Below are 57,179 nucleotides of genomic sequence, written 5' to 3' on the forward strand. Positions count from 1 at the left end.
TTGGCGTACGACGACTCCCTCGTCTCCGGCGCCGCCCCGCTCACCGGCGTCGACAACGTCACCGGCAGCCGCTCCGGCGACCTCTACGTCGCCGAGGACGGGGGCGACATGGAGATCTGCCTCATCACCCCGGACGACGTCGTCGCCCCGTTCCTGCGCGTCGAGGGGCAGGGCGGCTCGGAGATCACGGGCCCGGCGTTCACCCCGGACGGCACCCGCCTGTACTTCTCCAGCCAGCGGGGCACGTCGGGCAGTTCCTCGGGCGGCATCACGTACGAGATAGCCGGACCGTTCCGCACATGAGCCCGCGCACCCGCGTCAGCGGGGGTTCTTCCACAGCCGTACGGCGCGGTCCTTGCGGTCGGCGCCCGCGATCAGCTTCCCGTCCGGGCTGAACGTCACCTCCTCGATCAGGCCCTTGCCCTTCCCGTCCTCCTCGCCGCTCACCAGCCGCGCGCTCGGCTTGCCCCGGGCCACGTTCCACAGCAGCACGCCGCCGCCGCTCTCCGAGGTGGTGGCGAGCGTCTTCCCGTCGGGGCTGAACTCCAGGTCGGCGACGGTGGTGAGGTAGTCGTCGCGCAGGGTCCGCTTCTTCCCGCCGGGCAGGTCCCACAGCCGGATCCCGCCGTCGGCGAAGCCGACCGCGAGGGTTTCGCCGTCCGGGCTGTACGCCACGGCCGTCGCCTCCCGGGGCTGGTCGAGGACCTTCGCCGGGTCGTCCTGGCCGTACGGCTCCGGGTCGCGGCCGGCGACGTCCCATATCAGGGTCGTGTCGTCGCGGGCGTAACTGGCCTCGGAGTCGTCGCCCGCGGATGCCAGCGCCTTGCCGTCCGGGCTGAAGGCGACGGCGGTGACGTCCATGTCGTGGTCGAAGTACGCGGCGACGTCGTCGCCGCGCTCGGCGGGGTCGAACAGGTACACCGAGCCCGTCCTGCTGCCGATCGCCAGCAGCTTGCCGTCGGGGGCGAACGCCACGTTCTCGCCGCCCATGTGCAGGTAGTTGAGCCACCGCCGCCCCGCCACGTCGTACAGGCCGGTCCCGCCGGTGGCGGTGCCGGTGGCGAGCAGCTTGCCGTCGGGGCTGAACTCGACGTCGGCCACCCCGGGCACGAGGTTGCTGACGGTGTTCTTCTGGGTGACGGTGTCGCTCTGCTTGCGGCTTGCGACGTCCCAGAACCGGATCTTGCCGTCGTCGCCGCCGGTGACAAGCGTCCTGCCGTCGGGGCTGAAGTCGATGCCGGCGGGGCCCGGGGCGCGGGCGGGGAAGGCGAGGCTGCCGGTGGGCTCGTACGACCCGTACGGCGAACTCGGCTGCTGCTTCCGGTCGGAGCCGGACGAGGGCAGGAAGACGGCGACGAGGACGATGACGAGGATGACGGCCCCGACCCCGCCGAACAGCAGGGCCAGGGACGCGGGGCCGCCGCGCGCGGCGGTGTCCGGGGGCGGGGGCACGGCCGGGCCGCCGGCGGTGACGGTCCGGGCGTACGCGTCCGGGGCGGGCGCCGCGGGGGCGCCGGGCGCGGCCGGAGGGCCGGGCGCAGGGGCGGCGGCGGTGCGGGTGGCGAGGTCGGGCGAGCCGGGTGCGGCGGGTGCGCCGGGCCCGCCGGGGACCGTGCGCCCGGCGGTGGCGCCGGGCGCGGCCGGAGCCGTGGCCGCGGCGTCCGCCCGCCCCGGCCCTTCGGCCACCTCCGTGGCGGGGTGCGCGGGCTCCGGCGCCGGCGGCGCCACCACCGTCGCCGGATGCCCCCCGTCCGCGGCGGCCCCGCGGCACTGCTCGATGACCTCCGCGGGCGTCGGCCGCCGGTCCGGGTCCTTCGCCAGACAGGCGGCGGCGACGGCCCGTACCGGCTCCGGGCAGCCGTCGAGGTCGGGCTCCTGCTCCAGGATCCGGTAGACCACGCCGTGGTCCGTACCGCCGCCGAAGGCGTGCCCGCCGGTGACGGCGAAGTGGGCGATGCCGCCGAGGGCGAAGATGTCGCCGGCCTCGGTGACGGTCTGGCCCCGGATGTACTCGGGCGCCATGTAGGCGGGCGTGCCGGCGCGTACGCCGGTGGCGGTCACGGCCGTCAGGTCCGCGGCCCGGGCGATGCCGAAGTCGATGACCTTGGGCCCGTCGGCGGTCAGCAGGATGTTGGACGGCTTGAGGTCGCGGTGGATGACGTCGGCGGCGTGGATGGACTGCAGCGCCTCGGCGACCCTGGCGATCAGCGCGAGCGCCGCCGCGGCCGGCAGCGGCCCGCTCTCGGCGACCGCCTGCTGGAGGGAGGGCCCGGGCACGTACGCGGTGGCGAGCCAGGGCTCGTCGGCGCGGAGGTCGGCGTCGACGACCGGCACGGTGTAGAGGCCCTGCACCCGCCGGGCGGCGGCGACCTCCTGCGCGAACCGCTTGCGGAACGCGGCGTCGCCCGCGTACTCGCGGTGGACGACCTTGACCGCCACGGCGCTGCCCGCCGGCGTCCGCGCCAGGTACACGCGGCCCATCCCGCCGGCGCCGAGCACCGCCTCCAGCCGGTACGGGCCGGTCTCGGCGGGGTCGCCGGCCCCCAGCGGCCGGAGCGGCGGCGGGGCCGTGGGCCACCCCGGCTCCCCCGCGCGGGCCCGCGGCACGGCCGGCCGGCCGTCGTCCGGTCCGGACATGGTCCCCCTCACCCCCCGGCGGCCTCCCGACCGCCTCGCCTGCTCCCGGACCGCGGCCCCGCGGCCCCCTTAGGCCCTGTCTGACGCGAGCGACAGCGTAACGAACCCGTGTGCGCCCGACATCAGCGCCGACGGCCGGCGCCGTCCCGTTCGACAGGCGGGCGGAATCCACCGCGTATACCGTGATCGGGGGATGTCCGTTTCGCGGGGCCCGACGGCCCGTGCGCGCGACCGCTCCGGACGGGCTGTCGCATGCTCGACGGAAGGTGGTCCATGAAGATCGCAGTCATCGGCGGCACCGGCCTGATCGGGTCGCAGGTCGTCGAGAAGCTCGCCGCCGCCGGACACGAGGCCGTGCCGCACGCGCTGTCCACGGGCGTCGACGTGCTCACCGGCGAGGGCCTGGCGCAGGCGGTGGCCGGCGCCGAGACCGTCCTCAACCTGACGAACTCACCGACCTTCGACGACGCCTCCCCGGCGTTCTTCCGGACCTCGATGGACAACATCCTGGCCGAGAGCAGCGAGGCCGGGGTGGGGCACGCCGTCATCCTGTCGATCGTCGGCGTCGACCTCGTGCCCGACCTGGACTACTACCGGGCCAAGACGCTCCAGGAGGACATCCTCAAGGCCGGCCCGATCCCGTACTCCGTCGTCCGCGCGACGCAGTTCATGGAGTTCATGCAGCCGACCCTGGCCATGACCACCGAGGGGGCCACCGTCCGCCTCCCGTCCACCCCGGTCCAGCCGATCGCCGCCCGGGACGTCGCCGACGCGGTCGCCGGCGTCGCCGCCGGCGCGCCCCTGAACGGCACCCTGAACATCGCGGGCCCGGACGTCCTGCCCCTCGACGAACTCGGCCGGATCACGCTGGCGGCCCACCCGGACGGGCGCGCGGTGGTCACCGACGAGACCGCCGGGATGTTCGCCGCGGCCCCGGACGAAGCCCTCCTCGCCCCACCCGACGCCCGCATCGCCCCCACCCGCTACCGCGACTGGCTCACCTGGCCGCAGGGGTGAGGGGCGGCGCCCCCGCACGGGCGCCGCCCCTCCGGACCGGTCTGCCGTCGGGTGAGGGTCAGGGCAACGCCGACGGTGGCCGGGGGTTCAGGTGGCGGGCTGGGGCCTGCGGCCGCGGGCCGCGGGCCTGGTGCCGTGGGGCTTCCCGCCGTTCGGCGAGGCCCCGTTCGCGGCGGCTCCGCCGGGCGCGGTCCCCTTCGCGGCAGCCCCGTTCCCGGTCCCTTGCTGCGCCGACGGTGTCCGCGCGGTCCCGTCCTGCGCCGGCCGGGCCGCCGCCCGCGCCGCCTCCAGCCGGGCCACCGGGATGCGGAACGGGCTGCACGAGACGTAGTCGAGGCCCACGTCGTGGAAGAAGTGCACCGACTCCGGGTCGCCGCCGTGCTCGCCGCACACGCCCAGCTTCAGGTCCGGCCGCGTCGCGCGCCCCGCCGTCACCGCGTCGCGGACCAGCGCGCCGACGCCGTCCTTGTCGATCGTCTCGAACGGGGAGACGCCGAAGATGCCCTTCTCCAGGTACGCGGTGAAGAAGCTCGCCTCCACGTCGTCCCGGGAGAAGCCCCACACGGTCTGGGTCAGGTCGTTGGTGCCGAACGAGAAGAAGTCCGCGGACTCCGCGATCTGGCTGGCGGTCAGCGCCGCGCGCGGCAGCTCGATCATCGTGCCGAGCGTCAGCTTCAGCTCCACGCCCCGCGCCGCCTGGACCTCCGCGATCACGGCTTCGGCCTCGTCGCGTACCAGCTCCAGCTCCTGCACCGTGCCCACCAGCGGGATCATGATCTCCGCCCGCGGGTCGCCCTTCGCCTCCATGCGCTGCGCCGCCGCCTCCGCGATGGCCCGCACCTGCATGGTGAACAGCCCGGGGATCACCAGCCCGAGGCGCACGCCGCGCAGGCCCAGCATCGGGTTCTGCTCGTGCAGCCGGTGGACGGCCTGGAGGAGGCGCAGGTCGTTCTCGTTGTGGTCCTTGCGCGACTCGGCGAGCGCGACCCGTACCGACAGCTCCGTGATGTCCGGCAGGAACTCGTGCAGCGGCGGGTCGAGGAGCCGCACCGTGACGGGCAGTCCGTCCATGACCTCGAAGAGCTGCACGAAGTCCCGCTGCTGGAGCGGCAGCAGGTCCGTCAGGGCGGCCTCGCGCTCCTCCTCGGTGTCGGCGAGGATCAGCCGCTCGACCAGCTCGCGCCGCTCGCCGAGGAACATGTGCTCGGTGCGGCACAGCCCGATGCCCTGCGCGCCGAAGCGGCGGGCGCGGGCGGCGTCGTCGAAGTTGTCGGCGTTGGCGCGCACGCGCAGCCGGCGGATGCGGTCGGCGTACGACATGAGGCGGTGCACGGCGACGACGAGTTCGTCGGCGTCCTCGGCGCCGGCGTGCATGCGGCCCTCGAAGTACTCCACGACCGGCGACGGCACGACCGGCACCCGGCCGCGGTAGACCTTGCCGCTGGAGCCGTCGATGGACACGACGTCGCCCTCGTCGATGACCTCGCCGCCGGGCGCGGTCAGCTGCCGCCGCTTGGTGTCGACCTCCAGCTCCTCCGCGCCGCACACGCACGTCTTGCCCATGCCCCGGGCGACGACGGCGGCGTGCGAGGTCTTGCCGCCGCGGGAGGTGAGGATGCCCTCGGCGGCGATCATGCCGTCGAGGTCGTCGGGGTTGGTCTCGCGGCGGATGAGGATGACCTTCTCCCCGGAGCGCGACCACTTCACGGCCGTGTACGAGTCGAAGACCGCCTTGCCGACGGCGGCGCCCGGCGAGGCGGCGATGCCGCGGGCCAGCTTCTCGCCCTTGTGGCCGTTGTCGAACCTCGGGAACATCAGCTGCGCGAGCTGCGCCCCGTTGACGCGCTGCAGCGCCTCGGCCTCGGTGATCAGCCCCTGGTCGACGAGCTGCACGGCGATCCGGAACGCCGCCGCCGCGGTGCGCTTGCCGACGCGGGTCTGGAGCATCCACAGCTTGCCGCGCTCGATGGTGAACTCGATGTCGCACAGGTCGCGGTAGTGGGTCTCCAGCGTCTCCATGATCCGCATCAGCTCGTCGTACGAGGCCTCGTCGAGGTCCTGGAGCTTCGCGAGCGGCACGGTGTTGCGGATGCCGGCGACGACGTCCTCGCCCTGCGCGTTCTGCAGGTAGTCGCCGTAGACGCCCTGCTGGCCGCTGGCGGGGTCGCGGGTGAAGGCGACGCCGGTGCCGGAGTCGGGGCCGAGGTTGCCGAAGACCATGGAGCAGATGTTGACGGCGGTGCCGAGGTCGCCGGCGATGCGCTCCTGGCGGCGGTAGAGCTTGGCGCGCTCGCCGTTCCAGCTGTCGAAGACGGCCCGTACGGCCAGGTCCATCTGCTCGCGCGGGTCCTGCGGGAAGGGCCGGCCGGTCTCCCGGGCGACGATGTCCTTGAACGTGCCGACGAGGGCTTCGAGGTCGGCGGCGTCCAGCTCGACGTCGGTGGCGGCGCCCTTGGCGCGCTTGGCGTCCTCCAGCGCGGTCTCGAACAGCTCGCCGTCGATGCCCTGGACGGTGTTGCCGAACATCTGGATGAGGCGGCGGTAGGAGTCCCAGGCGAACCGCTCGTCGCCGGCCTGGGCGGCGAGCCCGGGCAGGCAGGCGTCGGTCAGGCCGATGTTGAGGACGGTGTCCATCATGCCGGGCATGGAGAACTTGGCGCCGGAGCGCACGGAGACCAGCAGCGGGTCGCCCGCCTGGCCGAGCTTCTTGCCCATGCGGCGTTCGAGGGCGTCGAGGTGGGCGCCGACCTCGTCGCGCAGGGCGGGGGGTTCGGCGCCGCTGGCGAGGTAGACCTTGCAGGCCTCGGTGGTGATGGTGAAGCCGGGCGGGACGGGCAGGCCGAGGTTGGTCATCTCGGCGAGGTTGGCGCCCTTGCCGCCGAGGAGGTCCTTGAGGTCCTTGTTGCCCTCGTGGAAGTCGTAGACGAACTTGACCGCGGCCGCCTTCGCCGCCGCCTTCGTCGCCGACGGAGCCCCCTTCCCCGGGGACTTCTTCGCGGCCTTCTTCTTATCCGGCTTCGTTTCCGGCACGGGATCGACTCCTCGTGTGGGACCCCTGGCGGGGGGAGCTGCCCTGACGGCGAGGAACATACCCAGATCGAAGGCTCCAGGGGATGAGGCGTAGACGATCACGAGGGGGGTCGGCCCTCACACCTGGGATCCTGCCGGCGACCGGGAGCCGCGCCCCTTCTTCACTTCTCTTAACGACGATCCCGGACCGGCGGGCATCGGCAAGCCGGGCGGGTCATCCGCGTTACGGAACGCAGTTGTGGCTTCGAGAGGTGAAGGGATGCGGGTGGCACTCAGTGCCGCGCATACGAGAGATAGCGTCCACATTTGAGCGCTCGTTTGAGCGCAAGGCGTATCAAGCGTGGGGAGAATCACGCGATCGGGTGCGGGAAATCTCACGATGTGGACAGGACGGGTGCCCGGACGCGGTACGAGTCGGCCGGAACCGGGAGCACGCGGGCCGTGCTCCCGCAACGTGCGTGTGTGCGCCCCCGGTTCTGCTTGTCGACCCGACAGCAGCGCGCTAGTTTTGCGTGCCAACCAGACGTAATGACGCGATGACACCTCGCTGAGGGAGGCGCTCGCATGAGCGGCGCGGAACACCGGCTTCTCTTCCACGGCGGGGCGTTCGCCGCGGTGACCCGCTCCGGGGACGTCACCGGGGCGCGGGAGGCCCGGCCGGACGGCTTCTTCCTCGGGGACACCCGGCATCTGAGCCGCTGGCAGCTGACGGTGGACGGCGCGGTCCCGACCCTGCTGGCCGCGGACCCGGCCGCCACCGGGCCGGCCGCGGCGCGGGCCGTCCTCGTACCTCCCACGGACCGCGACGAGCCGCCGCCGCACACGGTCTTCCGCGAGCAGCACGTCGCGGGCGGCGCGCTGGTCGACACCCTGCGCATCACCGGCAACCGCGCCGAGCCCGAGAAGCTGTGGCTCGCGCTGACGGTCGACGCGGACTTCGCGGACCAGTTCGAGTTACGGGCCGACCACCGCGTCTACGGCAAGCCGCACGCGGTACGGGCCCGGGAAGTGCTCCCGGCGGGGGTGGAGTTCCGCTACCGCCGCGGCGCGTGGCGGGCCCGCACGACGGTCACGGCGGAACCGCCGCCGGACGCGGTGGAGGAGACGGGCAGCGGCGCACGGCGCCTGGTGTGGCACCTGAAGCTGGCGCCGCACGAGACCACGGAACTGACACTCCGTGCCGCGGCAGCGTCGGGGACGGAGGAGGCCGACCCGGCGCCCGGAGCACCCGGGGCGTCCGGAGCGCCGTCGGCGTCCGGAGCACCCGCGGCCGGGCCCGCCGCGGGGCGGAACGGCACCCCCCGGCCCCGTACGGCCGCATCCCCCGGCGCACCCCCCGCCGCCGGGACGGCATCCACCCCCTCCGCCGCCGCCCCGCCCGACCTCGCCCGGGCCGCGGAGCAGGGCCTCGCCGACCTCGACGGGCTCCTCATCCCCGCCGCCGGACCCGGCGGCGAGGAGGTGCGGGTGCCGGCGGCCGGGGTGCCGTGGTTCCTGGCGCTCGTCGGCCGGCACGCGCTCGTCGCGTCGCTGTTCGCGCTGCACCACCGCCCGGCGCTCGCCCGCGACACGCTCCTCGCGCTCGCCGCCACCCAGGCCGGCGAGGCGGACGGCGAACCGGGGAAGATCGTGCACGAGGTGCGCCACGGCGAGCTGGCCCACTTCGGCCAGGTGCCGTACGGGCGCTACTACGGGGCCGTGGACACCACCCCGCTGTTCCTCGTCCTCCTCGGCGCGCTCACCGAGCACACCGGCGACGACGGGCCCGCCCGCCGCCTGGAGCCGCAGGCCCGCGCCGCCGTCGAGTGGATGTTCCGCGACGGCGGCCTCGCCGACTCCGGCTACCTGCGCTGCCGCCCCGACGACGGCGCCCCGGCCGGCCAGAGCTGGCGCGACTCCCCCGGCGCCCTGTGCGCCGCCGACGGCACCCGCGCCACCGGCACCCTCGCGCCCGCCGCGCCCCAGGGCTACGCCCACGCCGCCCTCACCCACACCGCCCGCCTCGCCGCCACCGCCTGGGCCGACCCGGCGCTCGCCGACCGCCTCACCGCCGCCGCCGACGGCCTGCGCACCCGCTTCCTCGCCGACTTCTGGCTCCCCGGCCCCGACTTCCCCGCCCTGGCCCTGGACGGCGCGGGCCGCCCCGCCGACGCGCTGTCCTCCGACGCCGGGCACCTGCTGTGGTCGGGGCTGCTGGACGCCGACCGGGCGCGCTGGGTGGGCCGGCGGCTGCTGGAGCCGGACTTCTTCTCGGGCTGGGGGGTGCGGACCGTTGCGGCGGAGCAGGGGGCGTACCACCCGATGGCGTACCACCGCGGCGGCGTCTGGCCCCACGACAACGCGATCCTGGCCCTGGGCCTGGCCCGCTACGGCCTGCACGAGGAGGCCCGTACGGTGGTGGCGGCCCTCACCGACCTGGCGGCCCGCACCGCGCACCGCCTCCCGGAAGCCGTCGCCGGCTACCCCCGCACCGCCCAGCCCACCCCGATCCCGGTCCCCCACGCGGCCACCCCCCAGTCCTGGTCGGCGACCACGCCCCTGGCCCTGCTCACCGCACTCGCCGCCGCGGACAGCCCTTAGGGTCTGTCGCCGCCGGGGGCGTCGACGGGGGGCCGCTCGATGAGGATCATCGGGTCGCTCCCCTTGAGCTGCTGCCAGATCGTCACCAGCGCCACGAGCTGGGCCACGAGGAACGCCACCTGGACCGACGCCGTGCGCCACTGGTACACGGACAGCAGCAGGCCGGCCCTGCTGGGCCAGTAGCGCCTTTCGCCGCGGAAGGTGTCGATGTCCATGGCCACCCCGGTCAGGGTGAGGACGAGCAGCGTGAGGCTCAGTTCGAGCGGCCAGGTGCCGAAGGGCTGGTCGACGGCCTCGTTGCCGGCCCACTGCACCAGCACCGGGACGGCGTAGGCGAGGGCGAGCCCGGACGCGCGGGCGGGGCCGCGGCGGCCGGGCAGCACGCGCCACAGCGCGCCCAGCGTGAACCCGGCGCCCACCCACAGGAGTTCCAGGGAGACGGCGGACGCCAGGGTGTCGGCGAAGCCGAAGCGCTGGAGGAAGGTGTCGTCCCACCGGATGCCGCGGACGCGGTCGGCCCAGGTGAGTATCGCCACCGCGGGCACCGAGATCAGCGCGGCGAAGTACGCTCCCCGGCACGCGTTGCCCCACGTGGTGCTCCGCGGCCCCCAGGCCAGGACCAGTTCCACCGGGCCGACGGACGGCGGCAGGCGTATCCACGTGTGCGGCAGGCCGGGCGGCGGGGCGGGGTGCGGGAGCCGGTGCAGCCGGTCCAGCTCGTTCTCCAGCTGCGAGCGGTCCTCCTCCTGCTGCCCCTGCTCCAGCCGGCGCAGCAGGGCGTGCAGTTCGCGGTGGCGCCGCGCCGCCTTGAGCAGGTACCGCCGGTCGGACTCCCCCGTCACCTCGTGCAGCCGGTGGCCGGAGGGCAGCCTGCGGTGCAGGACCGCGCGCCTGCCGCCGAAGGCGAGCAGAGCGGTCAGCGTGAGCCAGAGCGCCAGCAGGGGCAGCACCGGCAGGGGGACGCCCGCGTACCAGCCGACGACGGGCGCGACGCAGACGACGAAGAACACCTTGAGGGCCAGCAGCTCCGCCGGCGGCGGGAGAGCGGCCTCCGGGCCGCCCGCGGTGCCCGGGGCCGGCGCCCGAGCCGCCGCCCGGGCACGGGCGCGCAGGACGGCGAGGAGCGCCAGGGACGGGGCCCACCACCAGAAGTAGGTGCCGTGGAACCAGTCCAGCCAGTCGGAGGGGAAGTAGCGCGTCTCGTTGAACAGGGTCGCCATGTGCCACAGGCCGTACATCGCGTCCGCGTTGCGTCTGCTGAGCCAGCTCTGGTCCTCCCACAGGTTCTGCGCGGCCCACACGCCCGCCGCGGGCGCCGCCGACGCCACGACGGCCGCCGCGATCAGCACGTACGGCGAGAGGCGGCCGCGCGGCCGTCCGGGCACCGGGGCGCCCGCGGCGCGCCACACCCGCAGCAGTGACGCGGCGGCGCCCACCAGCCAGACGAACACCAGGCACGCGCAGGCCGCGGCGAACGCGACCATGCCCCCGTTCTCCCGGAACCACTGCACCTCCCCCGGGTTGTTCTCCCAGTCGAGCCACAACCCGGCGGGCAGCGCGAACCACTCCGGGCGGGACACCACGGCGACCACGTATCCGGCGGCGGGGACGACGAGGGCGGCGGCGGCCCGTCCCGGTCTGCCGAAGGCGCACAGCGCCAGCCCGGTGAGCAGGACGAGCCCCGCATGGAGGTGGATGCGGTGCTGGTCCGTCCAGAACAGCGCCGTGCCCTGGTTGGCGAAGTGCGCGAGCAGCGGGTCGTCGAAGTAGTGGACGACGGTGATCGCGAACGCCAGCCAGCCGACGACCAGCAGGTTGCGGCCCGTACGCGTCTCGGCCCCGGTGCGCGGCACGGCGGCCGGCGCGCGCCGCAGGGCGCGCGCCGTGTACAGCAGGAGGCCGAGGAACGCCGCGTCGAACAGCAGCCAGGCCAGCGGGTCGACGACGTACCAGGGGTGCCCGCTCCACCGGGCCGCCCACGCCTTGGCGGCCGGCGGCTGGAGGGTGACCCGTACGTCCGGGGGCCTGCCTCCCGCCTCCTCCCGCGTCCAGGTCAGCTCGGTCGCGGTGCCGGTGGCCGGCAGCGAGGACATGCTCCGCGCGGGCCGCCCGCCCAGATCGACGGTCACCTCCTGCCACCAGGAGCGGTCCAGGGCGGGCGGACGCATCAGCTCCAGGTCCCACAGCCGCTCCCCGACGGTGAGGCTCCAGGGCCCGAAGTGCCGCGTCTGCAGGCTGACGACCCAGGTGGTGACGCGCTGGTCGACCGTCACCCACCGCTTGCCGACGGCCACCTCCGGCGGCTCGGTCCGCCCCTCCGTGTCCCGGTACGGAAAGGGGTCGTCCGGGAAGCGCAGCAGGCAGCGCATCGCCGTCCGGTACGCCTCCGTGTCCCCGTTCAGCAGCAGGTCCGACGCCCGGGGCCAGGACTTCGGCACCTTCACCGTGAGCCGCCCGGTGGCCTTGGAGAAGTCCTCACCCCCGTGCTTGAAGTGCACGGAGGCCGTGACGCGCGCCGCCCTCAACTGCTGGGTGCGGCATTCGTCGTCCGCCGCCCGGGCCGGCGCGTCCGGAACCGTGCACAGCAGCACGGTCGCGACCATGAGAAGAACAACGTGCCGCAACCCTCGCCCCAACGAGACCCCCACCCGTCCCGCACCGCCCCGACCACAGGTTTATACCCCGGCCGCACGGGCCACGCCCCCGAAATCCGCGCATGCGCCGAGGCGTGCGCGAGAACGACCGGCGCGTCGCGATGAGTTCCCGGGGCCCGGCCGGTCCTACCCTCGAACACCTTCACCAGGAGGACTTGTCATGCGCAACGTGACCTACTCGATGTCCATGTCCCTCGACGGCTACGTCACCGGGCCCGACGGCGGCCTCGACTGGGGCGCTCCCAGCGAGGAGGTCTTCCGGTTCTCCATCGACGAGATCCGCGGGGTCGGCGTCCACGTCATGGGGCGGCGGCTGTACGAGACGATGCTGTACTGGGAGACCGCCGCGCAGGACCCCGGACTCGGCGCGGCGGAGCGGGAGTGGACCACGCTGTGGAACCCGCTGCCCAAGGTGGTGTTCTCGCACACCCTGACGGCGGTGGAGGGCAGCGCCCGCCTGGCCTCCGGCGGCCTGGCCGAGGAGATCGGGCGGCTGCGGGAGGAGCCGGGCGAGGGCGACATCGCGATCGGCGGCGCGACGCTCGCCGCCGAGGCGGCGGCGCTCGGGCTCATCGACGAGTACCGGATCAGGGTGTGCCCGGTGCTGCTCGGCGGCGGCCTCCCGTTCTTCGACCGGCAGGAGCGCCGGGTGGACCTCGAACTCGTCGAGACCCGCACGTTCGACTCGGGCGTCGTCTTCCTCCGCCACCGCGTGCTGCGCTAGCCAGCCCCTGTCCTAGCTCCTAACCCCCGTCGGCGGCCCTCCCCCAGGGGCCGCCCGGGGCGAGGTCGGCCAGGACGGACCCCAGGTGCGGGGGTTCGAGGGGGTCGGGGAGGGTGCGGATCCCGGGCCAGGCGATCCAGGTGTGGCCGGCGAGGGTGGCCTGCTCGTCGGGGAGGAGGCCCGTGCGGCGCAGCGGGGGGCGGTCGGCGGCGTAGCGGGCGAGGAAGAAGTGCTCGGTGCCGGTGAAGTGGGTGCCCTTCCAGTGGAAGTCCCGTGCGACGGGCACGCCGCGCTCCCCGACGGCGGCGGGGTCGAGGCCGGTCTCCTCGGCGAGTTCGCGGCGGGCGGCGGCGAGCGGCGTCTCGTCCGGCTCGATGCCGCCGCCGGGCGGCTCCCAGATCAGCGCGCCGTCGAAGGGGTCGCGCCAGCGCAGCAGCAGTATCCGCTCGGCGGCGTCGAGGCAGATGACCCGCGAGGCGGGCCGATGCGTCGTATCCACCACTCCGAGGCTACTTCGCCCGGAGGACGGGCCGGGAGCGCCGCCCCCCGTTTGCCGCGGGCGGGGGCAGGGCCCCTCAGCCGCCCGAGGTGTCCAGTTCCGCGTCGGCGTCCACCCGCGGGTTCTCGTACGGGTCCGCCAGCCAGCCCTCCGGCAGCACCACCTTGTTGCGGCCCGCCGTGCGCCCCCGCGGGCCGTCCGCGCCCGCCGGCCACGGCTGGTCCAGGTCCAGGGTGCCCAGCAGGTCGTCCAGCTCCGCCAGGGAGCCGGCCATCGCCATCCGGTGGCGTACGTCCTTGCCGACCGAGAAGCCCTTCGTGTACCACGGCACGTGCTTGCGGAAGTCGATGACGCCGCGCCGCTCGTCCCCGATCCACTGCCCCAGCAGCTCCGCGTGCCGCCGCATCACCCCCGCGACCTCCTTCAGCGCCGGCCGCGCGTACGAGGCGCCCGACGCGTCCGGCCCCGCCGCGAACGCCGCCACCAGGTCGCCGAAGAGCCACGGCCGACCCAGGCAGCCGCGGCCGACGACCACCCCGTCGCAGCCCGTCTCGCGCACCATCCGCAGCGCGTCGTCCGCCGACCAGATGTCCCCGTTGCCCAGCACCGGGATCTCCGGCACGTGCTCCTTCAGCCGGGCGATCGCGTCCCAGTCCGCGGTGCCGCCGTAGTGCTGGGCCGCCGTGCGGCCGTGCAGGGCGATGGCCGTGACGCCCTCCTCGACGGCGATCCTGCCGGCGTCCAGGTACGTCAGGTGGTCGTCGTCGATGCCCTTGCGCATCTTCATCGTCACCGGCAGGCCGCCTGCGCCGGCGACCGCCTCGCGGAGGATCGCGCGCAGCAGGTTCCGCTTGTACGGCAGCGCCGAGCCGCCGCCCTTGCGGGTCACCTTCGGCACGGGGCAGCCGAAGTTGAGGTCGATGTGGTCGGCGAGGTCCTCGTCGGCGATCATGCGGGCCGCGCGGCCGGTGTACGCCGGGTCCACGCCGTAGAGCTGGATCGACCGCGGCTTCTCCGAGCCGTCGAAGTGGACGAGGCGCATCGTCTTCGCGTCCCGCTCGACCAGCGCCCGCGTCGTGATCATCTCGCTGACGAAGAGCCCGCGGCCGCCGGAGAACTCCCGGCACAGCGTGCGGAACGGCGCGTTCGTGATCCCCGCCATGGGCGCGAGCACCACGGGCGGGGAGACGGTGTGCGGGCCGATCTGCAGCTCGGACGTGCGGCTGGACATGCGGTGCGCTACCTCGTTGCGTACGGGGACGGACCCTCCATTGTCCCCCACCGGCGGCCGGTCCCGCACCGCGGCGCCGTCAGCGGTCCTCGTCACGGCGGACCCGTACCGCCAGCGCCAGCTCGTCCATGTCCTGCGCCGCCGCCGCGAGCCGGCCCACGTCGCCGCTGATGGCGCGGACCAGGACGTCCACGCCGTGCGGCTCGGAGCGGAAGGCGAAATTCAGGGAGCAGCCGAGGGTGCCGTCGTCCGGGTCGGTGAAGTAGCGCATGGCCCGCAGCCCGTTGCCCAGGTGCGGGTGGCGGAACAGCTCCACGATCGGCGGCTCCACCGCCTCGTCGTCCATCGACCGCACCAGCTCCCGCAGCCGGTCGTTGCGGTCGCCGGCCGCCGCCAGCCCCCACACGGCCAGCGGCACCGGCGCCTGCCGCGGGTCGGGCAGGTACAGGTACAGGTCCTGGCCGGGGAAGACCTCGCCGGCGCGGGTGGCGTACTGGAGCAGGGCGTCCCGCAGCCGCGCCACCTCCTCCTCGTCGCCGCCGGGCTCGACGTCCGCGAGCGTCCACCACGCCTCGGCGAACGCCTCCGCCCACTCGGCGGGACCCGGCCACGGCAGGCCCTCCCACCGCTGCGGCACCCACAGCCACTTCGCGTCGTCGTAGTCGACCTCGATCCAGCTCACCGGCTGCTCCTCGTCCAGCGGAAGGTGGTCATCACGGCGTCGAACAGCTCGACGAGCACGTCCGCGAACGCGCCCTTCGGATCGCCGTCCGCGAGGGTGCTGAACCCGACCGTCACCCACCGGGTGTCGTCCTCGGGAACCGCCAGCACGTAGTCGACGCGGCGGGAAGCGTACTCGCCGCCCTCGTCGCCGGAGGCGCGGGCGACCCGCTCGTTGCGGTAGCCGACGGACCCGTCGACGGCCGCGGGCTGCGACTGCTCCGCGTCGGCGAGCAGCCGGGCGAGGACCAGCGCGGGGTCGGCGCCCGCGGCCAGGGTGACCTCGGAGACGACGAACGACGCCGCGATCGTCACGCCGTGCATCTGCTGCACGGGCAGGTAGAGGTCGAGTCCGCCGCTCTTGCGCGCGTCGGCGGCGGCCTTGCGCAGCCGCCGCACCAGTTCCAGGCGCACCTCGGGTATCCGGTCGCGCGGCAGGTCGTCGGGCAGGTCGGCGACGGCCTCGTCGACGATCCGCAGGATCGCCTCGTCGGTGCCGTCGCGCAGCGGGATACGCGACCAGTTCGGCGGCAGCACGAGCGTGTACCCGACGGCGGCGCCCTCCTCCCGGGCCGCGTCCCCGTCGTGGTCCCGCCCTTCGTCCCCGTCCCGTACGGGTCCGTCCGTACGCTCCGTCCGCGCCGCCCGCTTCACGTAGTCGACGCGCCCCGTCCGCTCAGCCACCGTCCGCTCCCCCGCCTTCCCGTTTCCGCCGCTTCTTCTCCGCGTGGTGCGCCCGCACCCGCGCGTCCCGCTCCCGCCGCTCCCGCCTGCGCCGCCGCTCCGCCCGGTCCGTGCGCACCGCGGACACCACCCCCGTCACCAGCGCCGCCCCCGGCACCGCGACCAGCGCCGCCGGCCCCGTGACGTACGCGGCGGCCATCAGCAGCACCGACCCGAAGACGGCGGTGACCTCCAACTCGCCGTCGCCCACGTTCCGTACCGCTGCCGTGACCACCGACCGCACCAGCACCGCGGCCGCCGCGCACAGCAGGGCCCGCTCGGTCCAGGCCGCCGCGCCGGAAGCGCCGTCGACGGCCGCGCCCGCGACCGCGAGCAGCGCCCCGGCGGCCAACGGCACCAGCACCGCGGCGCGCGCGGCGACCAGCAGCGGACCGTCGGCGCGGCCCCGCGCGGACGGGGTGGTGCGGCGGGGCAGGAAGACCATCGGCTCCTCTTCACGTCGGGTGCCCGGCCACCGGGCACCGGGCTGCCGGGCACCGGGCGACCGGGCCGCCGGGCGTCACCGCGCCGGCCGCGTCACCACGTCGAGCCGATCGGCGCCTTCCAGGTGTCGCCCTTCCAGTCGTTGTACGACTCGTTGAACGGCTTGAAGGGCAGCATGTCGCTGCTGCCGAACGCCTTGTCGCCGAGGTCGACGATCGTACCGGTCCAGGCGGCGCCCAGAGAGGCCGTGTACGCGGCCCCCGCGTGCGCCGCCGTACCGCCGCCCACCAGGCCCGGGAAGCGGTCGGAGATGCGCCCGATGTTGCGCAGCAGGGACAGGCCCTCGGTGTCGCCCATGTTGAGGATCCTGCCCAGGCGCCCCACCGACGGCAGGTTCTGCGGCACGCTCGTCGACTGCCGCCGCGCGGCCTTCTTCAGCGCGTCGATCTGCGCCCGCGCCGACCGCTTCTGCGCGGCGCTGGCCGTCCGGCTGCTCAGCACCTTGCCCAGCGCCGTGCGCTTCGCGGACGACCCGGCGAGGTTCGTGGCGACCTGCCGCGAACGGGCCGCGGTCGCCGCCGTCTTCGTCAGCGCGTTTGTGCCCTTCAGCGCCGCCATCCCGGCGCGGCCGATGCCCATCGTCAGCAGCCCGATGGAGTCGACGAGCACCTCCGTCCAGCTCGCGTTGCCGGTGGCCGCGAGCAGGGCTCTGCCCCCGACCACCAGCAATCCCGCGATCAGCAGGAACGCCACCACGTTCAGCCCCGGGATGAACAGCGAGATGATCGCCACCGCCGTGGCCACCCAGCTGATGACATCGATGACGATCTTGATGATGTCGGCGTACTTGTCGACGAAGTCGCTGACGTTGTCCCACCAGCCGTCCTTGACGTCGTCGTCGATGGACTTCTTGATGCGCCCGGCGGCCGTGTCCGCGTCGGAGTCCCGGGCGGACGTCGCCCGCCCCAGCATCCGGCGCGCCTCCTCCAACTCCCCCTCGGCCGCCCCGTACGCCTTCTCCCGCTTCTTCTCGGCTTCCTTCTCGGCGTCCGAGGGCTCCGGCGCGTCCGGCGCGGACGCCTTGTCCGGCGGCTTGTTCTGCGCCATGGCCCCGGAGGCGCTCTGCGCCTTCGTCAGCGCCCGCTCGGCGGCCTTCTGCGCTTCGTCCAGGTCGGTCGCCCACGACGACAGGTGCCCGGCCACCGCCTTGTAACGGCCGGAGGTCTTCTCCATCTTGCCGGCCAGATCGGTCGCGGCACTGCGCAGCCTGTCGGCGTACTTGCCCTTCAGGGCGCCGTCCTTGCCGATGTCGCGCAGCTTGCCGACCTGCGACTCGATCGTCTCGCCGATCTTCTTCAGCCTGGCGGCCTCGTCCCGGATGTCCTCGACGTTCCCCGGTACGGGGTCGGAGTCGGCCAGCGGCTGCCAGTCGGTGGGTCGGGCCATGGCCGTCACTCACCCTTGCATTCCTGCTCGAGCTTCTTGTCCGTCTTGAGGAACGACTGATGGACGTTGCTCGCCATCTCCCCGACGGACTTCACGGACTCCAGCACTTCCTTGCGGTGCCGGTCCCAGTTGGTGGTGAAGTCCTCCATCGCGTCCGCGACGGTACCGGAGCCGTATATTCCGCGAAGCCGCTCCTGGTGTTCCTCGCAGCTCTCGAACTCCCGCTTGACGATGCCCAGATCACGTTCGATCACCTGAAGGCGGGCATAGTCCACACACAAATCGCTCATCGTTCGTCCCCCGTGGCCTTGCGTCTCTGCCGGGCAGAGTACAGGCGACAATACAAACGGGCGGTGTGCGGAGTCCGCATACTCCGCCCGGCTCACGCGGCGCTACGGTCGGTCACCGGGCTCCCCTGCGGGTGTCAACCGCGCAGCGCACCCCAGGTGTCGGGCCCCACCTGGCCGTCGACGGCCAGCCCTTTCGCGGACTGGAACTTCCGGACCGCGGCCTCCGTGCTCTCGCCGAACATGCCGTCGACGCCGCCCGCGCCGAGGTCGTAGCCGCGGGCGCGGAGGATGCACTGGACCTGCACGACGCGCTCGCCGCTGTCGCCGTTCTGGGTGAGGGCCGTGCCCGAGTAGTACGTGCACGAATCCCACGGGTCCGCGGGCGGCGCCGAGGTCGTGGCCGGCGTCGTCGGCTTCGCCGACGTGGCGTCGGGGCGGGTGGGCCGGGCGGTGGGGCCGGCGGTCCCGCCGGGGCTCTCGGGCGGCCGGGTCGTGCGCGTGGCGGAGGCGCTCGGGGACGGCGGTGCGGTCTCCTCGCCGTCGTCGTCCTCCGCCTCCGACGGCTTCACGTCGCCCGGCTGCTTGCTCTGCGCGGCGGGGGCGCTCGAACTCCGGTCCGCCCCGCGCGCGTTCGCGTCGCCGTCGCCGTCGTCGCCGGAGCCCACCCACCCCGGCACGGTGAACGCCAGCGCCGCCACGGCCGCCACGGCGACGGCGGCACCGGCCAGCATCAGCGGACGGCGGCGGGCCGGGGGCCGGCCGCCGGGGGCGCCGGCGGTGCCGGGAGTGCCCTGCCCGTACGGCGTGAACGGCCCCGGCGGGGTGGGCTGCCCGTGGGGCGCGGCCTGCCCGTGGGGCGTGCCCCGGCCGGGCGTGAACGGCCCGTGCGGTGGCCCGCCCGGCCCGTACGGGCCCGGTGCCCCCGGTGCTCCCGCCACCGGCCCGGCCGCGCCGCCGGGGCCGGCCGCGGCACCCGGCGCGAATCCCGCCGCCGCGTTCAGCGCCTCCGGCGGCATCGACGGCGTATGCGACTCCGGCGCCGGGCCGAACCCGCCCGCACCCGCACCGGCCGCCAGACCCGCCGCGCCCGTGCCGCCGACCGCTCCCAGGCCCGGGCCGAGGCCCGCGCCGCCCAGCCGCATCGTCTCCGCCGGATCCGGCAGCGGCTCCCCCGCCGCCACCGCCGCCAGCAGCCGTGCCGCGCGCAGCGCGTCCGCGCGGCGCCCCGGGTCCTTGTCCATCAGCTCCCGCAGCGCACCCGTCAGCGCGCCCGCCCGCTGCGGCTCCGGCAGCGGGTCCACGACGATCGCGCTGATCGTCGACCACGTCGACGACCGGCGGAACGGCGACATGCCCTCCACCGCCGCGTACAGCGTCGCGCCCAGCGACCACACGTCCGAGGGCGGCCCCGGCAGGTCGCCGCGGGCCCGCTCGGGCGACAGGTAGTCGATGGAGCCGACCATCTCGCCGGGGGCCGTCAGCCGCGTCGTGCCGTCGTCGCCCGGGTCGTCCATCGCGGCGATGCCGAAGTCGGTGAGGACGACGCGCCCGCCGCGCGCCAGCAGGATGTTCGCGGGCTTCACGTCGCGGTGCAGGATCCCCGCCCGGTGCGCCGCGGCCAGCGCGTCGACCACCTTGGCGCCGATGGCGGCGGCCTCCGCGGGGTCCAGCACGCCCCGCTCCCGTATCACGTCGTCCAGCGAAGGGCCGTCGACCAGCTCCATCACGATCAGGGGCCGGCCCTCGTGCTCCGTGACGTCGTGCACGGCGATCACGCCCGGGTGGTCGACCCGGGCCGCGGCCCGCGCCTCCCGCTGCATCCGCAGCCGCAGTTCCGCCGCGTCCGGCGCCGCGCCCTCCCCGAACGCACGCAGCTCCTTCACCGCGACCTCGCGGCCCAGGACCTCGTCCACGGCACGCCACACCGTGCCCATGCCGCCCCGCCCGAGCTGCCCCACCACGCGATACCGCCCGGCAAGCAGCCGGACGCCCCCCGCTTCGCTCTCCCCCACAGCCGCCCTCTGCCGTTCGCCGCACGCACCGTGTCCGATGCGCGCACTGTGTCCGTGACCCGGGGCAGCCTAACGGGCCCGGGTGACAACGGAGTCGGGATGCGCCCACGCGCCCGCTCACTTCTCCGCGCCCCCCTCGCCCGCGCCCCGCAGCGCCGTGAACGCCAGCGCCGCCACCGCCAGCGACAGCACCGCGCTGATCACGCCCACCGCCGCCAGCCCGCCCGCGAACGCCTCCCGCGCCGCCCCCAGCAACTCCGCGCCCAGCGGCCCCGGCAGCTCCTCCGCCACCGCCGCCGCACCGGCCAGGGTGTCCCGCGCCGTCTCCGCCGCCGCCTCCGGCGTGCCCTCCGGCACCCCGCCGCCGACATCCGACCGGTACACCGCCGTGCCCACGCTCCCCAGCACCGCGACACCCAGCGCCACGCCCAGCTCCGAACCCGTCTCGCTGATCGCCGACGCCGCACCCGCCTTCTCCGGAGGTGCGGAACCCACCACCAGCTCGGTGCCCAGCGCCAGCACGGGGCCGATGCCCGAGTTCACCAGCGCGTACGCCACCGCGATCACCGCGATGTCCCCCGAACCACCCGGCTCCACCCGGCTCAGCAGCAGGAACCCCGCCGCCGCCGACACCAGCCCCGCGCCCATCACCGCCCCCGGCCCGAACCGGCGCGCGAACGCCGGCGCCGTCACCGACGCGACGATCAGCACCCCCGCCGGCGGCAGCAGCCACAGCCCCGCCCGCAGCGCCGACTGCCCCTCCACCAACTGCAGATACTGCGTCACGAACAGGTACGTGCCGCTCACCGCCACCGTCCCCACCAGCAGGATCAGCAGCGCGCTGCGGAACGACCGGTCGGCGAACAGCCCCAGGTCCAGCAGCGGGCTCGCCAACCGCCGCTGCCTGCGCAGGAACAGCGCCCCCGCGCCGACGCCCACCGCGGCGGCCAGCAGCGGCACGGCGGCCACCCCGTGCGCCAACTCCTTGATCGCGTACGTCGCCGGAAGCATCGTCGCCAGCGACAGCACCACGCTCGCCGCGTCCACCCGGCCCGCGCCCGGATCCCGCGACTCCGGCAGCAGCAGCGGCCCCGCCACCAGCAGCAGCACCATCACCGGGATGCCCATCAGGAACGCCGAACCCCACCAGAAGTACTCCAGCAGCGCACCGCCCGCCACCGGCCCGAGCGCGACGCCCAGGGAGAACATCGCCGCCCAGATCGCGAACGCCAGCCCCCGCTGCCGCGGGTCGAGGAAGAGGTTGCTGATCAGCGAGAGCGTCGACGGCATCAGCGTGGCACCGGCCACGCCCAGCAGCAGCCGGGCGGCGATCAGCGCCTCCGGGCCCGGCGCGTACGCGGCGGCGACGGACGCCGCGCCGAAGGCGGCGGCGCCGATCAGCAGCAGCCGGCGGCGGCCGACGCGGTCGCCGAGCGTGCCCATGGTCACCAGGAAGCCGGCGATCATGAAGCCGTAGATGTCGATGATCCACAGCATCTGCGTGTTGCTGGGCTGCAGATCGGCCGCCAGGTGCGGCACGGCGAGGTGCAGGACGGAGACGTCGAGGGCGAGGAGCAGCGTCGGCAGGGCCAGCACCGCGAGCCCGGCCCACGCGCGCGGCCCGGCACGCTCGCCGGCGCCGGTTCCGGCGGTGCCGCCCGGGTCGGGGGCGCCGGGGGCGTCGGTGCCGGGGGTGAGATCGGTGTTCACAAGGATCCCTTCGGGGTGGACGGACGGCTCGGTGCCGCGGAACCGACTGTGCGACCCGCCTCTCTCGGTCCACTCCGGATCCGCTCTCGGACGCCGCCCCGGCACCCCCGCGCCGACCGCCGCGCACACCGGGTGACGGCCCGTGCACGGCGGCGCGCGTTGTCGGACCCGCTGCGTACCGTTGAGGCATGCGATACGGGGTCCTCGGTCCACTGGCGGTGTGGACGGACGCCGGCGAACCGGTCAAGGTCGCCGAGCGGAAGGTCCGCGCGCTCCTCGCCGACCTCCTGGCGCACGAGGGCCGCACCGTCTCCGCCGGCCGGCTCGTCGAGGACCTGTGGCCCACCGGCACCCGCCCCGCGAACCCGGCCGCCACCCTCCAGACCCGCGTCTGGCAACTGCGCCGCACACTCGCCGCCGCCGAACCCGCCGCCCGCGACCAGGTCGTACGCGAACACGGCGGCTACCGCCTCGCCGCCGCCCCCGAGTCCGTCGACGCCGGCCGCTTCGCCGCCCTGACCGCCCGGGCCCGTACGACCGCCGACCCGCACGTGCGGGCGGCGCGGCTGCGGGAGGCGCTCGCGCTGTGGCGCGGCGGCGCCTACGAGGACGTCGCCGACCAGGACTTCGCCCGCGCCGAAGCGGCACGGCTGGAGGAGAACCGGCTGACCGCCGTCGAGGAGCTCGCCCACGCCCGGCTCGCCCTCGGCGAGCACGGCCCGCTCGCCGCCGAACTGGGCGGCCTCGTCGACCGCCACCCGCTGCGGGAACGGCTGCGCGCCGCACACATGACGGCGCTGTACCGGGCCGGGCGGCAGAGCGAAGCCCTCGCCGCCTACGGCGACCTGCGCCGCCGCCTCGCCCGCGACCTCGGCCTGGAGCCCGGTCCCGAGCTGGCCGCGCTGCAACGGGCGATCCTGGCGCAGGACCCGGCACTGGACGCCGACGCGGGAACGGGCACGCGCGCGGAAGCGGGCGGGCGAAGGGACGCGCGGACAGCGGCCCCGGGCACGGACGGCACCGGACTCCCCGCGGGGGCACCCCCGGCGCGCCCCGCCCCGCCGCCGTCCAACCTCCCCGCCCCCGTCACCGAACTCGTCGGCCGCGACCGGGAACTCACCGACGTACGCAAACTCCTCCGCACCGAACGCCTCGTCACCCTCGGCGGCCCCGGCGGCGTCGGCAAGACCCGCCTCGCCCTCGAAGCCGCCGCCCGGGCCCTCGCCGACGCACCGCCCGGCCTCCCGGGCGACTTCCCCGACGGCGTGTGGCTCGCCGAACTCGCCGGCCGCCGCTGCCACGACGACCCCGCCGACGCCCTCGCCCAGGTCCTCGGCGTCCACGACACCGGCGGCCGCCCCACCCACGACGTCCTCGCCGACGCCGTACGCGCCAAACGGCTCCTCCTCGTCCTCGACAACTGCGAGCACCTCGTCGAGGCCGTCGCCCCGCTCGCCGCCCGCCTCCTGCGCGCCGCCCCCGGCCTGCGCATCCTCGCCACCAGCCAGGAACCGCTCGCCATCGCCGGCGAAACCCTCTACGCGGTACCGCCGCTCACCCTGCCCCCGCACCACCCCGCCGCACCCGCCGCCACCGCGGCCGGCACCGCCGCCCTGGGCGCCGCGCCCTCCGCCGAATGCCTCCAGGAGTCCAGCGCCGTACGGCTCTTCCTCGCCCGCGCCGCCGCCGCGGCCCCCGGCTTCCAGCTCGAACCCGGCAACGCCGCCGCCGTCGCCGCCGTCTGCCGCCGCCTCGACGGCATCCCCCTCGCGCTCGAACTCGCCGCCACCCGCGTCCGCGCCCTCGGCGTCCACCGCCTCGCCGAACGCCTCGACGACCGCTTCCGCGTCCTGGCCGCAGGCAGCACCCGCCGGGACGCGCCCGAACGGCAGCGCACGCTCCGCGCGATGATCGAGTGGAGCTGGGAACTGCTCGCCCCCGCCGAACAGGCCGTCCTGCGCCGCCTCTCCGTCTTCGCCGCCGGCGCCACCCTGCCCGCCGCCGAAGCCGTCTGCGCCGGCACCGACATCGACCCCGCCGACGTCGCCGACCTCCTCGCCCGCCTCGTCGACCGCTCCCTCGTCGTCACCGCCCCCGGACCGGAAGGCCCCCGCTACGGGCTGCTGGAATCCGTCGCCGCCTACGGCCTCGAAGAGCTGACCGCCGCCGGCGAACACCCCCGCGCGCTACGCGACCACGCCACCCACTACGCCGACCTCGCCCAGCGTGCCGCACCCCACCTCTTCACCCGCGCCCAGACCCGCTGGCTGACGACCCTCGACGCCGAAGCGGCCGACCTGCGCCGCGCCCTGGACACCGCCACGACGACGGGCGACGCCGCGCCGGCCCTGCGCCTGGCGAACGCACTCGCGTGGTACTGGTTCCTGCGCGGCCGGCACCGCGAGAGCACCCGGGCGCTGGCCCGCGCCCTGGAGACGGGCACGCCCGGGGCCCCGGACGACGGGAGCGACCGCGTGGCCGCGCTGCGGGCCACCGTCGCCGCCTGGCACGCCGGCTTCGCGCTGCTGGACGCCGCGGTCCGCACCCCGGCCGGACCCGGCGAACCCGCCGCGGCGGGCGGAGCACCCGGACCGGGCGGACCGGCCGGGGCAGCCGGAACGGAAGGATCAGCCGGGCCGCACGAGGCGTACCGGAACGACCGGAAGGACGACGGGAGCGGGTGGCCGGACGGCCGCGGCGGCACCGGCCCGGCGGCCCCGGGACCGGAGTTCCCCGGCGACGCCGCCGACACCCGGGCCGTGTGGTTCCTCGCCCACGCCGAGTCGAACTTCGGCAGCATCGCCCGCGCCGCCGTGCTCGCCGACCGGACGCTGGCCGAGTTCCGTACCCGCGGCGACCGCTGGGGCGAAGCCGCCGCGCTCGTCGTCCAGGCGACCGTGGCACTCTTCCGCGGCGATCTCGCCGCACTCGCGCGGAACTCCGCCACCGCCGCCCGCGCCTTCGACGAACTGGGCGAGGACTGGGGCCGGCTCGAAGCCGGCGAGGCCATGGCGGAACACGCCGAGATCACCGGCGACTACGCGCGCGCCGCGCGCCTGCACCGCGACGACGCCCGCCGGGCCGGGGAACTCGGCCTGTGGGCCCAGCAGTCGTACCGGCTCACCGGACTCGGCCGGATCACCATGCTCACCGGCGACCTCGACGAGTCGCGGCGGCTGCACGAGCGGGCCATGGCGCTGGCCACCGCGCACTTCGACCCGGCGGGCGAGGAGTTCGCCGAGATCGGCCTCGGGATGGTGGCCCGCAGGGCCGGCCGCCCCGAGGCCGCCGAGGCGCACCTGTACCCCTGGCTTCGGTGGTGGCGCGGACTCGGCTGCTCGGCGGCCCCGCGGGGCGTGGCGCTGATCGCGGCGGAGCTGGGCTTCGTCGCCGAACAGCGCGGGGACGCCGAGGAGGCGCGGGCCATGCAGCGCGAGGGGCTGGCCGCCGCGCTCGTCTCGGGGGACCCGCGGGCCGCGGCGCTGGCGCTGGAGGGGCTGGCGGGCGTCGAGACGCTGACCGGCGCTCACCTGCCCGCCGCCCGGCTCCTCGGCACCGCCGCCGCCCTGCGCACGGCGGCGGGCGCGCCGCTGCCGGCGGCGGAACGGGGCGACGTCGACCGCATCACGGCCCGCGCGACGGCGGGCGTGGGCGCGGCGGCCTTCGCCGCGGCCCACGAACAGGGCCGCGGCATGGCCCTGACCGACCACCCGGCGACACACCCCGCGCCGTCCCCGGCGGCAGCCGCCACCGCCACGCCGTAACACCCGGGGGATGCCCGGAGGATGCCCGGGGGCACGCTCGCGGCCGACGCCCGGCCGGCCTCTCCCCCGCTACCCCTCCGTCGCGGGGCTCGGCTTCGCCGGCGCCTGCTTCACCGGCGCCACCACCGGTGCCGGTGCCGCCGCCTCCGCCGGCCGGCCGCCGCTCCCGCCCGGCTGCGGGCTGCGCTCCGGGGCGGCGATCTCCTGCCACCACGGCGTCACCGGCAGCGTCGGCGCGGACGGCTCGAAGGGCTCGCCGGGCCGCGGGATCGCGGCCCGCACACCGCCCGCGGCCGCCGCGGCGGCGGTGCGCTCGGCGGGCTCCTCCCAGCGGTGCGGGGCGAGGTTGAACGTGCCCCAGTGGATGGGCAGCAGCACCCCGCCGCGCAGGTCGAGATGGGCCCGTACGCCCTCCTCCGGGGTCATGTGGATGTCCGGCCAGAAGTCGCTGTACGCGCCGATCTGCACCATCGCCGCGTCGAACGGGCCGTGTTCCGCGCCGATGTCGGCGAAGCCGGGGAAGTAGCCGGTGTCGCCGCTGTGGAACACCCGGTGCTCCGGGCCGCGCACGGACCAGGAGGCCCACAGGGTGCGCTGCTTGTTGCGGATGCCGCGGCCGCAGAAGTGGCGGGCGGGCGTCGCGGTGAGGGTCAGGCCGGCGACCTCGGTGGACTCGTGCCAGTCCAGCTCCGCGATGCGGTCCTGCGGGACGCCCCAGCGCTCCAGGTGGGCGCCGACGCCGAGCGGCACCGCGAACAGCACGTCGGGCGCGACGGCCTTGCGGAGTTCGCGGACGGTCGACATGTCGAGGTGGTCGTAGTGGTCGTGGGAGATGACGACCGCGTCGAGCGGGCCGAGTTCGCCGAGCGGCAGGGGTACGCGGTGGAAGCGGCGCGGGCCGGCGAAGGAGAACGGCGAGCAGCGCTCCCCGAAGACCGGGTCGAAGAGGACGCGGCGGCCGTCGATCTCGGCGAGGACCGTGGCGTGGCCGAGCCACGTCAGGCGCAGCCCGCCGGCCGGCGGGGCGGACAGATCGGGGCGCTGCACGGGGACGGGGCCCGCGGGCTTGCGGCCTTCGCGGCGGAGCAGGGCGCGGAACATCTCGCCGCGGGAACCGCCGCCGGGCTGCGGGCCGATGGCGGCCGGAAGGGGGTTGCGGAACGCGCCCGCCGCCGGGTCGTAGTTCGGTGAGTTGAGGATCCGCGCCAACCGGGCACCCGCCGGCTCGGCGCCGAACGACGCGGGGCGAACTCGACGCATGGGCTACTCCTTGGTCTCGGACTGTGGGGTCAACGGCGGCGGGGACGACGGTGTTCCGGATCACGTGAGAATGTAGCACTGACAGATTTTGACATCTGTCATTCGTCATTCCATACTTGTCACCATGACTGCGATCCCGACCCGCCTCCTCGGCACCACCGGCCCCCGCGTCTCCGCCCTCGGCCTCGGCTGCATGGGCATGTCCGCGCTCTACGGCCCGGTGGACCGCAAGGAGTCCATCGCCACCATCCACGCCGCCCTCGACGCCGGCGTGACCCTCCTCGACACCGGCGACTTCTACGGCATGGGCCACAACGAGCTGCTCATCCGCGACGCCCTCGACGCCCGCCCCGGCAGTCGCGACCAGGCGCTGGTCAGCGTCAAGTTCGGCGCCCTGCGCGACCCGGCGGGCGGCTTCCTCGGCTACGACGGCCGGCCGGCCGCCGTGAAGAACTTCGCCGCCTACTCCCTGCAGCGCCTCGGCACCGACCACATCGACGTCTACCGGATCGCCCGCCTCGACCCGGACGTGCCGATCGAGGAGACCGTCGGCGCCGTGCAGGAGCTGATCGACGCCGGCTACGTGCGGCACGTCGGCCTCTCCGAGGTGGGCGCGGAGACCGTGCGCCGGGCCGCCGCCACGGCGCCGGTCGCCGATCTGCAGATCGAGTACTCGCTGCTCTCCCGCGGCATCGAGGACGGGATCCTGCCGGTCTGCCGGGAGCTGGGCGTCTCCGTCACCGCGTACGGCGTGCTCTCCCGGGGCCTGATCAGCGGGCACATGACGCGCGAGCGGGTCCGGGAGCTGGGTGCGCAGGACTTCCGGGCGCACTCCCCGCGGTTCGCCGCGGAGAACGTCGACCGGAACCTGGCGCTCGTCGACGCCCTGCGGGAGGTCGCGGACGGCAAGGGGGTGTCGGTCGCGCAGATCGCCATCGCCTGGGTGCTCGGCCGGGGTGAGGACATCGTGCCGCTCGTGGGCGCGCGCCGCCGGGACCGGCTGGCGGAGTCCCTCGGTGCTCTGGACGTGGTGCTGGACGCGGCGGATCTGGAGGCGATCGAGCGGGCGGTGCCCGCGGGCGCCGCTGCGGGCGAGCGGTACGGCCCGGAGCAGATGGCGATGCTGGACAGCGAGCGGGCGGGCGGGCGGTCCGGCGGGCGGTCCGGCGGGCCGTCCGCGGCGTAGGCGGGCACCGCGAGCGGGTCCGGCGCGCACAGCGGGCACACCGGGCGCACCGGCTACGGCGGGTACGGCCGGTGTGTCGTTGTCGGCCGGGGCTGCGAAGCTGGTAGCAGACCCGACGCCGGTCGGGAGAGCCCGAGAGCCGGAGAGCGCCGATGCCGTCCGAGACCCTGACCCCCGAGCACATCCTCGAAGCCACGGAGGACGTGCTGCGCCGCTACGGTCCGGCGAAGGCGACGGTGGTGGACGTGGCGCGGGTGCTGGGTGTCAGCCACGGTTCGGTGTACCGGCATTTTCCGAGCAAGGCGGCGCTGCATGCGGCGGTGGCGGCGCGGTGGCTGGATCGGACGGAGGAGGCACTGGAAGCCGTCGCGGGGGCGGAGGGGCCGGCGGATGTGCGGTTGCGGCGGTGGCTGGCGGTGCTGTTCGACACGAAGCGGCGCAAGGCGCATGACGATCCGGAGATGTTCGCGACGTACATGGCGCTGATCGGTGAGAGCGGTCCGGCGATCCGCGCGGGGGCGGAGTCGGGGTCGGCGACGGTGGCGGGGGTGGTCGCGCGGCACGTCGCGGAGTTGCGGGGGCAGTTGGCGCTGATCCTGGAGGACGGGGTGCGCCAGGGGGTGTTGGCGGTGCCGCCGGCGGTGGCCGCGGGGGATGCGGAGGGGGCGGCGGTGGCGCAGGCGGCGCGCCGTTCGGTGGAGGCTGTGGCGGGGGCGGTGTTCGACGCGACGCGCCGGTTCCATGATCCGGCGTTTGCGCCGGGGTGGCGGGAGCCGGGGGTGGAGGCGGAGTTCGCGCTGCTGGTGGATGTGGTGGTGCGGGGGCTACGTCCCTGAGGCGGGTGCGGTGCCGGGGTCGGGGTGTCCGGTGCCGGCGGCGGCGCGGTGCGTTTCCGCGAGGTGTTCTTCGGCTTTGAGCCAGGGGAGGAACTGGGCGGCTCTGGTCCAGTCGCAGCTGTCGCAGTGGAGTTGGCGCAGGGCGCCGGCGCCTGTGACGTGGACGGTGTGTTCGTGGCCGTCGGGGTCGGTGGCGGTGACCCGGCTGGTGTCCCTCGCGTGCATGGCGCCTCCTGCTGGTGGCTCTTGCTGTTCGTGGCTCCTTCTGGCCTGGCGGTGGGGCTCAGTGTGCAGCAAGGGGGCGGTGTGCCGCAGCCGGGCGGGCGTTTTGCGTTCGGGTGCGGGTGTACGGCGAAGGCGCCCCCCGATGGGGGGCGCCTTCGTGGTGGTGCGGGTGGGTCAGCAGCCGAGGAGGCGGCCGGCGAGGTAGGTCTCGACCTGGTCGAGGGAGACGCGTTCCTGCTTCATGGTGTCGCGTTCGCGGACGGTGACGGCGTTGTCGTCGAGGGTGTCGAAGTCGACGGTGATGCAGTAGGGGGTGCCGATCTCGTCCTGGCGGCGGTAGCGGCGGCCGATGGCGCCGGCGTCGTCGAACTCGATGTTCCAGTGGCCGCGGAGGTCGGCCGCGAGGCCCTTGGCCTTCGGGGAGAGTTCGGGGTTGCGGGAGAGGGGGAGGACGGCGGCCTTGACGGGGGCGAGGCGGGGGTCGAGGCGCATGACGGTGCGCTTTTCCATCTTGCCCTTGGCGTTGGGGGCTTCGTCCTCGATGTAGGCGTCGAGCATGAAGGCGAGCATGGTGCGGCCGACGCCGGCGGCGGGTTCGATGACGTAGGGGGTCCAGCGTTCGCCGGCTTCCTGGTCGAAGAAGGAGAGGTCCTGGCCGGAGGCGGCGGAGTGGGCCTTGAGGTCGAAGTCCGTGCGGTTGGCGATGCCTTCGAGCTCACCCCACTGGCTGCCGGCGAAGTCGAAGCGGTATTCGATGTCGACGGTGCGCTTCGAGTAGTGGGAGAGCTTCTCCTTGGGGTGGTCGAACCAGCGGAGGTTGGCTTCCTGCATGCCGAGGCCGGTGTACCAGTTCCAGCGCTGCTGCATCCAGTACTCGTGCCAGGTCTCGTCCTCGCCGGGCTTGACGAAGAACTCCATCTCCATCTGTTCGAACTCGCGGGTGCGGAAGATGAAGTTGCCGGGGGTGATCTCGTTGCGGAAGGACTTGCCGGTCTGGGCGATGCCGAACGGGGGCTTCTTCCGGGAGGAGGTCTGGACCTGCATGAAGTTGGTGAAGATGCCCTGGGCGGTCTCGGGGCGCAGGAAGGTCTCGGAGCCGGCGTCCTGGGTGGGGCCGAGGTGGGTGGCCAGGAGGCCGGAGAACTGCTTGGGCTCGGTGAAGCCGCCCTTGTTGCCGCAGTGGGGGCAGTTGATGTCGGCGAGGCCGCCGGTGGGGGGGTGGCCGTGCTTGGCCTCGTAGGCCTCTTCGAGGTGGTCGGCGCGGAAGCGCTTGTGGCAGGAGGTGCACTCGGTGAGCGGGTCGGTGAAGGTGGCGACGTGGCCGGATGCCTCCCAGACCTCGCGGGCGAGGATGACGGAGGAGTCGAGGCCGACGACGTCGTCGCGGGAGGTGACCATGTTGCGCCACCACTGGCGCTTGATGTTCTCCTTGAGCTCTACGCCGAGGGGGCCGTAGTCCCAGGCGGCGCGCTGGCCGCCGTAGATCTCGCTGCACGGGTAGACGAAGCCACGGCGCTTGCTCAGGCTGACGATGGTGTCGATCTTGTCGGCGGCCACGGTGCTCTCTTCATTACGACGACGAAGCGGTGCTCCAGGTTACCGGCGGCGGTGCCCCTGGTTTCAAATCGGGGGGCGGGCGGTGCGGGGTGCGGGGGGCGGGGTGCCGCCGGGTGGGCACCGTCCGTAAATATTTTTGACAATCGTTTCCATCTTTGATGAAAATGAGTGTCATGAGAGCTAGCCGCCGGTCCATATCCGGTCTCACCCCCGCCGCGGCCGCGGCGCTGTCCGCGGCCGCCGTGCTGACCCTGTCCGCCTGCGGCGACGGGTCGTCGGGCACCGTGACCGAGGACGGCAGGCTGCGGGTGACCGCGTCGTTCTATCCGATGCAGTTCCTGGCCGAGGAGATAGGCGGTCGGCACGCGGAGGTCTCCACGCTGACCAAGCCGGGGACGGAGCCGCACGACCTGGAGCTGAGCCCGCGGCAGACGGGGGAGCTGGCGGACGCGGGGCTGATCGTCTATCTGAAGGACATGCAGCCGGCGGTCGACGAGGCCATCGAGCAGTCGGGTGCGGAGCACGTCGTGGAGGCGTCGGAGTTCACGTCGCTGGAGAAGCACGGCGGCGAGGAGGACGGGGAGCACGAGGAGCACGAGGAGGACGGGGGGCACGCCGGGGAGGAGGCCGACGGCGGGCACGAGGGCCACGACCACGGCGGCGAGGACGGCGGGGACCCCCACATCTGGCTGGACCCGGTGCGTTACGCGGAGGTCGCCGAGGGTGTCGGCAAGGCGATGGCGAAGGCCGACCCGGACCATGCGGCCGCGTACGAGAAGAACGCGGCGGAGCTGGCGGACCGGCTGCGGAAGCTGGACGGGCGGTTCGCCGCGGGGCTGGAGAACCGGCGTACGGACACGTTCATCACGACGCACGCCGCGTTCGGCTACATCGCCGACCGCTACGGCCTGGTGCAGGAGTCGATCAAGGGGCTGAGCCCGGAGTCGGAGCCGAGCGCGGCGCGGATGAAGCAGCTGCAGGACATCGCGGAGGACGACGGGGTGACGACGGTGTTCTTCGAGACGCTGGTCAGCGACAAGACGGCGCGCACTCTCGCGGGTGACCTGGACCTCCGGACGGATGTGCTCGACCCGATCGAGGGCGTGACGGACAAGTCGAAGGGTGACGACTACTTCGAGATCATGGAGGCGAACCTCGGGGCGCTCCAGCAGGCGCTGGGGGCGAAGTGAGCGGGGTCTCCGCGGAGGGAGCGGGCGTGGTGGAGCCGGTGGTGAGTCTGCGCGGTGCGCGTGCGTCGCTGGGCGGGCGCGCGGTCCTGGGCGGGGTGGATCTGGCGGTGGGCCGCGGTGAGGTGGTGGCGCTGCTGGGGGCGAACGGTTCGGGGAAGTCGACGACGGTACGGGCCGTGGTGGGCCGGGTGCCGCTGGCGTCGGGCGAGCTGGAGCTGTTCGGGACGCCGCTGGGGCGGTTTCGCCAGTGGCGGCGGATCGGGTACGTGCCGCAGCGTTCGACGGCGGCGTCCGGGGTGCCGGCGTCGGTGCGCGAGGTGGTGTCGTCGGGGCGCCTGTCGCGGTCGCGGCTGCGGCCGCTGGGGCGGGCGGACCGGGCGGCGGTGGAGCGGGCGCTGGACGTGGTGGGTCTTGCGGACCGGGCGAAGGAGTCGGTGAACCGGTTGTCGGGCGGGCAGCACCAGCGGGTGCTGATCGCGCGGGCGCTGGCGGCGGAGCCGGAGTTGCTGATCATGGACGAGCCGCTGGGCGGGGTGGATCTGCCGAGCCAGCGGATTCTGGCGGAGGCGCTGGCCGGGCAGGTCGAGGGCGGTGCGTCGGTGCTGCTGGTGCTGCACGAGCTGGGGCCGATGCAGCCGCTGATCGACCGTACGGTCGTGCTGGGCGACGGTCTGGTGGTGCGGGAGTACGGGCGCGGGGAGACGGACGCGGCGGCCCGGGTGCACGATCTGGCGTGCCATCCGCATCCGGGTGCGGCGGGTGAGCCGGCGGCGGCGGAGAGAACGGGGCTGCTGACATGATGCTGGAGTTCCTGGAGCCGCCGTTCATGCAGCGTGCGCTGCTGGCGGCGCTGCTGGTGGGGATCGCGGCGCCGGCGGTGGGCATCTATCTGGTGCAGCGCCGGCAGGCGATCATGGGTGACGGTATCGGGCATGTGGCGCTGACGGGTGTGGCGCTGGGTTTCCTGCTGAACACGAGCCCGGTGTGGACCGCGGTGCTGGTGGCGGCGGCGGGTGCGGTGGCGATGGAGCTGATCCGCTCGTACGGGCACACGCGCGGTGATCTGGCGCTGGCGATGCTGTTCTACGGGGGCATGGCCGGGGGTGTGCTGCTGATCAATCTGGCGCCGAACGGTTCGACGGCGAATCTGACCACGTATCTGTTCGGGTCGGTGACGACGGTGTCGGATGCGGATGTGACGGCGATCCTGTGGCTGTCGGTGTTCGTGCTGCTGGTGACGCTGGGGTTGCGGCGGCAGTTCTTCGCGATCTGCCAGGACGAGGAGTTCGCGAAGGTCACGGGGCTGCCGGTGCGGTCGCTGAATCTGCTGCTGGCGGTGACGGCGGCGGTGACGGTGACGGTGGCGATGCGGGTCGTGGGCCTGCTGCTGGTCAGTGCGCTGATGGTGATCCCGGTGGCGGCGGCGCAGCAGGCGACGCGCGCGTTCGCGGCGACGCTGACGCTGGCGGTGGCGATGGGGGTGGTGACGACGCTGTCGGGGACGGTGTTCTCGTACTACGCGGACGTGCCGCCGGGGGCGACGATCGTGCTCTTCGCGCTGGGGTTGTTCTTGCTGGTCACGGCGTTGGCGGTGCCGTTGGCGCGGCTGCGTTCCGGTGCGGGTGGCGGGGTCGGCCCCGGGGCCGGGGAAGCGGTTGCGGAGGGGGCCGGCGAGCGGGTGGGCGGTGGGTCGAAGTGAGGACGGCTGCCGCGGCTGTGTCCGTTCGGAGGGTTGCTGCTGGCACAATGGCGGCTCGTGGGGCGGACAGGGCTTCGAGCGAGCAGCAGGAGGCAAGGGTGACGACCGCAGGTCCCCCGGTACGCGGCCGGTCGACGCGTCAGCGCGCGGCGGTGGCGGCGGCGCTCGCGGAGGTCGACGAGTTCCGCAGCGCCCAGGAGCTGCACGACATGCTGCGGCATCGCGGCGAGTCGGTGGGGCTGACGACGGTGTACCGGACGCTGCAGTCGCTCGCGGACGCGGGCGATGTCGATGTGCTGCGGACGACGGAGGGTGAGGCGGTGTATCGCCGGTGCAGCACCGGTGAGCACCACCATCATCTGGTGTGCCGGCTGTGCGGCAAGGCGGTCGAGGTCGACGGTCCCGCGGTGGAGCGCTGGGCGGAGTCGGTCGCCTCGGAGCACGGGTTCGTGGATGTGGCGCACACGGTGGAGGTCTTCGGTACGTGTGCGGAGTGCGCGGGGCAGCGGCGGGACTGACGCGGGTGCCGCCCCGCGGTCCGGGTCAGCCGGTGTGGGCCTCGTGGTCGGGGTCGTTGGGGATGGCGCCGCCGAAGCGGCGGTCGCGGGAGGCGTACTCGACGCAGGCGCGCCACAGGTCGCGGCGGTCGAAGTCGGGCCACAGGATGTCCTGGAAGACCATTTCGGCGTAGACGCTCTGCCAGATGAGGTAGTTGGAGGTGCGTCGCTCGCCGGAGGGCCGGATGAACAGGTCCACGTCCGGCATGTCGGGGTGGTACAGGTATTTGGCGAAGGTGCGTTCGCTGACCTTCTTGGGGTCGAGGCGGCCGGCGGCGACGTCGCGGGCGATGCCGGCGGCGGCGTCGGCGATCTCGGCGCGGCCGCCGTAGTTGACGCACATGTAGAGGGTCATGGCGTCGTTGCCGGTGGTCTGTTCCTCGGCGACCTGGAGTTCCTGGACGACGCTCTTCCACAGCTTGGGCATGCGGCCGGCCCAGCGGATGCGTACGCCCATGGCGTCGAGTTCGTTGCGGCGGCGGCGGATGACGTCGCGGTTGAAGTTCATGAGGAAGCGCACCTCGTCGGGTGAGCGTTTCCAGTTCTCGGTGGAGAAGGCGTAGACGGAGAGGTTCTTCACGCCGATTTCGAGGCAGCCTCTGACGACGTCGAGGACGACGGCTTCGCCGACCTTGTGGCCCTCGGTGCGCGGGAGGCCGCGCTCCTTGGCCCAGCGGCCGTTGCCGTCCATGACGATCGCGACGTGCCCGGGGACCAGTTCGCCGGGCAGCTTCGGCGCGCGGGCGCCGGAGGGGTGCGGCTCGGGGGTCTCGTAGGAGCGGCGGTGCCGCGTCAGGGAGGTGCCGCGGATCCCTCGTCGTGCCATGTGCCGTGCTCTCCCGTTCCTGTCCGTTTTCGTCTGCTGCCCGGCTTCTGTCCCGCTTGTGTCGCGCCGGTGTCCTGCTTCTGCCCGCGCCGGGCCCGTCTCATGGCGGGCCGGCGCCGTTCTCCGGCTACCTCTCGACGTGGCGCAGCGAACGCAGGCCGCGCTCCAGGTGCCAGTGCAGGTAGGCGGCGACGAGGCCGCTGCCCTCTTTGACGTGGTGTGCCCCGCAGCGGTCGGCGGTGTGCCAGTCGCCGGTCAGGAGCGCGCCGAGCAGCGCGAGTACCTCGGGTGACGGTACGACGCTACCGGGCACGCGGCAATCGCCGCACAGCACTCCGCCCGCGTTGACGGAGAAGAACCGGTTGGGTCCCTCCATTCCGCAGCGGGCGCAGTTGCCGAAGCTGGGGGCGTAGCCGTTGACGGCGAGGGAGCGCAGCAGGTAGGCGTCGAGGACGAGCTGGGGGGCGTGGGCGCCGCCGGCGAGGGTGCGCAGGGCGCCGACGAGCAGCAGGTACTGCTGGGTGGCGGGTTCGCCTTCCTGGTCGGTGAAGCGTTCCGCGGTCTCCAGCATGGCGGTGCCGGCGGTGTAGCGGGGGTAGTCGCCGGCTATGGGGGCGCCGTAGGGGGCGATGGTCTCGGTCTGGGTGCACATCGGCAGCCCGCGGCCGACGAGGTCGCTGCCGCGGGCGAAGAACTGGACGTCGACGTGGCTGAAGGGTTCGAGGCGGGCGCCGAACTTCGACTTGGTGCGCCGGACGCCGCGGGCGACGGCGCGGACGCGGCCGTGGCCGCGGGTGAGGAGGGAGATGATCCGGTCCGCCTCGCCCAGTTTCTGGGTGCGCAGCACGATGCCGTCGTCGCGGAACAGGGTCATGGGCCCATTCTTGCCTACGTCGCCGGCTTCGTGCCCGGCGCGGGGCGCACGGGTGCCGGCCCGGGCCGTTGGCTGCCCGGGCCGGCACCGCCGCACGTGCTACTGCGGGTTGACGGTGTCGAGGGGGAGGCGGAGCTGCTGGCCCCGGGGGACGGCGGCGTTGTCCTTGCGGATGGCGGTCAGCTCGCCGCGGTTGAGGGCGCGGTCGTAGACGCGCATGTCGTCGAGGTAGCCGTGGAAGCGGTTGGCGCCGTCGAGGCGCTGGCCGATGTCGATGCCGCCGATGCCGAACTCCTTGCCGGCGGTGGGTGAGCCGGGCGGGGCGTCGGCGGCGTAGGAGGTGCCGTCGACGCTGAGGGTGAGTTTGCCGCCGGCGCGCTGCAGGGTGACGAAGTGGAAGGCGTTGTCGTTGTACGCGCCGGTGGTCTGGACGCTGACGGCGGCCTGTTCCATCTGCATGCGGGCGATGATGCGGTTCTGTTCGGGTTCGGCGCGCAGCCAGACGGAGGGGGCGTTGCCGCCGACTCCGTAGGCCCACATGATCGCGTGGGCGCCGTTGGTGCGGCCGTACTTGAACCAGCCGGTCCAGGTGAAGTCGCCGGAGCCGACGTCGAGGGAGTCGTTCCAGGGGACCTCGACGCGGGCGTCGATGTGCGGGGCGGTGTTGTCGAGGTAGAGGGACTGGCCGAAGCGGCCGGGGCGCAGTTCGGAGCTGCCGCGGACGTAGGCGGTGTTGTCGCTGCGGGAGGCGTCGGGGGTGGTGGCTCCGGGGTCGGGTGCGGGGCGCGGCGGCGGGTCCTCGTTGGGTGCGTCGAGGAAGGCGTCGTTGAAGCGGGCCCAGCGGATCGTCTCGTACGGGCTGGTGGTGCCGGCTTCGTAGAGGAGGCCGACGCGGTCCCCGGCGAGTTCGACCATGTCGGAGTAGGCGGTGGGGCCCCAGTGGATGATGCGGCCCTGCTGCCAGGGTTCCCAGGTGGCGCCGTCGTCGCGGGAGGCGCGTACGGACATGTGGAGGCGGTCGGCGGGGTGCGCCGGCAGCGAGGCGAGGACCTGGTCGCCGTGGCGGAGGGTGGCGCCCTGGACGACAGGGCTGACGAGGTCGGGGGTGGTCGTGAAGGGGGCGTCGAAGGTGGTGCCGCCGTCGCTGCTGACGGCTGCGGCGCGGTTGCCGGTGTCGGTGCCGCGTTCGTCGCGGGCGGCGGCGTAGACGGAGCCGTCGCGGCGTTCGAAGAGGCTGAGTTCCTGGGGTTTGACGTCCGGCGGGCGGGTGGCGCGGGTGTCGTCGGCGCCGAGCTGCCAGGTGAGGCCGCCGTCGTCGCTGTAGAGGAGGTGGGCGCCCTGGCGGCCGTCGAGGCCTTCGTGGTTGCCGCCGACGAGGAGGCGGCCGGCGTTCTCGCCGGTGGTGAGCTGGAGGCCGTGGCCGGGGCCGGTGGCGTACCAGCGGTCCCATTCGGGCTTGGACAGTTCCGCGCCCATGTGGCGGGCGGCGCTCCAGGTGCGGCCGTTGTCGGTGGAGTGCTGGAGGTAGGGGGTGCGGACGTGGTCGTCGGCGCCGGGGTTGTGGGTGCTGAGCAGGGAGATGCGGCCGGTTTCGCGGTCGACGACGGGGGCGGGGTTGCCGCGGGTGTCGCCGTCGCCGGCGAGGACGACCTGCGGGTCGGTCCAGGTGGCGCCGTTGTCGGTGGAGCGGCGCAGCACGATGTCTATGTCGCCTTTGTCGGCGCAGCTGTCGACGCGGCCTTCGGCGAAGGCGAGGAGGGTGCCGTCGGCGGCTTCGACGACGGCGGGGATGCGGTAGCAGAAGTAGCCGCCGGTGCCGCCCTGGAAGAGCACTTCCTGGGTGAATTCCGGTGCGGCGGCGGTGCGGGGGTCCTGTGCGCTGGCGTGGGGGGCGAGTGCGGTCAGGCCGGCGCCGAGGACGGCGGCGCACGCCGCGAGGGCGGTGGTGCGGCGGGGGCGGGGGTTTCTTCGGCGGGGGCGGCCTGGGGCAGGTGCGAGGCGTGGCTGCATGGTGCGTCTCGCTTTCGTCTGGATACGTCGGGCACATGAGGGTGGCGCGGACAGCTGTGGACGGCCCATGTCCTACGTAGGACGTGGGATGTCCATCGGCGTAACGTAAAGGCAGCCCCCCGTACGGTCAAGGGTCCGTCCGCAGCTACCCGCAGTTCACCTTCTGCTCATGACTGCGCCGCTCACCCGACGCCGCGCATCGCCTTGCCCGCGCGGGCCTCGATGCCGCGGAAGTGGGTGGTCATCGCGGCCCGTACGTGGTCGCGGTCGCGGGCCCGCAGCGCGGCGACGATCTCCTTGTGGCGGCGGGCGGTGCCCAGCGGCGACGGGTCGTCGGCCCAGCCGCGGGCGCCGGCGACGCGGTGGAAGACGTTCCAGAACGCGCTGAGGAGCTGCGGGACCAGGGCGTTGCCCATCGAGCGGTAGAGGACCTCGTGGAACTCGCGGTCCTCCTCGGGGAAGACCTCGCCCTGTCCGGCGCGGGCCTCCATCCGCGCGACGATGGCGTCCAGCGCGTCGAGGTCGGCCTCGGGGATGCTCTCCACCACCCGGCTGATCAGGCCTTCTTCGAGTATTTCGCGGACCTGGAGGATCTCGTTGAGGGCGTGCGCGTCGTCGCCGCCGAGCTGCACCAGGGTGCGGAACGTCAGCCCGTCGGCGAGCGGCGTCAGCGACGCCTCGCCGACGTACGTGCCGTAGCCGTGGCGGATCTCGACGATGTCGAGGGCCTGCAGCGCCTTGAGCGCCTCGCGCACCGAGTTGCGGCTCACCCCCAGGTCGTCCATCAGCTCGGCCTCGGTGGGCAGCACCGCGCCGGGGCGCAGGCCCCGGTCGAGGATGAGCTGCATGATCTCGCGCTGGATCTGACCGCCCATGCGCTTCCTGCGGTCCGAACGCGGCTGGGGGTGCTTCAGCTCCTGGGACATGGCGGTATCGTACGCACAAGGAGGGACATCCTACGTGTGATACCGGAGGTTCATCCGGAAGACGAGGAAGATCCGGGAGTGATGAGCCCCGATTCGTAGCCGATGACGACCAGCTGCGCCCGGTCCCGCGCCCCGACCTTGCCCATGATGCGGCTCACATGGGTCTTGGCCGTCAGCGGCGACAGCGCCAGCGACTCGGCGATCTCGGTGTTGTTCAGCCCCCGCGCCACCAGCATCAGCACCTGCCGCTCCCGCTCCGACAGCGCGCCCAGCGCCGCCCCGCCGTGCTGCGTCGCCGACGGCTGCGGCGCCACCGGCAGCCGCACCAGGCGCTCGATGAGGCGGGCCGTGGGGCCCGGCGAGAGCAGCGCGTCGCCGGCGGCGACCGTGCGGATGGCCTCCAGCAGCGCCGCCGGCTGCGTGTCCTTGACCAGGAAGCCGGAGGCGCCGGCGCGCAGCGCGGCCATGATGTGCTCGTCGGTGTCGTAGGTGGTGAGCACCAGCACCCGCACGCCCGCCAGGTCCTCGTCGGCGGCGATGAGCCGGGTGGCCTCGATGCCGTCGAGTTCGGGCATCCGCAGGTCCATCACCACCAGGTCGACGCGCTCGCTGCGGGTCAGCGCCACGGCTTCGCGGCCGTTGCCCGCCTCGCCGACGACCTCCATGTCGGCGGCGGAGTCCACGAGCATGGCGAACGCCTTGCGCACCAGGGTCTGGTCGTCGGCGAGCAGGACGCGGATGGGCTGCGCGGTCATGCGGTGCGGCTCCTGTCGGTGAGGGCGGTACGGGCCCCGGGGCGGTCGGCGCCGGGATCGGCCGGGGCTGCCGCGTCGGAGCCGGCCGGGTCGGCGGGGTCCGCGGGGGGCGCCGCATCCGCGGGGTCGGAGCCCGCCGGATCCGCCGGGTCCGCGGGGGGTGCCGGGTGTGCTGCGCCCGCCGCGTCTGCCGTGCCTGCTGCGGCTGCCGTCACCGCAGGGGCCGTCTCCACGGTCTCGACGCCCTCGGGCCCCGCGGGTGCGCACGGCAGCACGGCGGTGACCGCCCAGCCCGCGGCGTCCGTGCGGCGGGCCGCCTCCAGGGTGCCGCCGACGGTGCGGGCCCGCTCGCGCATGCCGACGATGCCGTAGCCGATACGGGCGCTGCCGCCCGCGGCCGGCGCCCCGGCCCGTACCGGCTCCGCCGGTTCGCCCCGCTCCGCCGTCTCCCCCGGATCCGCGGGGCCGTCGTCGACGACGGTGATGCGCAGCGCGCCCGCCCTCTCGTCGTAGCCGACGGAGATCCGCACGTGCACCGCGGAGCCGGCGTGCTGCACGGCGTTGGTCAGCGACTGCTGCACGATCCGGTACGCCGCCGCCCCCACGCCCCGCGGCACCTCCCGGGCCGCGTCGGCGACGTCGAGGCGCACCTCGGCGCCCCCGGAGCGCGCCGCCGCCGCGAGGTCGGGCAGCCCCGCGAGGCCCGGCGGCGGCCGGGTGCCGTCGACCGCGTCGCCGCCGCGCAGCACCTGCAGCGTGGTGCGCAGTTCGGCGCGGGAGTCGCGGCAGGTGCCGGCGATGCCGTCGAGGGCGTCGGCCAGCGCCGCGCGGTCCAGCCGGCCGGGGTCGGCGACCAGCAGATGGGCGGCCACCGACGTCTGCACGCCGATGAGGGTGATGCTGTGGGCCAGCAGGTCGTGCAGGTCCTGGGCGATGCGCAGCCGTTCCTCGGCGACCCGGCGGGCGGCGGTCTCCTCCCGGGTGCGCTCGGCGCGTTCGGCGCGCTCGACGATGGCGCCGACGTAGTTGCGGTGCACCCGCACCGCCTCGCCGAGCAGCGCCACCGCCATGACCCAGCCGGAGGTGCGCAGCAGTTCGGCGCCCTGGTCGGCGCTGCGCAGCGTGAGCATGGTGACGCCGGCGACGACGAGGCCGCCGGTGACCAGCAGGGTCCGCAGCCGGGGCCCGGCGACGGCGAGGGAGTAGACGGCGACCATCAGCGCGGGCGTCGGCGCGCTGTGGATGTTGTCGAGGATGTGGTACGGGGCCTCGGGGAGGATGGACAGCAGGAAGACGCCCATCGGGTAGCGGCGGCGCCACGCCAGCACCGCCACCATGACGAACAGCAGCAGCCAGCCGGCGGCATCCGGCCGGTGCGCGCTGGTCCCGACGGCGCCGAACAGCGCCAGGCACGCGACGACGGCGCCGACGAACACGGTGAACAGAACATCCCGGCGCGTCGGCTGCTTCAGCCCCGCCAGCCGGGTCCTCGCTGACTGCATGACCACCATCCTCGCCCACGGCTCCGCGTGCGCAACTCCTCGGTACGGGCAGACCGTCCACGCGCCCCCCCGAGGGCACGTGGACGGCCGCTTCCGGGCCGCACGGAGCGTACGGCCGGGGCGGGGCGGGCTGGGGTCTGTCGTTTGGATCTTCGCCGGGCTCGCGGCGGCTGGCACTGCACCTCGCGGCGTTGTCGTCGGTCGACGACGCTCCGCGTCGCCTCCCTCCTCCGCCTTGCGATGCGCAGCACCAGCCGCCGCTCCCTGATCCAGCAAGACCCAAACGACAGACCCTAGTTCGCCGCCGCGCCCGCGGGTTCCGGCTCCCGCGGGGCCTCTTCGGCCGGGGGCGGGGCCTCCTCGCGCTTCGACAGCGGGCCCGGCCACCAGATCTTCTTGCCCAGCAGCCAGCTCGCGGACGTCACCAGGTAGGTGCGGACCAGGAACGTGTCCAGCAGGACGCCGACCGCGACGACGAACCCCAGCTCGAAGATCATCACCATCGGCATCGTCATCAGCACCCCGAACGTCGCCGCCAGCACCACGCCCGCCGAGGCGATGACACCGCCGGTGCGGCGCAGCGCGGTGAGCGCCGCGGTGCGGGTGTCGGCGCCGGCCGTGGCCTCCTCGCGCATCCGGTGCAGCAGGAAGATCCCGTAGTCGACGCCCAGGGCGACGCCGAAGACGAAGGTCAGCAGCGCCAGTTCGCCGCCGATGCCCGGGTAGCCCATCACCGGCTCGAAGACCAGGCCGCCGATGCCCATCGCCGCGCCCCACGACGCCACGACGGCGACGGTCAGCACCAGCGGCGCGACGAGGCTGCGCAGCAGGGCGATGAGGATGACGAGAACGGCGGCCAGGGTGAGGGGGATGACGAGCTTGCGGTCCTTGGAGTTGGCGTCCGCCAGGTCCAGCGCCTCCGCGCTCGGGCCGCCGACGAGGGCGTCGGCGCCGTCGAGGGCGCCGAGTTCGGAGCGCAGGCCGGCGATCGTACGGTCCTCCCCCGCGGACTGCGGCGGGTCGGCGGCGTAGACGGTGATCTCGCTGAACCCGTTGCCGGAGCGGGCGATCTCCGCGGAGGCGACGCCCTCCACGCCCTGCGCCGCCGACAGCGCCTCGTCCGCCCGCGCCGTGTTCGCAACGATCGTGATCGCCTGCGCGCCCTGGTCGGGGTAGGCCTCCTTCACCTTCTCCATCGCGGTGATCGACTCGGGCCTGTCGGTGAAGGCGTCCTCCTGCTTGAGGTTGCCCGGCAGGTTGAACGCGCCGAGCGCCAGCGCGCCGAGCAGCACCACGCCGCCGGCGAGGATCGCCACCGGGCGGCGGCCCACCGAGGAGCCCATCCGGTCGAAGAAGCCGCGCCGCTTGGGCTCGCTGCCCAGGGTGGGCACCAGCGGCCAGAAGATGCGGCGGCCGAAGAGCACCATGAGTGCCGGCAGCAGCGTCGTCATCACCGCGAGCGCGCACACCACGCCGACCGCGCCGACCGGGCCGAGGCCCGCGCTGGAGTTGAGGTCCGCGGCCAGCAGGCAGATCAGGCCCGCCGCGACCGTGCCGGAGGAGGCGAGGATCGCCGGGCCGCAGCTGCGTACGGCCGTCAGCATCGCCCTCTGCGGCTCTTCCGTGCGGCGCAGTTCCTCCCGGTATCTGGCGACGAGCAGCAGCGCGTAGTCGGTGCCCGCGCCGAAGATGAGCACCGTCATCACCGCGGAGCTCATCGAGGTGACGGTCAGGTCGAACGCCTGGATGAGGCCGTAGACGACGGCCATGGAGCTCAGCGACGCCACGCCCACGCACACCAGCGGCAGCAGCCACAGGAACGGGCTGCGGTAGGTGAGGATCAGCAGGATCGTCACGATGCCCGCCGTGGTGTACATCAGGGTGCCGTCGACCGCTTCGTAGACGGCCTCGGAGTCGGCCTGGATGCCGGCGGGGCCGCCGAGTTCGACGGACAGGCCCTCGGGGGGATCCGCGACGAGCTGCTCGCGGATCTCCTCGACGGCCGCCATCTGGGCGTCCTCGTCGGGCAGTCCGACGACGGAGAACGGCACCATCAGGGTGCTGCCGTCCTCGGCGGGCACGGCCTGCGGCGTGCCGTCCCCGGCCAGTTCGTACCGGCCGGCGAGGTCGGCGGCGTGCTCGGCGGCGAGTTCGCGGTCGGCGGCGGTGACGCCGCCGTCGCGCTGGTAGACGAGGATCCCGGCGAGGGTGTCGCCGCCGGGCATCTCCTCGGCTATGCGCGAGACCTGCGTCGAGTCGGCGCTGCCCGGCAGGTAGTCGACGGCGCGGTCGCGGGTCGCGTCCCCGAGCTTGCTGCCGAACGGCATGGCCAGTGCGAGGATCGCGACCCACAGGCCGAGCACGGCCCAGGGCAGCCAGCGGCGCCGGGATCCCGGCGCCCGGCCGGACGGTGCTTCGGGTGGTGCTGATACGGCGCCCATGGCGGGCTCTCCCTCCGGGAAGCAACTGGACTGGCCCCAGCTTCCCCCGGAAATCGGGCGCCGCTCTTCGCTCCCGGGTGCGAAACCTCGCTTACTGCGCGGGGTGTCCCGCGCCCTCCGGTGCTCCCCGGGGAGTACTCCTAGGCGCCCTCCTTCAGCACCGTCCTGACGATCTCGCGCTGGGCGCCGGTCAGCCGCGGGTCGGCGAAGTGGGCGGTGCGGCCGCCCGCCGTGACGCGGTACGCGAAGCCGTCGGGTACGCCCGCGGGCGGGGCGGCCGCGCCCTCCGCGAGCGCCCGGCGGGCCAGGGCCTCCAGGCCGGCCGCGTCCGCGCGGCCGGCCGTGTCCAGGGTCGCCTCGCGGGTCAGGCCCGCGAAGCCCCCGGTGCGGGTGACGGTGATGCGCATGCCCCCACGCCTACCCCGCCTGCGGCGGCGCACCCTCACGGGCCGGGGTCTGCCGCGGCACCGTGGCCTCCGCGTCGGTGGGCACGCCCACCTGCGACCAGGCCGAGAGGACCGCGGCGTGCTCCGCGCCGTCGCCGTAGCGGGCCTCGGCGGCGGCCGCGGTCGCGGCGGCGAACGCGGCGAAGTCGGCCGTGGTGGTCAGGGAGCCGCCGGTCAGCACGTCGTACCAGATGCGGCCCGCGCGCTCCCAGGCGTTGCCGCCGAGTTCGGTGGCCAGCAGGTAGAAGGCGTGGTTGGGGATGCCGGAGTTGATGTGGACGCCGCCGTTGTCGGTGGAGGTGTCCACGTAGTCCGCCATCGTCGCCGGCTGGGGGTCCTTGCCGAGAACGTCGTCGTCGTAGGCGGTGCCGGGGGCCTTCATCGAGCGCAGCGCCTCGCCGCTGACGCCGGGGGCCAGGAGTTCGGCGCCGATGAGCCAGTCGGCGTCCGCGGCGGACTCGCCCTGGACGTACTGCTTGATGAGGGAGCCGAAGACGTCGGAGACCGACTCGTTGAGCGCCCCGGACTGGCCGAAGTACTCCAGGTTCGCGGTGTACTGCGTGACGCCGTGCGCCAGCTCGTGGCCGATGACGTCGACCGCGAGGGTGAAGTCGAGGAACACCTCGCCGTCGCCGTCGCCGAAGACCATCTGCTCGCCGTCCCAGAAGGCGTTGCCGTAGTCCTCGCCGTAGTGGACGGTCGCGTTCAGCGGCAGCCCCGCGCCGTCGATCGAGTTGCGCGCGAAGCCGCTGAGGAACAGCTCGAAGGTGGCGCCGAGGCCGTCGTACGCGCGGTTGACGGTGGCGTCCTCGACGGGCTCCGCGCCCTCCTTGCGGACCTCGGTGCCGGGCAGGTCCTGGGTCGTCTCCGCGTCGTAGACCGTGCGCTTCGGCTTCGCGTCCTCCTGCGCCGGGCGGGCGGCCGGCGGGGCGGCCAGGCCGCGCACGGTGGTGATGCGGCGGCGGGTGCGCTGCAGCGCGTCGCGCTCCAGGGTGCGGCGGGCGCGGGCGGACAGCGCCGGGTTGTCGGTACGCGCCAGCTTGTCCAGCATGTGGGGCGGCACGATCGTGCAGAACACGGGGGTACGTGAGATGGCGTCCATGCTCGCAATGTGTCACTGAGTAATCGACTTGTCACTCCCCGCAGCGGGTTGTTCGCGATTTCGGGTGTCCGGGGCCCGACCGGGCTCCACGCGGGGTCTCGCATCGTGATACTGATCGGCCGGCGCCGACGGGGCTGGGCTAGTGTGGTCGGCATCGTGCGTTACGGGCTGCTTCTTCTTAGCCGCCGCGGCGAGGGTCTGCTGTCGTAGACCGACCCCCTCCCCGCGGAGTCCGGTGCTGCCACCCGTCGGTCGACGACCAGCTCGCGCGAAGGAGCCCATCCCACCATGTCCCGTCCCGGTAATGCCGTCGGCCGCGGTACGCCCGTCACCGCCGCCACCGTGCGCCAGCAGCCCTCCGGCATGCCCGTGCACCGCTACCGCCCGTACGACGCCGTCGACATCCCCGACCGCACCTGGCCCGCGGGCCGCGTCACGCACGCCCCCCGGTGGCTCTCCACCGACCTGCGCGACGGCAACCAGGCCCTGATCGACCCCATGTCGCCGGCGCGGAAACGCGCCATGTTCGACCTCCTGGTACGCATGGGCTACAAGGAGATCGAGGTCGGCTTCCCCTCCTCCGGGCAGACCGACTTCGACTTCGTACGCTCCATCATCGAGGACGGCGCCATCCCCGAGGACGTGACGATCTCCGTCCTGACCCAGGCGCGCGAGGAGCTGATCGAGCGCACCGTCCAGTCGCTCCAGGGCGCCCACCGGGCCACCGTCCACCTGTACAACGCCACCGCGCCCGTCTGGCGCGAGGTCGTCTTCCGCGGCTCGCGCGACGCGGTGAAGCAGATCGCCGTCGACGGCACCCGGCTGGTCGTGGAGTACGCCGAGAAGCTGCTGGACGACCGCACCGTCTTCGGCTACCAGTACAGCCCGGAGATCTTCACCGACACCGAGCTGGACTTCGCGCTGGAGGTCTGCGAGGGCGTCATGGACGTCTGGCAGCCCGAGGACGGCCGCGAGATCATCCTCAACCTGCCGGCCACCGTGGAGCGCTCCACGCCCTCCACCCACGCCGACCGCTTCGAGTGGATGTCGCGGAACCTGACCCGCCGCGAGCACGTCTGCCTGTCCGTCCACCCGCACAACGACCGCGGCACCGCCGTCGCCGCCGCCGAGCTGGCGCTCATGGCCGGCGCCGACCGCATCGAGGGCTGCCTGTTCGGGCAGGGCGAGCGGACCGGCAACGTCGACCTGGTCACCCTGGGCATGAACCTGTTCTCGCAGGGCGTCGACCCGATGATCGACTTCTCGCAGATCGACGAGATCCGGCGCACCTACGAGTACTGCAACCAGATGGGCGTCCACCCCCGCCACCCCTACGTCGGCGACCTCGTCTACACCGCCTTCTCCGGCTCCCACCAGGACGCCATCAAGAAGGGCTTCGAGGCGATGGAGGCCAGGGCCGAGCAGGCCGGCAAGCCCGTCGAGGAGCTGGAGTGGGCGGTGCCGTACCTGCCCATCGACCCCAAGGACGTGGGCCGCTCCTACGAGGCCGTCATCCGCGTCAACTCACAGTCCGGCAAGGGCGGCGTGGCGTACGTGCTCCAGCACGACCACAGCCTCGACCTGCCGCGGCGCATGCAGGTGGAGTTCTCCCGGATCATCCAGACCAAGACCGACGCCGAGGGCGGCGAGGTCACCCCCGCGCAGATCTGGGACGTCTTCCGCGACGAGTACCTGCCCAACCCCGCCAACGCCTGGGGCCGCATCCAGCTCCGCGGCGGGCAGACGACGACCGACCGGGACGGCGTCGACACCCTCACCGTCCAGGCCGACGTCGACGGCGCCGAGACCACCCTCGTCGGCACCGGCAACGGGCCCATCTCCGCGTTCTTCCACGCCCTCCAGGGCGTCGGCATCGACGCCCGGCTCCTGGACTACCAGGAGCACACGATGAGCGAGGGCGCCAGCTCGCAGGCAGCCTCGTACATCGAGGTCGCCGTCGACGGCAAGGTGCTGTGGGGCATCGGCATCGACGCCAACACCACGCGCGCGTCGCTGAAGGCCGTCGTCTCCGCCGTCAACCGCGCCGCCCGCTGACCCGGCGGCACCTGCACCCGGCACCCGCGGCGCCCCGGAGGCACCCGCGGGACCACCCCGGAGCGCCCTGCGCCCCGCGCGCCGTCCGACCGCGGACGGGGCGCGGGGCGCGGCTCGTTCGCACCGCCTTGACGTGCACGAGGGCTGACGATGTCGGCCGGTGTGGTTAGCATCACGTCAGCGCGGCAGCGTTGCCGAAGCGTGATGGAGGTCGACGTGACGCATATCCTCCGCCGGTTCGCCGGCGTGCGGACGTCCTGGCACACCGAGTCCGACGGTGAGTTCTTCTGCCCCGGCTGCGGCGGCGACCGCAACTACAGCCGGCGCACCGGCAGACGGCGGTTCACCGTCCTGGGCGTACCCGTGCTGCCGCGCGGCGCCGCAGGACCCGTCGTGGAATGCACCGACTGCGGCGGCCACTTCGGCCTCACGTCCCTGGCGGAACCCACCTCCACGCGCTTCGCGCTGCTGCTGCGCGACGCCACGCACGCCGTCGCGCTCGCCGTCCTCCACGCCGGCGGCACCTCCTCCGCCGCCGTCCGCTCCGCCGCCGTGACCGCGGTGCGCACCGCGGGGTACGACGACTGCACGGAGGAGCAGCTGCTGACGCTGCTGGCGGCCATCGAGGCCGACTCGGGGCGGATGCCCGACCTGTGCGCCGACCTCCCGCCCGAGCAGCGGAACTTCGAGGCGGAGCTGCGCGAGACGCTGGCGCCGCTCGCGCCGCACCTGGTGCCGGCCGGGCGGGAGTCGATCCTGCTCTCCGGGGCGCGCATCGCGCTCGCGGACGGGGCGTACACGCCGCCGGAGTGGGAGACGCTCGTCGTCGTCGGCGACGCGCTGCTGCTGCCCGCCTCGGACGTCGGGCGGCTGCTGACGTCGGCGCGTACGCCGTCGTAAGGGGCGCGCGGGACCCGCGCGCCTCCACGCGCCCCCCCGCACCGCCCCGTCTTCCGCCGGGCCCCCTCGGGGCCCTCCTCCGGCCCTGCCTCAGAAGCCCAGTCGGCGGAGCTTCTTCGGGTCCCGCTGCCAGTCCTTGGCGACCTTCACGTGGATGTCCAGGTACACGGGCGTGCCCAGCAGCGCCTCGATGTGCCCGCGGGCCTGGGTGCCGATCTCCTTCAGCCGCTTGCCCTTGGGCCCGATGACGATGCCCTTCTGGCTGTCGCGCTCGATGAACAGGTTGGCGTGGATGTCCAGCAGCGGCCGGTCCTCCGGGCGGTCCTCGCGCGGCTCCATCTCGTCGACCACCACCGCGATCGAGTGCGGCAGCTCGTCGCGTACGCCCTCCAGAGCCGCCTCCCGGATCAGCTCGGCGACCATCACCTGCTCCGGCTCGTCGGTCAGCTCCCCGTCCGGGTACAGCTCCGGGCCCTCCGGCAGCAGCGGCACCAGCAGGTCGGCGAGCAGGTCGACCTGCTTGCCCTCGACCGCGGAGACCGGCACCACCTCCGCCCACTCGAAGCCCAGGTCCTTCGCCATCCGGTCCACGGCCACGAGCTGCGCGGCGATCGTGTCGGAGTCGGCCAGGTCGGTCTTCGTGACGACGGCGACCTTCGGGGTACGCCGCAGGGCGGCCAGCTCCGCGGCGATGTACCGGTCGCCCGGGCCGATCTTCTCGTTCGCCGGCGCGCAGAAGCCGATCACGTCGACCTCGGCCCAGGTGGCGCGTACCGCGTCGTTGAGCCGCTGGCCCAGCAGCGTGCGCGGCTTGTGGTAGCCGGGGGTGTCGACGAGCACGAGCTGCGCGTCGGGGCGGTGGACGATGCCGCGCACGGTGTGCCGGGTCGTCTGCGGCCGGCTGGAGGTGATGGCCACCTTCTGGCCGACCAGCGCATTGGTCAGGGTCGACTTGCCGGCGTTGGGCCGGCCGACGAAGCAGGCGAAGCCGGAGCGGTGCCCGGTGTCAGGGGTGGTCATGGGAAGCATTCTCCCCGACCGCGCCCCGCCTCCGACCGCCGCTCCGGCGTCCGCGGCACCGTGCGGTGCACGCGCGACCCCGGCAGGCGCGAGCGCTACGCGCCCAGCAGCCGGGCGCCGCCCTCGGGGGCCAGGCCGGCGAGGATCTCGTCGATCCGCGCCAGGGTGTCCTGGTGCAGTTCCACGCGGGCCGCCGCCACGTTCTCCTCGATGTGCGCCGGGGTCCGGCTGCCCGGGATGGGCACGACGTGGTCGTCCTGGTGCAGCAGCCACGCCAGCGCGAGCTGCCCGGGCGTGAGCCCCACGTCGGCGGCGACCGCGCGCAGCGGCGCGAAGCGGTCGTGGTTGGTCTTGAGGTTCGCGGCGTCGAAGGCGCCGATGTTGCGGCGGAAGTCGCTCTCCGCGACGTCCGTCACCGAGCCGGTGAGGAAGCCCGTACCCAGCGGACCCCACGCGACGAGGCCGACGCCCAGCTCGCGCGCCGCGGCGTGCAGGTCCGGGTCGACGGGCGTCCACATCGACCACTGCGTCTGCACCGCCGCGACCGGGTGCACGGCGTGTGCGCGGCGCAGCTGCTCCCCGGTGACGTTCGACAGGCCCAGGTGGCGGACCTTGCCCTCCGCGACCAGCTCGGCCATCGCGCCGGTGGTGTCCTCGATCGGCACGGCGGGGTCGGGGTAGTGCACGTAGTAGAGGTCGATGCGGTCGGTGTCCAGGTTCCGCAGGGAGTCCTCGGCGTAGCCGCGTACGTACCGGGGCTCGGCGTTGACCGCGAGGTGGCCGAAGGCGTAGCTGACGGGATGCGTGCGCGCCTCGGCGCCCTCGGGAAGGCTCAGCCCGAACTTCGTGGCCAGCACCACCTCGTCGCGCCGCCCGCGCAGGGCGCGGCCCACCAGGCGCTCGTTGTGCCCATCGGGGCCGTAGGCGTCGGAGGTGTCGACGTGGGTGGCGCCCGCGTCGAGCGCGGCGCGCACCGCCGCGACGCCGCGGTCGTCGTCGGTCTCGCCGTAGACGCCGGGCGAGAGCACCATCGCGCCGTAGCCGATGGCGGGGGTTTCGAGGGAGCCGAGGGTGCGGACAGGGACGGTGTTCGAAACTGTCGTCATGCCCGCAGCCTCCGCGGAATTGCGTGGCGGCGTCCAAGACCTACGGCTATAACCGGTGGCTATGGACGTCCACGTACGTGATCTGCGCTATTTCGCGGCGGTCGCGGAGGAGCTGAGCTTCACCCGCGCCGCCGAGCGGCTGTACGTCTCCCAGCCGGCGCTGTCCAAGCAGATCAGGGCGCTGGAGCGGCAGCTCGGCTTCCCCCTCTTCGAGCGGCGGCCGCGGGAGATCGCGCTCACCCCGCAGGGCGCGGCGCTGCTGCCGGCGGCGCGGGAGCTGGCGGCGGGCTGGGCGGAGGCGGTACGGGCCGCGCGCACGGCCGGGCCGGCGGAGTCGCTGGCGGTGGGCATGCAGACGGCGGTGGGGCGCGAGTTGCAGCGGAAGGTGCTCGCCCGGTTCCGGGAGCGGGGCTGGCGGATCTCGCTGCGGCTCGTCAACTGGGAGGACCCCACGGCGGGGCTGGCCGGCGGGGGCGCCGACGCGGCGTTCTGCTGGCTGCCGGTGCCGGGGGTGGGCGCGGAGCTGACGGCGAAGGTGCTGGTGCGGGAGGAGCGCTGGGTGGCGCTGCCGCGGGGGCACCGGTTCGCGGACCGGGCTGAGGTGGCGTTCGCGGAGCTGCTCGACGAGCCGTTCGTGGCGCTGCCGCGGTCGGCGGGGCCGCTGCGCGACTTCTGGCTGGGCACGGCGGAGCGGGAGGGGCGGGAGCCGGTGGTGGCGCTGGAGGCGTCGTCGCCGGAGGAGGTGTTCGAGGCGGTGGGCGCGGGGCTGGGCGTGGTGCTGCTGGCGGAGGGCAACGCGCGGCTGTACCCGCGGCCGGACGTGGTGTCGGTGCCGGTACGGGGGCTGGCGCCGAGCGAACTGGCGCTGGTGTGGCGGGCGGACGACGACCGCAGGGAGGTCGCGGAGTTCACGGCGGCGTTCCGGGAGGCGGCGGGACCCGCGGGCGGCGGCGACCGGCACGGCGGGAGGGCCGGGCAGAGGACGCGGCAGGGTACGTAGGCCGTCGCGGCCAGCGCGGCCAGCGCGAGGATAGGGCACCCGCGGGTGGGGCGTGCGGGGCGCGTGGGCGGGCGGGGTGGGCGGCGCGGGCGCCGGGCGGGGGGCGCGGCGGCGCGCGGAACATCACCCTCAGGACGGACTGTACGGAACGTAGCGGCGTGGTTACCTGATGCACGTGATCGTCCGTGCCGCGCTCGTCCGCGGGCTCGCCCTGCGCGCCGTGCTCGCGCTGCTCCTCGGGGTGCTGCTCGTGCCCGGCGGAGCCGTCGAGCGCGTGAGCGCCGCGGACGCCTATCCCACGTCCTCCGCCGCCCCCGGAACGCCCGGAGTCCCCGGGGAAGCGGCGCCCGGCGAGGACACCGGACCCGCACCGGGCCTCGCGCGGCGCGGACCGCGGCCGGCGAAGGCCGGGCGCGCCGACCGGGCCGGCCGCATGCGCGCGACCGCCCCGTGGCCCGCGCCCCGGACGCCCTGCGCCGAAGCGGCCGCGGCCCGTGCCTTCCGCTACGCCCCGGAGGCCGCGGCGCTCGCCGCCGCGCGCGGGCGGTACGCCGTACTGCGCTGCTGACAGGGCCGCGGGGCGCGCCCGTATCCGTACGGACGCCTGTCCCGCCGCCCGCAGCCCCCACGTCAGCACGCCAGCGGCAAGCCGGAGTTCGCCATGCCGATCGACCCTTCGCGCGCGCTCGAAGCGTACGTGCGCGCCCAGACCCTCCCTCCCCCACCCGCCGACCGGACAGCCGACCGACCCGCAGACCAGCCCGCAGACAAAACCCCGGACCAGACCGCCGACCACACCCCAGACCACACCGCCGACCAGCCCCGGGACCGCCGTCCCGCAGCACCGGTCCCCGCCGAGCCGGCCCCCGCCGGCGACGCCCCCGCCGGTCACGCCCCCGTGCCCGGCCAGGCCCCCGCCGAACCGCAGGCCGGCGCCGTCCGCCCCGCCCCCGACGTCCCACCCGAGCCGCCGGGGGCTCCGCTGCCGGCGTAACGGCACCCCGCCGCTCACGGGCTACCGCGGTACCGCGGTAGCCCGTGAGCAGGCACCCGCGCCTCGCCCGCGCCTCTCCCACACGTCTGGCGTACCGTCCTCGAAACTCACTGGCCACAGCCGCACCCCACCCCGTTACGATGGCGTCAGGGCCTGCGCGTGGAGCAGGCGTCGGGACCCCGGGCCGGGCGTGGTCCGTCCGGCGGGCCCTCACAGTTACGCGAGCGAAGAAGTGGGATGAGACTCAGGCCCCAGGGCCGGCCCATGACACAGACACCCGTAAGCCGCACCCCCGAAGAGGGACAGGCCCGCGCCCAGATCACGATCCCGGCGAAGCACCCCATGGTGACGGTGCTGGGCTCCGGCGACTCCCTCCTGCGGGTCATCGAGAAAGCGTTCCCCGGCACCGACATCCACGTGCGGGGCAACGAGGTCAGCGCCGTCGGCGCCCCCGAGGAAGTCACCCTCGTCCAGCGTCTCTTCGACGAGATGCTGCTCGTCCTGCGCACCGGAGCCCCCATGACGGAGGACGCGGTGGAGCGGACGATCGCCATGCTGAAATCCGACCGCGACGACGAGGCCGGCGGCCACCACGCCCCCTCCGAGGTCCTGACGCAGAACATCCTGTCCAACCGCGGGAAGACGATCCGCCCGAAGACGCTGAACCAGAAGCGCTACGTCGACGCCATCGACAAGCACACCATCGTCTTCGGCATCGGCCCCGCCGGCACGGGCAAGACGTACCTCGCCATGGCCAAGGCGGTCCAGGCCCTGCAGTCCAAGCAGGTCAACCGCATCATCCTGACCCGCCCCGCGGTCGAGGCCGGCGAGCGCCTCGGGTTCCTGCCCGGCACGCTGTACGAGAAGATCGACCCGTACCTGCGCCCGCTGTACGACGCGCTGCACGACATGCTGGACCCGGACTCGATCCCCCGCCTGATGGCGGCCGGCACGATCGAGGTGGCGCCCCTGGCGTACATGCGCGGCCGGAGCCTGAACGACGCGTTCATCATCCTCGACGAGGCGCAGAACACGAATCCCGAGCAGATGAAGATGTTCCTGACCCGGCTCGGGTTCAACTCGAAGATCGTCGTCACCGGCGACATCACCCAGGTCGACCTGCCGGGCGGCACGAGGAGCGGGCTGCGGCAGGTGCAGGGGATCCTGGACGGGGTGCAGGACGTGCACTTCTCCACGCTGACCAGCCAGGACGTCGTCCGGCACAAGCTGGTGAGCCGGATCGTCGAGGCGTACGACAAGTACGACGTCAGGAACGGCGACGACAGGAACGGCAGGGCCTAGACCCGTGTCCGTCGAGGTCAACAACGAATCCGGGGTCGAGGCCGACGAGGAGGCCGTGCTCGACGTCGCGCGGTACGCGCTGGCGCGGATGCGCATCCATCCGCTGTCCGAGCTGTCGGTGATCCTCGTCGACCCGGCCGCGATGGAGCAGTTGCACGTGCAGTGGATGGACGAGCCGGGTCCGACGGACGTGATGTCGTTCCCCATGGACGAGCTGCGGCCGCCCGCCAAGGACGACGAGGAGCCGGTGCAGGGGCTCCTCGGCGACATCGTGCTCTGCCCCGACGTCGCCCGCCGGCAGGGCACCGCGGCGCCGACCGCGCATTCCATGGACGAGGAGCTGCAGCTGCTCACCGTGCACGGGGTGCTGCACCTCCTCGGCTACGAGCACGAGGATCCCGCGGAGAAGGCCGAGATGTTCGGCCTGCAGAAGGCGATCGTCGACGGCTGGCGCGACGAGCGCGGCGTGGCCGGTCCTTCGCCGGCGCCCACCGAGCGATGACCGCCCGGCTGATCGCCGCGGCGGTCCTGCTCGTGGGGGTCGGCTGGCTCGCGTCGTGCGCGGAGACGGCGCTGGCGCGGACGACGCGGATCGCGGCCGAGGACGCGGTACGGGCCGGGCGGCGCGGGTCGGCGAAGCTGCTGGCGGTGACGTCCGACCCGGTGCGCTATCTGAACGTGGCGCTGCTGGTGCGGGTCGGCTGCGAGATGGCCGCGGGTGCCCTCGTGACGTACGCCTGCCTGCGCCATTTCGACCGCACCTGGGAGGCGTTGACCGTCGCGATCGCCGCGATGGTCCTCGTCTCGTACGTCGCGATCGGCGTCTCGCCGCGCACCATCGGCCGCCAGCACCCGGTGGCGACCGCGACCGCGTCCGCGTACGTGCTGCTGCCGCTGGCGCGCGTCATGGGCCCGGTGCCGCGGCTGCTGATCCTGCTGGGCAACGCGCTGACGCCGGGCAAGGGCTTCCGCCAGGGCCCGTTCGCCTCGGAGGCGGAGCTGCGCGCGATGGTGGACCTGGCGGAGAAGGAGTCGCTGATCGAGGACGACGAGCGGCGCATGGTCCACTCGGTCTTCGAGCTCGGCGACACGCTGGTGCGCGAGGTGATGGTGCCGCGTACGGACGTGGTGACCATCGAGCGGTACAAGACGCTCCGGCAGGCGCTGACGCTCGCGCTGCGCTCCGGTTTCTCGCGGATCCCGGTGACGGGCGAGAGCGAGGACGACGTCGTCGGCGTGGTGTATCTGAAGGACCTCGCGCGCAAGGTCCACATCAGCCGCGAGGCCGAGTCGGAGCTGGTGTCGACGGCGATGCGGCCGGCGGCGTTCGTGCCGGACACGAAGAAGGCCGCGGACATGCTGCGGGAGATGCAGCAGCAGCGGATCCACGTGGCGGTCGTCATCGACGAGTACGGGTCGACGGCGGGGATCGTGACGATCGAGGACATCCTGGAGGAGATCGTCGGCGAGATCACCGACGAGTACGACCGGGAGCTGCCGCCGGCGGCGGAGCTGGGCGACGACCGCTACCGGGTCACGGCCCGCCTCGACATCGGCGACCTGGGCGAGCTGTACGACCTGGAGCTGGACGACGAGGACGTGGAGACGGTCGGCGGACTGCTGGCCAAGCAGTTGGGGCGGGTGCCGATCGCGGGGGCGACGGCGGAGGTCGACGTCACGCACGACGGTTCGGACCCGGGGCTGCGGGCGCTGCGGCTGACCGCGGAGTCGCCGGCGGGGCGGCGGAACAAGATCGTGACGGTCCTGGTGGAGCCGGTACGGGAGACCCCGGTGGAGCAGGACGAGAACGCGTAGCCCCTCCCCCGCGCCGCCTCTCCGTACGTGCGCCTCGGCGCGGTCCGGCCACGCAGGCCGTACGCGGGTTGGGGGTGGCCCGTCCGACGGCGGCCAGGCCGGGTTCGTATGCTCGGCGGTATGAGCGAGAGCAGCGCGCTGGACCCCGAGGACCGCAAGATCGTCACGCTGGCCCGCAGTACGCGGGCGCGCAACGCCGTGCCGGAGGGCGCGGCGGTACGGGACGAGACCGGCCGCACCTACGTCGCCGGCACCGTGGCGCTGGAGTCCCTGCGGCTGACCGCGCTGCAGACCGCGGTGGCGATGGCCGTCGCCAGCGGTGCGACCTCGCTGGAGGCCGCGGCCGTCGTCACCGAGGCCGGGGGGCCGGCGGACGCGGACCTCGCGGCCGTCCGCGACCTCGGCGGCCCGGGCACCCCGGTCCTGCTGGCCGCCCCGGACGGCGAGGTACGCAGCACGACCCGGGCCTGAGGGAAGCCGGGAGCCCGCCGACGCGCGGGGGCGTCCGTACGACCGCAGCGGCGCAGCGCACGGCCCCGGCCCGTACGACCGGAACCGCCCCTACGGGGCGTCCCGTTCCGGGCGGAAGCCGATCGTCGGGACCGCGCGGCGCAGCGGCCAGCCGCGCGGGGCGCACGGCGTGATGCCGTCCAGGAACGCGTAGCGTGCGAGCGCCTGGGGGTCCTGCTCCTCGACCGTGCGTATCTGCTCCCACCACGCCGCCACCTCCGTCCACCCCGGGGCCGACTGGGAGCCGCCGAACTCCTGCACCGACAGCGCCGCCGTGAGTCCCGCCAGCGCGAGCCGGTCGGGCAGCGGGTACCCGGCGAGCGACGTGGCGACGAAGCCGGCGACGAAGACGTCCCCGGCGCCCGTGGTGTCCAGCGCGGCCACCGATATCGCCGGCACCTCGGCGCTCTCGCCCGTGCGGCCGTCCACCGCGTACGCGCCCTCGGCGCCCATCGTGACGACCACCACCGGCACGTGCTCCGCGAGCGCGTGGGCGGCGGCGCGCGGCGAGGCCGTCCGGGTGTAGCGCATGGCCTCCGCCGCGTTCGGCAGGAACGCCTCGCAGTGCGCCAGCTCCGGGATCTCCGCCAGGTCCCAGCGCCCGGTGTCGTCCCAGCCGACGTCGGCGAAGACGCGGCTGCCGTGCAGCGCGGCCTGCTCGATCCACGGCTGCCGCCGGCCCGGGTCGAGGGACGCGACGCAGGCGCGGCTCGGCGGCGGGCAGCGCGGGGGCTCGTCGGGGGGCGGCGCCTCGTGGCCGTGGGAGACCATGGTGCGCTCGCCGTCGTACGCCATGGAGACCGTGACCGGCGAGTGCCAGCCGCGGCACGTGCGGGACAGGGACACGTCGACGCCCTCGCCCGCCAGGGCCTCCTGGCAGTGGTCGCCGTAGACGTCGTCGCCGAAGGCGGCGGACAGCGACGTCCGCAGGCCGAGGCGGGCCAGGGCCGTCGCCATGTTCGCCACGCCGCCGGGGCTGGAGCCCATGCCGCGGGCCCAGGACTCCGTACCGCGGACGGGGGCGCTGTCCAGGCCGGTGAAGACGATGTCGAGGAAGACCGTCCCCGTCAGGTAGACGTCGATCGCCGGGTCGGCGGGCCCGCGCACGTGCTTCAGCGGGTCCACGGCCGCCACGGGTGCGGCGGACGGGCCAGTGGTCATGTCGGCGCCTCCTTCGCACCCGGAACGGAACACTTGTCCGACTGGGCCCAGTCTGCCCCAGCCCACTGACAACGGCCCGCCGCAGCGCGTTCCGGCCCTCAGCGCCGCGCCGGCACCGCCACCCTGCCCAGGTCCGTGGCCACCGTCAGCGGCCCTTCGTACCCGGCCTCCCGGGCCTCCCGCGCGAAGTCCCCCGGGTCCGGATAGCGCTGCGAGAAGTGCGTCAGCACCAGGTGCCGTACGCCCGCCGCGATCGCCACCCCCGCCGCCTGAGCCGCGGTGAGGTGCCCGTACTCGACGGCCAGATCCGTCTCCGCGCCCAGGAACGTCGACTCGATGACCAGCAGGTCCGCCTCCTCGGCGAGCGCGTACACGCCCTCGCACAGCCCGGTGTCCATGATGAACGCGACCCGCTGCCCGCGGCGCACCTCCGAGACCTCCTC

At 74.2% G+C, this 57,179-nt stretch carries 48 protein-coding genes (2 of these 48 cut by a window edge); 20 read left to right on the forward strand and 28 right to left on the reverse strand.

Features of this window, described 5'->3' with window-relative positions; all coding sequences use genetic code 11:
• A protein-coding gene (locus tag LG396_RS09210; protein WP_225794352.1) for an alkaline phosphatase PhoX crosses the window boundary here: on the forward strand, positions 1-303 show its final stretch. It extends 861 nt beyond the left edge of the window; the window shows 303 of its 1,164 coding nt (coding positions 862-1,164); its start codon lies beyond the left edge, outside the window; the stop codon is at positions 301-303.
• A gap of 15 nt (positions 304-318) precedes the next feature.
• Here LG396_RS09210 and LG396_RS09215 read toward each other — a convergent pair whose 3' ends face one another.
• Positions 319-2,637: a WD40 repeat domain-containing serine/threonine protein kinase gene (locus LG396_RS09215; RefSeq protein ID WP_225794353.1), complete on the reverse strand. Its 2,319-nt coding sequence runs from the start codon at positions 2,635-2,637 to the stop codon at positions 319-321.
• A gap of 273 nt (positions 2,638-2,910) precedes the next feature.
• Between LG396_RS09215 and LG396_RS09220 the strand changes: the two genes are divergently transcribed.
• Positions 2,911-3,654 (forward strand): SDR family oxidoreductase, encoded by a 744-nt coding sequence (locus LG396_RS09220; RefSeq protein ID WP_100302816.1) that lies wholly within the window; start codon positions 2,911-2,913, stop codon positions 3,652-3,654.
• Positions 3,655-3,741: 87 nt separating this feature from the next.
• Here LG396_RS09220 and ppdK read toward each other — a convergent pair whose 3' ends face one another.
• Positions 3,742-6,684: a pyruvate, phosphate dikinase gene (gene ppdK / locus LG396_RS09225; RefSeq protein WP_225794354.1), complete on the reverse strand. Its 2,943-nt coding sequence runs from the start codon at positions 6,682-6,684 to the stop codon at positions 3,742-3,744.
• Between the two features lie 564 nt (positions 6,685-7,248).
• Between ppdK and LG396_RS09230 the strand changes: the two genes are divergently transcribed.
• Positions 7,249-9,264 (forward strand): amylo-alpha-1,6-glucosidase, encoded by a 2,016-nt coding sequence (locus tag LG396_RS09230; RefSeq protein ID WP_225794355.1) that lies wholly within the window; start codon positions 7,249-7,251, stop codon positions 9,262-9,264.
• On the opposite strand, the gene LG396_RS09235 is transcribed toward LG396_RS09230, so the two are convergent.
• Positions 9,261-11,867 carry a DUF6185 family protein gene (locus tag LG396_RS09235; protein ID WP_225794356.1) on the reverse strand — a complete coding sequence of 869 codons (2,607 nt, stop codon included), beginning with the start codon at positions 11,865-11,867 and terminating at the stop codon, positions 9,261-9,263. The genes LG396_RS09230 and LG396_RS09235 overlap by 4 nt on opposite strands.
• Before the next feature lie 211 nt (positions 11,868-12,078).
• Here LG396_RS09235 and LG396_RS09240 point away from each other — a divergent pair, with 211 nt between their 5' ends.
• Complete coding sequence (locus LG396_RS09240) at positions 12,079-12,642, forward strand: dihydrofolate reductase family protein (RefSeq protein ID WP_018834387.1); 564 nt, start codon at positions 12,079-12,081, stop codon at positions 12,640-12,642.
• 19 nt (positions 12,643-12,661) lie between these two features.
• Here LG396_RS09240 and LG396_RS09245 read toward each other — a convergent pair whose 3' ends face one another.
• The 9 genes from LG396_RS09245 to LG396_RS09285 form a co-directional block, all read right to left on the reverse strand.
• Positions 12,662-13,141 (reverse strand): NUDIX hydrolase, encoded by a 480-nt coding sequence (locus tag LG396_RS09245; protein ID WP_225794357.1) that lies wholly within the window; start codon positions 13,139-13,141, stop codon positions 12,662-12,664.
• Positions 13,142-13,217: 76 nt separating this feature from the next.
• Entirely contained in the window at positions 13,218-14,372 is a 1,155-nt protein-coding gene (gene dusB, locus LG396_RS09250) for a tRNA dihydrouridine synthase DusB (RefSeq protein ID WP_225794358.1), read from the reverse strand.
• A gap of 79 nt (positions 14,373-14,451) precedes the next feature.
• Positions 14,452-15,054, reverse strand: a complete 603-nt coding sequence (locus LG396_RS09255; protein ID WP_018834384.1) for a hypothetical protein — start codon at positions 15,052-15,054, stop codon at positions 14,452-14,454.
• Positions 15,051-15,776, reverse strand: a complete 726-nt coding sequence (locus LG396_RS09260; protein WP_225794359.1) for a hypothetical protein — start codon at positions 15,774-15,776, stop codon at positions 15,051-15,053. The genes LG396_RS09255 and LG396_RS09260 overlap by 4 nt, the downstream gene beginning before the upstream one ends.
• Positions 15,769-16,260 carry a hypothetical protein gene (locus LG396_RS09265; RefSeq protein WP_225794360.1) on the reverse strand — a complete coding sequence of 164 codons (492 nt, stop codon included), beginning with the start codon at positions 16,258-16,260 and terminating at the stop codon, positions 15,769-15,771. The genes LG396_RS09260 and LG396_RS09265 overlap by 8 nt, the downstream gene beginning before the upstream one ends.
• A gap of 92 nt (positions 16,261-16,352) precedes the next feature.
• Positions 16,353-17,705, reverse strand: a complete 1,353-nt coding sequence (locus tag LG396_RS09270; RefSeq protein ID WP_225794361.1) for a putative T7SS-secreted protein — start codon at positions 17,703-17,705, stop codon at positions 16,353-16,355.
• 5 nt (positions 17,706-17,710) lie between these two features.
• Entirely contained in the window at positions 17,711-17,995 is a 285-nt protein-coding gene (locus LG396_RS09275; protein WP_225794362.1) for a hypothetical protein, read from the reverse strand.
• 134 nt (positions 17,996-18,129) lie between these two features.
• On the reverse strand, positions 18,130-19,953 hold the full coding sequence (locus LG396_RS09280) for a serine/threonine-protein kinase (RefSeq protein WP_225794569.1): 1,824 nt from the start codon (positions 19,951-19,953) through the stop codon (positions 18,130-18,132).
• Between the two features lie 171 nt (positions 19,954-20,124).
• Positions 20,125-21,603, reverse strand: coding sequence for an MFS transporter (locus LG396_RS09285; RefSeq protein ID WP_372483485.1), 1,479 nt, complete (start codon positions 21,601-21,603; stop codon positions 20,125-20,127).
• A 302-nt stretch (positions 21,604-21,905) separates the two neighbouring features.
• Between LG396_RS09285 and LG396_RS39200 the strand changes: the two genes are divergently transcribed.
• Positions 21,906-25,481 carry an AfsR/SARP family transcriptional regulator gene (locus LG396_RS39200; RefSeq protein WP_263978904.1) on the forward strand — a complete coding sequence of 1,192 codons (3,576 nt, stop codon included), beginning with the start codon at positions 21,906-21,908 and terminating at the stop codon, positions 25,479-25,481.
• A gap of 69 nt (positions 25,482-25,550) precedes the next feature.
• On the opposite strand, the gene LG396_RS09295 is transcribed toward LG396_RS39200, so the two are convergent.
• Positions 25,551-26,741, reverse strand: a complete 1,191-nt coding sequence (locus tag LG396_RS09295; protein WP_225794364.1) for an MBL fold metallo-hydrolase — start codon at positions 26,739-26,741, stop codon at positions 25,551-25,553.
• A gap of 124 nt (positions 26,742-26,865) precedes the next feature.
• Here LG396_RS09295 and LG396_RS09300 point away from each other — a divergent pair, with 124 nt between their 5' ends.
• Positions 26,866-27,927, forward strand: a complete 1,062-nt coding sequence (locus tag LG396_RS09300) for an aldo/keto reductase (RefSeq protein ID WP_225794365.1) — start codon at positions 26,866-26,868, stop codon at positions 27,925-27,927.
• Between the two features lie 152 nt (positions 27,928-28,079).
• Complete coding sequence (locus LG396_RS09305; RefSeq protein ID WP_225794366.1) at positions 28,080-28,763, forward strand: TetR/AcrR family transcriptional regulator; 684 nt, start codon at positions 28,080-28,082, stop codon at positions 28,761-28,763.
• On the opposite strand, the gene LG396_RS09310 is transcribed toward LG396_RS09305, so the two are convergent.
• Positions 28,752-28,988 (reverse strand): hypothetical protein, encoded by a 237-nt coding sequence (locus LG396_RS09310; protein ID WP_225794367.1) that lies wholly within the window; start codon positions 28,986-28,988, stop codon positions 28,752-28,754. The genes LG396_RS09305 and LG396_RS09310 overlap by 12 nt on opposite strands.
• A gap of 174 nt (positions 28,989-29,162) precedes the next feature.
• Positions 29,163-30,545, reverse strand: coding sequence for a glycine--tRNA ligase (locus LG396_RS09315; RefSeq protein ID WP_018834372.1), 1,383 nt, complete (start codon positions 30,543-30,545; stop codon positions 29,163-29,165).
• A gap of 164 nt (positions 30,546-30,709) precedes the next feature.
• Here LG396_RS09315 and LG396_RS09320 point away from each other — a divergent pair, with 164 nt between their 5' ends.
• The 4 genes from LG396_RS09320 to LG396_RS09335 all read left to right on the forward strand — a co-directional run bounded on the left by LG396_RS09320 (position 30,710) and on the right by LG396_RS09335 (position 33,952).
• Positions 30,710-31,735, forward strand: coding sequence for a metal ABC transporter substrate-binding protein (locus tag LG396_RS09320; RefSeq protein ID WP_225794368.1), 1,026 nt, complete (start codon positions 30,710-30,712; stop codon positions 31,733-31,735).
• A gap of 26 nt (positions 31,736-31,761) precedes the next feature.
• Complete coding sequence (locus LG396_RS09325) at positions 31,762-32,535, forward strand: metal ABC transporter ATP-binding protein (RefSeq protein ID WP_018834370.1); 774 nt, start codon at positions 31,762-31,764, stop codon at positions 32,533-32,535.
• Complete coding sequence (locus LG396_RS09330) at positions 32,535-33,434, forward strand: metal ABC transporter permease (protein WP_225794570.1); 900 nt, start codon at positions 32,535-32,537, stop codon at positions 33,432-33,434. The genes LG396_RS09325 and LG396_RS09330 overlap by 1 nt, the downstream gene beginning before the upstream one ends.
• Before the next feature lie 98 nt (positions 33,435-33,532).
• Complete coding sequence (locus LG396_RS09335) at positions 33,533-33,952, forward strand: Fur family transcriptional regulator (protein ID WP_018834368.1); 420 nt, start codon at positions 33,533-33,535, stop codon at positions 33,950-33,952.
• A gap of 25 nt (positions 33,953-33,977) precedes the next feature.
• On the opposite strand, the gene LG396_RS09340 is transcribed toward LG396_RS09335, so the two are convergent.
• The 9 genes from LG396_RS09340 to LG396_RS09380 all read right to left on the reverse strand — a co-directional run bounded on the left by LG396_RS09340 (position 33,978) and on the right by LG396_RS09380 (position 44,873).
• Complete coding sequence (locus LG396_RS09340; protein WP_225794369.1) at positions 33,978-34,817, reverse strand: isoprenyl transferase; 840 nt, start codon at positions 34,815-34,817, stop codon at positions 33,978-33,980.
• 127 nt (positions 34,818-34,944) lie between these two features.
• Complete coding sequence (recO, locus tag LG396_RS09345) at positions 34,945-35,691, reverse strand: DNA repair protein RecO (RefSeq protein ID WP_018834366.1); 747 nt, start codon at positions 35,689-35,691, stop codon at positions 34,945-34,947.
• Between the two features lie 99 nt (positions 35,692-35,790).
• Positions 35,791-37,701, reverse strand: coding sequence for a sialidase family protein (locus LG396_RS09350; RefSeq protein ID WP_263978906.1), 1,911 nt, complete (start codon positions 37,699-37,701; stop codon positions 35,791-35,793).
• A gap of 182 nt (positions 37,702-37,883) precedes the next feature.
• Entirely contained in the window at positions 37,884-38,576 is a 693-nt protein-coding gene (locus LG396_RS09355) for a FadR/GntR family transcriptional regulator (protein WP_018834364.1), read from the reverse strand.
• Between the two features lie 101 nt (positions 38,577-38,677).
• Complete coding sequence (locus LG396_RS09360) at positions 38,678-39,382, reverse strand: response regulator (RefSeq protein ID WP_018834363.1); 705 nt, start codon at positions 39,380-39,382, stop codon at positions 38,678-38,680.
• Entirely contained in the window at positions 39,379-40,884 is a 1,506-nt protein-coding gene (locus tag LG396_RS09365) for a sensor histidine kinase (protein ID WP_372483476.1), read from the reverse strand. The genes LG396_RS09360 and LG396_RS09365 overlap by 4 nt, the downstream gene beginning before the upstream one ends.
• A gap of 293 nt (positions 40,885-41,177) precedes the next feature.
• Positions 41,178-43,247, reverse strand: coding sequence for an MMPL family transporter (locus LG396_RS09370; RefSeq protein WP_225794571.1), 2,070 nt, complete (start codon positions 43,245-43,247; stop codon positions 41,178-41,180).
• A gap of 218 nt (positions 43,248-43,465) precedes the next feature.
• A complete protein-coding gene (locus tag LG396_RS09375; RefSeq protein WP_018834360.1) occupies positions 43,466-43,732 on the reverse strand; it encodes a protealysin inhibitor emfourin in 267 nt (88 codons plus the stop codon).
• A gap of 10 nt (positions 43,733-43,742) precedes the next feature.
• A complete protein-coding gene (locus LG396_RS09380) occupies positions 43,743-44,873 on the reverse strand; it encodes a M4 family metallopeptidase (protein ID WP_225794373.1) in 1,131 nt (376 codons plus the stop codon).
• A 288-nt stretch (positions 44,874-45,161) separates the two neighbouring features.
• Here LG396_RS09380 and leuA point away from each other — a divergent pair, with 288 nt between their 5' ends.
• A complete protein-coding gene (gene leuA / locus LG396_RS09385) occupies positions 45,162-46,928 on the forward strand; it encodes a 2-isopropylmalate synthase (protein WP_037752524.1) in 1,767 nt (588 codons plus the stop codon).
• A 204-nt stretch (positions 46,929-47,132) separates the two neighbouring features.
• Positions 47,133-47,828, forward strand: a complete 696-nt coding sequence (locus LG396_RS09390) for a zinc ribbon domain-containing protein (RefSeq protein ID WP_018834357.1) — start codon at positions 47,133-47,135, stop codon at positions 47,826-47,828.
• 90 nt (positions 47,829-47,918) lie between these two features.
• On the opposite strand, the gene era is transcribed toward LG396_RS09390, so the two are convergent.
• A complete protein-coding gene (gene era, locus LG396_RS09395) occupies positions 47,919-48,848 on the reverse strand; it encodes a GTPase Era (RefSeq protein ID WP_018834356.1) in 930 nt (309 codons plus the stop codon).
• A 95-nt stretch (positions 48,849-48,943) separates the two neighbouring features.
• A complete protein-coding gene (locus tag LG396_RS09400; protein WP_018853932.1) occupies positions 48,944-49,954 on the reverse strand; it encodes an aldo/keto reductase in 1,011 nt (336 codons plus the stop codon).
• Between the two features lie 61 nt (positions 49,955-50,015).
• Here LG396_RS09400 and LG396_RS09405 point away from each other — a divergent pair, with 61 nt between their 5' ends.
• From LG396_RS09405 to LG396_RS09435, 7 genes are all read left to right on the forward strand, one after another.
• A complete protein-coding gene (locus LG396_RS09405; protein ID WP_225794374.1) occupies positions 50,016-50,954 on the forward strand; it encodes a LysR family transcriptional regulator in 939 nt (312 codons plus the stop codon).
• 169 nt (positions 50,955-51,123) lie between these two features.
• Positions 51,124-51,522, forward strand: a complete 399-nt coding sequence (locus LG396_RS09410; RefSeq protein ID WP_225794375.1) for a hypothetical protein — start codon at positions 51,124-51,126, stop codon at positions 51,520-51,522.
• 93 nt (positions 51,523-51,615) lie between these two features.
• Entirely contained in the window at positions 51,616-51,948 is a 333-nt protein-coding gene (locus tag LG396_RS09415) for a hypothetical protein (protein ID WP_225794376.1), read from the forward strand.
• Between the two features lie 264 nt (positions 51,949-52,212).
• Entirely contained in the window at positions 52,213-53,250 is a 1,038-nt protein-coding gene (locus LG396_RS09420; RefSeq protein ID WP_026276028.1) for a PhoH family protein, read from the forward strand.
• Positions 53,251-53,254: 4 nt separating this feature from the next.
• Complete coding sequence (ybeY, locus tag LG396_RS09425) at positions 53,255-53,752, forward strand: rRNA maturation RNase YbeY (protein ID WP_225794377.1); 498 nt, start codon at positions 53,255-53,257, stop codon at positions 53,750-53,752.
• Complete coding sequence (locus LG396_RS09430; protein WP_225794378.1) at positions 53,749-55,065, forward strand: hemolysin family protein; 1,317 nt, start codon at positions 53,749-53,751, stop codon at positions 55,063-55,065. Before ybeY ends, LG396_RS09430 begins: the two co-directional genes overlap by 4 nt.
• A 120-nt stretch (positions 55,066-55,185) precedes the next feature.
• Entirely contained in the window at positions 55,186-55,536 is a 351-nt protein-coding gene (locus LG396_RS09435) for a cytidine deaminase-like protein (RefSeq protein WP_037752539.1), read from the forward strand.
• 90 nt (positions 55,537-55,626) lie between these two features.
• On the opposite strand, the gene LG396_RS09440 is transcribed toward LG396_RS09435, so the two are convergent.
• Together LG396_RS09440 and LG396_RS09445 are read right to left on the reverse strand one after the other, a co-directional pair.
• Positions 55,627-56,736: a PfkB family carbohydrate kinase gene (locus tag LG396_RS09440; protein ID WP_225794380.1), complete on the reverse strand. Its 1,110-nt coding sequence runs from the start codon at positions 56,734-56,736 to the stop codon at positions 55,627-55,629.
• Positions 56,737-56,834: 98 nt separating this feature from the next.
• On the reverse strand, positions 56,835-57,179 hold the 3' end of the coding sequence (locus LG396_RS09445; protein WP_225794381.1) for a ribonuclease Z. Its footprint extends 561 nt past the window's final position; the window shows 345 of its 906 coding nt (coding positions 562-906); its start codon lies off the right edge, out of view — the gene reads right to left on this strand; its stop codon occupies positions 56,835-56,837.

The sequence above is a fragment of the Streptomyces aculeolatus genome, from assembly GCF_020400605.1.
GTDB classification, from domain to species: domain Bacteria; phylum Actinomycetota; class Actinomycetes; order Streptomycetales; family Streptomycetaceae; genus Streptomyces; species Streptomyces aculeolatus.

Excerpts from the sequence above, each read along its gene's own strand:
- LG396_RS09295 (WP_225794364.1), bottom strand. The coding sequence starts at position 26,741 with ATGCGTCGAGTTCGCCCCGCGTCGTTCGGCGCCGAGCCGGCGGGTGCC.
- LG396_RS09275 (WP_225794362.1), bottom strand. The coding sequence starts at position 17,995 with ATGAGCGATTTGTGTGTGGACTATGCCCGCCTTCAGGTGATCGAACGT.
- LG396_RS09420 (WP_026276028.1), top strand. The coding sequence starts at position 52,213 with ATGACACAGACACCCGTAAGCCGCACCCCCGAAGAGGGACAGGCCCGC.
- LG396_RS09355 (WP_018834364.1), bottom strand. The coding sequence starts at position 38,576 with ATGGGCGGTCAGATCCAGCGCGAGATCATGCAGCTCATCCTCGACCGG.
- LG396_RS09240 (WP_018834387.1), top strand. The coding sequence starts at position 12,079 with ATGCGCAACGTGACCTACTCGATGTCCATGTCCCTCGACGGCTACGTC.
- dusB (WP_225794358.1), bottom strand. The coding sequence starts at position 14,372 with ATGTCCAGCCGCACGTCCGAGCTGCAGATCGGCCCGCACACCGTCTCC.
- LG396_RS09380 (WP_225794373.1), bottom strand. The coding sequence starts at position 44,873 with ATGGACGCCATCTCACGTACCCCCGTGTTCTGCACGATCGTGCCGCCC.
- LG396_RS09405 (WP_225794374.1), top strand. The coding sequence starts at position 50,016 with ATGGACGTCCACGTACGTGATCTGCGCTATTTCGCGGCGGTCGCGGAG.
- LG396_RS09220 (WP_100302816.1), top strand. The coding sequence starts at position 2,911 with ATGAAGATCGCAGTCATCGGCGGCACCGGCCTGATCGGGTCGCAGGTC.
- LG396_RS09265 (WP_225794360.1), bottom strand. The coding sequence starts at position 16,260 with ATGGTCTTCCTGCCCCGCCGCACCACCCCGTCCGCGCGGGGCCGCGCC.
- LG396_RS09300 (WP_225794365.1), top strand. The coding sequence starts at position 26,866 with ATGACTGCGATCCCGACCCGCCTCCTCGGCACCACCGGCCCCCGCGTC.
- LG396_RS09410 (WP_225794375.1), top strand. The coding sequence starts at position 51,124 with ATGCACGTGATCGTCCGTGCCGCGCTCGTCCGCGGGCTCGCCCTGCGC.
- LG396_RS09340 (WP_225794369.1), bottom strand. The coding sequence starts at position 34,817 with ATGGCACGACGAGGGATCCGCGGCACCTCCCTGACGCGGCACCGCCGC.
- LG396_RS09360 (WP_018834363.1), bottom strand. The coding sequence starts at position 39,382 with ATGACCGCGCAGCCCATCCGCGTCCTGCTCGCCGACGACCAGACCCTG.
- LG396_RS09310 (WP_225794367.1), bottom strand. The coding sequence starts at position 28,988 with ATGCACGCGAGGGACACCAGCCGGGTCACCGCCACCGACCCCGACGGC.
- LG396_RS09350 (WP_263978906.1), bottom strand. The coding sequence starts at position 37,701 with ATGCAGCCACGCCTCGCACCTGCCCCAGGCCGCCCCCGCCGAAGAAAC.
- leuA (WP_037752524.1), top strand. The coding sequence starts at position 45,162 with ATGTCCCGTCCCGGTAATGCCGTCGGCCGCGGTACGCCCGTCACCGCC.
- LG396_RS09230 (WP_225794355.1), top strand. The coding sequence starts at position 7,249 with ATGAGCGGCGCGGAACACCGGCTTCTCTTCCACGGCGGGGCGTTCGCC.
- LG396_RS39200 (WP_263978904.1), top strand. The coding sequence starts at position 21,906 with ATGCGATACGGGGTCCTCGGTCCACTGGCGGTGTGGACGGACGCCGGC.
- LG396_RS09215 (WP_225794353.1), bottom strand. The coding sequence starts at position 2,637 with ATGTCCGGACCGGACGACGGCCGGCCGGCCGTGCCGCGGGCCCGCGCG.
- LG396_RS09400 (WP_018853932.1), bottom strand. The coding sequence starts at position 49,954 with ATGACGACAGTTTCGAACACCGTCCCTGTCCGCACCCTCGGCTCCCTC.
- LG396_RS09415 (WP_225794376.1), top strand. The coding sequence starts at position 51,616 with ATGCCGATCGACCCTTCGCGCGCGCTCGAAGCGTACGTGCGCGCCCAG.
- LG396_RS09270 (WP_225794361.1), bottom strand. The coding sequence starts at position 17,705 with ATGGCCCGACCCACCGACTGGCAGCCGCTGGCCGACTCCGACCCCGTA.
- LG396_RS09235 (WP_225794356.1), bottom strand. The coding sequence starts at position 11,867 with ATGGTCGCGACCGTGCTGCTGTGCACGGTTCCGGACGCGCCGGCCCGG.
- LG396_RS09375 (WP_018834360.1), bottom strand. The coding sequence starts at position 43,732 with ATGCGCATCACCGTCACCCGCACCGGGGGCTTCGCGGGCCTGACCCGC.
- LG396_RS09435 (WP_037752539.1), top strand. The coding sequence starts at position 55,186 with ATGAGCGAGAGCAGCGCGCTGGACCCCGAGGACCGCAAGATCGTCACG.
- recO (WP_018834366.1), bottom strand. The coding sequence starts at position 35,691 with ATGACCCTGTTCCGCGACGACGGCATCGTGCTGCGCACCCAGAAACTG.
- LG396_RS09440 (WP_225794380.1), bottom strand. The coding sequence starts at position 56,736 with ATGACCACTGGCCCGTCCGCCGCACCCGTGGCGGCCGTGGACCCGCTG.
- era (WP_018834356.1), bottom strand. The coding sequence starts at position 48,848 with ATGACCACCCCTGACACCGGGCACCGCTCCGGCTTCGCCTGCTTCGTC.
- LG396_RS09320 (WP_225794368.1), top strand. The coding sequence starts at position 30,710 with ATGAGTGTCATGAGAGCTAGCCGCCGGTCCATATCCGGTCTCACCCCC.
- LG396_RS09430 (WP_225794378.1), top strand. The coding sequence starts at position 53,749 with ATGACCGCCCGGCTGATCGCCGCGGCGGTCCTGCTCGTGGGGGTCGGC.
- LG396_RS09390 (WP_018834357.1), top strand. The coding sequence starts at position 47,133 with ATGGAGGTCGACGTGACGCATATCCTCCGCCGGTTCGCCGGCGTGCGG.
- LG396_RS09365 (WP_372483476.1), bottom strand. The coding sequence starts at position 40,884 with ATGCAGTCAGCGAGGACCCGGCTGGCGGGGCTGAAGCAGCCGACGCGC.
- LG396_RS09305 (WP_225794366.1), top strand. The coding sequence starts at position 28,080 with ATGCCGTCCGAGACCCTGACCCCCGAGCACATCCTCGAAGCCACGGAG.
- LG396_RS09330 (WP_225794570.1), top strand. The coding sequence starts at position 32,535 with ATGCTGGAGTTCCTGGAGCCGCCGTTCATGCAGCGTGCGCTGCTGGCG.